This window comes from Chryseobacterium sp. AC405b, from assembly GCF_979258685.1.
On sequence record NZ_OZ409877.1, the window covers coordinates 2,075,297 to 2,132,967 of the forward strand.

Genomic DNA, 57,671 nt, shown 5'->3' on the forward strand with positions numbered 1-57,671 from the left:
CCAATGAAAAACTAACGATGAACAGCAGCTCATTCATCGGAAACGACAAACCGGACAGCATTCGACAAAACCGATATTTTCACAATTTATATGCTGTGTATCAGATCAGTAAAAAATTGGGAGTCACTGCGGGAATCGATGTAGGTGCCGAACAGAAAGAAAAAGGAAGTGACAGCTATAATATGTGGTACACTCCGGTTGTTGTGGCAAAATATGCGTTTACAGACAAGTTCAGCATCACAGCAAGGGGAGAATATTATCAGGATGAACGAGGCGTGATCATCTCAACAGGAACGGAAAACGGATTCAAAACTTTCGGATATTCTTTAAATGCAGACTACCAGATTTTACCTAATCTTGTATGGCGAACAGAAATCAGGAATTTAAATAGTAAAGATCCCATATTCATCAACCGGTCAGATATTTTTAAAACAAACAGCTTAACAGCAACTACAGCACTAGCAATTTCATTTTAATTAAAAAAATGGAAGAATCAAGAAAATCAGCAGAAGAATTTTTGCATCTCATCAACAAATCCAAACGGGGTAAACTGAAAATTTACATCGGTATGAGCGCTGGTGTAGGAAAAACCTACAGAATGCTGCAGGAAGCTCACGTACTTCTGCAAAATGGGATCGATGTGAAAATTGGTTATGTAGAGACTCATCATCGCAGGGAAACACATGATTTATTGGAAGGCTTGCCGATCATTCCCAGAAGAAAATTATTTTACAAAGGTAAGGAGCTGGAAGAGCTTGATGTTCCTGCTATTATAGTTCTTCGTCCTGAAATTGTGATTGTTGATGAGCTTGCACATACCAACATTGAAGGCAGTAAAAACAAAAAGCGTTGGCAGGATGTCATGGAGATTCTGGAAGCAGGGATCAATGTCATCAGTGCGGTCAATATCCAACATCTGGAAAGCCTGAATGATGAAGTAAAATCTGTCACGGGAATTGAAGTAACAGAAAGAATTCCGGATACTATTTTGGCTTCAGCAGATGAGGTTGTAAACATTGACCTTACCGCAGATGAACTTATTTCAAGATTAAAAGAAGGCAAAATCTACGATAAAAGTAAAATACCATCTGCGCTGAATAATTTTTTTAAAACCGAAAATATTCTTCAGCTTCGCGAATTGGCCTTAAAAGAAGTTGCTTCACAAGTCACCCGGAAAGTAGAAACAGAAATTATCACCGGAAAAACTTTAAAAAAAGAAAGGTTTCTTGCGTGTATCAGTTCAAATGAACTGACGGCTAAAAATGTGATCAGAAAAACTGCGAGGCTCGCTAATTATTACAATAGCCAGTGGTTTTTACTGTACGTTCAGATTCCCAAAGAATCTGCAGATAGAATTGCCCTTAATAAGCAAAGACATCTCATCAATAATTTCAGACTGGCAACAGAGCTGGGTGCGGAAATCATTAAAATACAAAGTAAGAATATCGCAATGACAATTGTAGACCAGTGTGAAGAGCGAAAAATCACTACGGTCTGTATCGGCAAACCACATCTTGACATCTGGAAAATTATTCTTGCCACAGATACTTTCAATTCCTTACTCAAAAGACTTTCAAAACAAAATGTAGATTTAGTAATTTTGTCCTAATGAAAATAAAAACTAAACTTAATGCCGGTGTAGGTCTTCTGTTTTTCATGATCATCATCCTTTCAACTTTGGGTGGATGGTTTATTTACCAACTGAAAAAAGATACCCAGAATATTCTGGTTGCCAATTATAATACTTTGCAGTATTCCAGGAATATGCTGTTAGCTTTGGAAGAATTTCAAACCGAACCTTCAGCTATTAAAGAATTTCAAAAAAACCTTAATCTTCAGCACCAGAATATTACAGAAGACGGTGAGAAAGAAGCCACTCAGAATATAGCTTCCCATTTTTCAGATTTAAAAAATAAAAAAGATAGTCTGAATTTACAGTCTGCCATCCGGAAAGATATTGCCGAACTGATGCAGCTGAATATGAATGCTATTCAAATCAAAAGCGGTATTGCCAATACCACCGCTCAAAATGCCATTGCCGTTATATCAATCGTCGGAACGTTGTGTTTTTTGATCGCTTTTATTCTGATGGTGAATCTTCCTTCCAATATTGCAAATCCGATCCGTGAGCTAACTTCCAGTATTCACCAGATTGCTAAACAGAATTATACACAGAGAGTAAAGTTTGAAAGCAATAGTGAATTTGGAGAATTAGCCAGGTCTTTTAATACCATGGCAGAAAAACTTCAGGAATATTCTGAAAGCAGAATTGATAAAATATTAAAAGGAAAAAAAAGGATCGAAACCCTGATCGACAATATGCACGATGCCGTAATTGGAATAGACGAAAATAAAAAAGTTCTTTTTGTAAATGATGAAGCCATGAAAATTTCTGGTCTGAAAAAAGAAAATTTTGTGGGTAAAATTATTCAGGATGTTGCAGTAAATAATGATCTTGTGCGAGACCTGATCAGAGAAATCATAGATCCTGAGTTTAAAAAAAACCAAACCGAATCGTTAAAGATATTTGTTGAAGGAAAAGAAAATTTCTTTGAAAAAGAGATTTTGGACATTAATGTTATTCCTACCGGTGAAAAAGAAAGACGCTTTATTGGTCAGGTGATTATGCTCAGAAATATTACTCCGTTTAAAGAGCTTGATGTAGCTAAAACCCATTTTATGGGAACAGTTTCGCATGAATTTAAAACTCCGATTTCATCTATTCAAATGGGTCTGCAACTGCTGGAAAATGAAAGAATAGGAACATTAAATCCTGAACAAGAAAAATTAGTCTCAGGCATTAAAGAAGATACTCTTAGGCTTCTCAGAATAACCGGTGAACTACTCAATATGACTCAGTTAGAATCCGGAGTTATGCAATTGAATACCAAAACATGCGATGTTAATTTACTAATCAATGATGTTATTAATGCCAATCAATCATTGGCAGCTCATAAAAAAATAAAGTTAAAATCATCCGTTGGTTTTGATATAAAAATAATAAATGTTGATATCGAAAAAACCGTTTGGGTGCTTAATAATTTGGTTTCCAATGGAATAAAGTATTCTTACGAAAATTCTGAAGTGGAAATTTTGGTTGAAAAATCAGATGAAAATTTCGTGAGATTTTCGGTTAAAGATCAAGGCCGGGGAATAGAAGAACGATATCTGAAGGAAATTTTCACAAGATATTTCAGGATTCCGGGTACAAAAATAGAAGGAACTGGTTTAGGTTTAAGCATCAGCAAAGAATTTATTGAAGCACAGGGCGGAAAAATTGCCGTTGAGAGCGAAATAGGAATGGGAAGTGTTTTTAATTTTACACTCAGAATTTAATTCGAAATAAGAATTTGTAACCTGATATTTAAAGCAAACTATCCGGCAATAGAAGCAAATTTTCAGAATTGTTGCAATTCTTTTGACTAATCTTGTAATGTATTTAGACGTAAGAAATTCTTCAGATAATCTAAAAATTAAATAAAAAAACATTCATTATCAATACGAATATTGTAACAATGAATGTTTTTATGGTGGAGTAATTTATACTTTATAAGTAAAGGCATTGATATTCATCCCGGCGCCAACGGATGCAAAAAGAAGAATATCACCTTTTGAAAAAGAATGCTCTTCCATTTCACCTTTCATAATCAGATCGTACAATGTTGGAATTGTTGCAACACTGCTGTTCCCAAATTTATGAATAGACATGGGCATAATATCCTGAGGTGGAGTCATATCGTATAAGCTGTAGAATCGCTCAACAATGGCTTCATCCATTTTTTCGTTTGCCTGATGAATCAGAATTTTTTTGAGATCTTTAATATCTACGCCTGCTTTTGCAAGACAAGATTTCATTGCCAAAGGAACTTTTGTAAGAGCAAATTCGTAAATTTTTCTGCCCTTCATTTTGATGTAACGGGTTTCCGAGTCTGTATCCTGCTGATAAGAAGTTCCGAAAAACAGATAATTTGCCTCATCATAAGAATAGGTAGCACTCTCATGAGAAAGGATACCATCATTATCTTCAGTAGCTTCCACAATGACTGCACCTGCACCATCGGCATAAATCATAGAATCTCTGTCGTATGGATCTGTAACTCTTGATAATGTTTCTGCGCCTATTACAAGACAACGTTTTGCAATACCCGACTTTACGAAAGAACTTGCATGGATCATCGCTTCATTCCATCCAGGGCAGCCAAAAAGCAGGTCATAAGCCACGCAACCGGGGTTCTGAATACGGAGTTTACTTTTTACCCGGGTTGCAATACTCGGCACGGTATCAGACTGTATTTTTCCTTTTTCTATGTCTCCGTAGTTATGGGCTACGATAATATAATCGATAGTTTCCCTGTCGATTTCAGCGTCTTTTATGGCATTTTCAGCGGCAAAAAAAGCAAGATCCGAGGTGACGTGCTGAGAATCGGCATATCTACGTTCTTCAATTCCGGTGATATCTCTGAATTTTCCTATGATAGACTCTGGGAATTTGATAGTCAAACCATCTTCATTTAAAAATGTATGATTCGAAAAATCGGCATTTCTCATTACATTTTCTGGAGTATAACTGCCGGATCCTTTAATTCTTATATTCATTATACATGTCTTTCTAATAATAATACCCGCTGAAAGTCTTGTTTTTTTGGAGTAATGTTCAAAATTATGACAATTCCTTGTCTTATTACAAATTTCACAACATTATTCTAAAATTATTTTTGATTCTATGCATAGTATATTTTTAATATGTTGATATTCAGTTATTTGTTTTATTTTAAATTGTAGTATATTTTATGTCATTTTTTTAGTTTGATTAAAAATTTTATCAAATGATAATAATTAATATGAGCCATCATTAATAGTAGGATTTGTATGTTTGCATGAATTTTATTTTAAAAATAAAGCATCAGTTAATTTTTTATAAAATCACAACTTTTTTATTAGACGAATATGAGTAAGATGAATGTTTTTTGGTTTAGAAGAGATTTAAGGCTTGAAGATAATACTGCGCTATTTCATGCCCTGAAAAGTGGTCTGAAAGTTTTGCCTGTTTTTATTTTCGATAAAGAAATTCTTAGTCAGCTCACTGATAAAGCCGATAAAAGAGTTGATTACATTCATCAGGCTCTTGAAAAAATAAATGAAGAATTAATAAAACACGGCAGCTCGCTGAAAACATTTTATGACAAACCTTTGAATGTATTTGCTGAATTGTCTAAAGAATTTACAATCGATACGGTATTCTGTAACAGAGATTACGAACCGCAGGCAATAAAAAGAGATCAGGTTGTTTCAGATTTTCTAAAAAAGAAAGATATTAAGTTCGAAGATTATAAAGATCAGGTCATTTTTGAGAAAGATGAGGTGTTAAAAAGTGATCATTCTCCATATACCGTCTACACGCCTTATTCAAAAAAATGGAAAGAAAATTTTAAGACCATACAATTTGAAAAAATTGATGGTGATGTAAAGAATTTTTATCCTTTAAACCCCGGAAAAATACACACTCTGAAAGAAATAGGATTTGAAAAAACTGATTTTAAATTCACTGAACCGATTTTGGAAAGTAAAATAATTAATTCTTATGATCAATATCGTGATTTTCCTGCTTTAGATCATACCACGCATTTAGGAATTGCGCTGCGTTTCGGAACTATCTCTGTCAGAAAATGTGTAAATTTTGCTGTAATACATAACCAGATTTGGCTTAGTGAATTAATTTGGAGAGAATTTTTCATGCAGATCCTTTTTCATTTTCCGTATGTCGTCAACAAATGTTTTAAGCCAAAATATGAAAATATTGAATGGCAAAATGATGAAACACTTTTTAAGCAATGGTGTGAAGGTAAAACAGGCTATCCTATTGTAGATGCAGGTATGAGACAGCTTAATGAAACCGGATTTATGCACAACAGAGTGAGGATGGTTACTGCAAGTTTTCTTACAAAACACCTGTTGATCGACTGGAGATGGGGTGAAGCTTATTTTGCAGGTAAACTGCTTGATTACGAATTATCTTCCAATAACGGAAACTGGCAATGGGCAGCAGGATGTGGTTGCGATGCTGCGCCGTATTTCAGGATTTTTAATCCGGAAGCCCAAACTCAGAAATTTGATAAGGATCTGAAATATATCCGTCAATGGCTTCCGAAAGATTATAACGAAAAACCGATTGTCGACCATAAAACAGCCCGGGAAAAGGCTCTTGAAACTTACAAAAAAGCATTGTCATAAAAATTTAGTAATAATTTTTAATGACACATTTACTTAAATTTCATCCGTTCGAATCTTTTTCTAACGATCCTCTGAATTAGAATTGATAATTTGGGTAACTACTCCGTGACCAATTAAGTTGAAGCCTTCATAGAAATCGAAATCTAATCCCAGATAGATTTTTCCGACAACCTGCTCAGGTTTTAGCAAAGCAATTTCTGCAGTAACAGTATCTCCTGGGAAAACCAAATCGCTTTCTGAGAAATTTTGCACACTTGTATATAAATTAAGGTCAAAAGGAAATTTGATATCACTACGATATCCGGAAGAGACAGGGGTTGTTTTTGAACTTTCCGCTTCGGGTAAATAGGTGAGGAGTGCTTTGAAATAGGGTTTTATTTTCATTTTTTGAAATTTAAGTATTCAAACGAATATATCAATCTATTTTTGCAATTCGGATATGTTTTATGTGAAATTTTAAAAGAATACATGTACAAAAAAGAGAAACCAAACATTTGATTTCTCTTTTTTAGTGAGCGCGTCAGGATTCGAACCTGAGACCGTCTGCTTAGAAGGCAGATGCTCTATCCAGCTGAGCTACGCACCCATTTGTAATTTTACGAAATTACTAAAACAGTCGGGGCGGCAGGATTCGAACCTGCGACCTCCTGGTCCCGAAACCAGGCGCGATGACCGGACTACGCTACGCCCCGAATAATTGTTGCGGAGAGTAAGGGATTCGAACCCTTGGTACCGTTACCAGTACGCATGTTTAGCAAACATGTCCTTTCGGCCTCTCAGGCAACTCTCCTTGATAACGTTTTTTGAATCACTTCTATCCCGTTATTGCGAGTGCAAATATAGAATAGATTTCTTTATTTCGCAAATAATATTCAAGAAAAATTTGCGTATTTTTGAGAGAATAAAAAGACTAAAATTTAAACCAATGCGTAAAACATTATATATCATCGGCTTAAGTGTTTTCGTTTTTTCGTGTACATCACAGAAAAATGTTAAGAAAAGCACTTACAAACCCAAAACCACAGTTTCACAGTCAAAAACTGCAGTTAATACACAGAATTTAAATAAAAATAAATCTGAAATTGCAACTGAACATGGGGTAGATTTTTTTAGAACAAATATTGCAGACATTACCAAGAATGACAATACGGCAAGTTATGGTTCTATCGTATCTGCAAAACCGGCAGGTTATAAAGTAGTGAAAACTCATTTCCCTGCAATAGGCCAGAATTTCAGACAAAAATATCTTATTTTACATTACACGGTTTTACCGGATGATAAATCTATTGAAGTTCTTACAAAACAATCTGTAAGTGCCCATTATTTGGTGAATAATCTGGGTGATAACGAAATTTATCAATTAGTAGATGAGAATAAACGGTCTTATCATGCAGGTGTAAGTGCTTGGCGCACAGATAAAAACCTTAATGATACATCAATCGGGATTGAAATTGTGAATATGGGTTACAAAGCTGATGCGCCTGGAATGAAAACTTTTGAACCATTCAGTGATGATCAAATCAAAAAAGTTGCGGCCTTGGCAAAAGATATCGTCACAAGATATAATATTCCGGCTACCAATGTTTTGGCACATTCTGATATTGCACCCACCAGAAAACAAGATCCCGGACCACTTTTCCCTTGGAAGAAACTGTACGACGAATATCAAATCGGGATGTGGTATGACGAGATGACAAAACAAAATTTCCTCACTTTAGCGCAAACCGATATTGAAACGAGGTATAACGAACCATCTTTTATCTTCGTTGTTCAGACAGCTTTGCAAAAATTTGGTTACGATTTGTTACCAAACGGAAAATGGGATGATGCAACTAAAAAAACAATTGAAGCGGTACAATATCACTTTAGACCACAAAATTACAGCGGTATTTTAGACGCTGAAACCTGGGCAATTTTGCAGGCTTTAAATCAAAAATATCCAACAAAATAAATTCTAAAGCGCATCTTTCAATGGTGCGTTTTTATCATTTAAAAATATAAAATGGAAAATTTCAGACAGGAAAGTGATTTATTGGGCTTTTTGAATGTACCGATTGATGCTTATTATGGAGTGCAGACTCAGAGAGCGATTGATAATTTTAAAATTTCCGGACAGTTTCTTTCGTCTTATCACGAATTTATAAAAGGGCTGGCTTTTGTAAAAAAAGCTGCTGCAAAAACCAATTACGAATTGGGTTTGCTGGATCAGGATTTATACTTCAAAATTTCAGAAACCTGCGATGAATTGATCGGCGGCTTATTCAACAGTGAATTTCCTGTAGATATGATTCAGGGTGGTGCGGGAACTTCAATTAACATGAATGCCAATGAAGTGATAGCCAACAGGGTTTTAGAAAAATTAGGAAAAAATAAAGGCGAATATGAGTTTTGCTCGCCAAACGATCATATCAATCTTTCTCAGTCAACTAATGATGCTTATCCTACAGCTATCAAGATGGGATTGTTGCAGATGAATGAAACTTTGGTTGAAAAACTGAAGAAAATTGTTGAAGCTTTTCGGGCAAAAGGTCAGGAATTTCAGGATGTGATTAAAATGGGACGCACTCAGCTTCAGGATGCCGTTCCGATGACAATGGGGCAGGAGTTTGAAGCATTTGCAGCAACTCTTGAAGAAGATGTTTCTAAACTGAATAACAACGCCAATCTGTTTGTTGAGATTAATATGGGCGCAACCGCTATTGGAACAGGAATTAATGCTCCGAGAGGTTATGCACATCTTTGCGCCAAAAATTTAGCTGAAATTACAGGTTATCCCATAGTTTCTGCACCGAATCTGGTTGAAGCTACACCAGATACGGGATCTTATGTAATCTATTCTTCGGCAATGAAACGTCTTGCTCTGAAATTATCCAAAATATGTAATGATTTGAGATTGTTATCTTCAGGACCAAGAGCAGGTTTATCAGAAATAAATTTACCGCCGATGCAGCCAGGTTCTTCTATTATGCCAGGGAAAGTAAATCCTGTTATTCCGGAGGTGGTGAATCAGGTTTGTTTTAAAGTAATTGGAAATGATCTTACGGTCACTTTCGCTGCAGAAGCAGGACAGCTTCAATTAAATGTAATGGAGCCCGTTCTTTCTCACGCTATCATGGAAAATATTCATTTTCTTTGTAATGCACTCGATACGCTTCGTGAAAAATGTATCGTGGGAATTACCGCCAACAGAGAAATCTGTCTGAATATGGTGAAGCACAGCATCGGAATTGTAACAGCACTGAATCCTTATATTGGCTACAAACAATCTACACAGATTGCAAAAGAAGCTCTGGAAACAGGGAAAAGTGTATATAATTTGGTGTTAGAAAAAAATCTGCTTTCTCAGGAACAGTTAGATGATATTCTTGATCCTAAGAATATGCTGAAACCTCATATAATAAATGCTAATCAATCATCAGTCATTGATTTTAAATAATTTTTAAACTGTAGAAATAGAATTGAAATTTTTAATCATTATTCCCGCACATAACGAACAGGATAACCTGTCATTTACCCTAGATTCTCTACTTCAACAGAGTTTCAAAGATTTTAAAGCCGTGGTCGTGAATGATGGGTCAACCGATGGAACTTCTGAAGTCATCAGGAAATATACTAGTACAGATTCACGTTTTGAAACGATTAATCTTGAAAAATCTGCCCATCAACCGGGATCTAAAATCGTAAGTGCTTTTAAAAATGGTTTAAAAACCCAGAATATTAACGATTTTGATATCATCTGTAAATTTGATGCGGACATTATTTTAAATGAAAATTATCTTTTTGAAATTGAAAAAGCTTTTAGCAATCACCCAAAATATGGATTAGTTGGAGGTCTGTTGTATGTTGAAAAAAATGGCAATTGGGTGTATGAAGGCAATTCAAATAAAAACCATGTTCGCGGTCCTATGAAAGCGTACAGGAAAGAATGTTTTGTGGCAATCGGAGGTTTGAGAGAAACTTTAGGCTGGGATAATATAGATTCTATTCTTCTGGCAAATTTAGGATGGAAAGAAGTTGTTTTACCGGAATTGCATGTGAAATTAATGAAAGTGAAAGGAGCAGATTACACGATAAAACCTGCAGATTACTACGGCAGATATTTTTATTTTTTAGGATTAAACCGGTTTCTCACGTATGTAGCTGCTGCCAAAGAAGCGATGAAATTAAAGTCTCCATCTTTTCTACTTCAGATTATCAGTTCGTATGAGAAATGTAAATCTCAGAATATTGAATTGAAAATTTCTAAAGATGAACAGAAAGTGATTAATAAACAACGTTGGAATCTGTTTAAAAAGAAATGGTTTAAATTGTAAATTTATTTTAAATTCATTAGCAACGGGCTTTAGCCCGTTTTAATAAGCAGATTATCTCATTGGCTTTAGCCAAAACTAAAACATTCAGATTGAAAAAAATAGCTTACATAGAAATCGATACCCACGCAGAAATCGCTCAGGATTTTATTGATTTAATGCACGATTCTAAGGAATTTTCTGTGGATTATTATTTTTCAGAAAAGATAAAAAATCAGATCAGAGAAAACGGAGAATCGGTTCATCTGTCAGATTCTTCCATGATTTTAGATCAGTTGTCCGGTGAAAATTATGACCTGATCATCATCGGAACAGTTCACCGATATTTTAATACTTTTTTGGTGATATGTGAAAAATACAATACTTCGATTGTTGTTCATAACCTCAATTTTTCCAAGATCTCAAAATTTGATTTGATTAAAAATGTTTTTAAAAATGATTTGATTTACCGCTTAAAACTATGGTGGAAAGAAGGTCTTTTTTATAAAAATAAAACTTACGGAAAAGCTGGAAATCATTTAGTTCTTGATCAGCAATTGTCTTCTGAGAAATTTAAATTTTTGCCGCTTTTTCACACTAAATCTTTTGATAAAATTGAAAATGAAGATTTAACGGTAGTTATTCCCGGTGGAGTTTCACAGCATAGGAGAAATTATCATCATGTCTTTGAAACCATTAAAAATTTAAAAACTAAAGAAAATATAACCTTTGTTTTTTTGGGCAAAGCTATCGGTGAAGAACTAAAAAATGTAGAAGAATTATCTCAAAATATCCCGAATAATATAAAAATTATTTATTTTTCAGAAAGAGTTTCTTCTGATATTTTTGATGAATGGATGAATAAAGCAGATGTTTTATGGTGTCCGATTCAGCAGGAAACCGAATTTTTCAGTAATAAAGAAATGTACGGAAAAACCAAAATGACCGGAAATTTGGGTGATGCAATCAAATATGGAAAATTGGCTGTTTTTCCTAAAAATTATTCATCAGAACTAGAATTTATCATTTCCGAAGATGAAAACATCATTGAGCAATTTCAGAATATTAAAAATTCAACATTCGATTTTCAGAAAGATTTCAGCAAAGAAAAAATTCAGAAAGATGCAGAATCGCTTCTTCATCGATTAATCTCTACTTAAATTTCAGAACACTTTTAATAAATTTCATATTCAGATATTGTTCTACAGGAAATATTTTGGTGAAGTAGTTTCCTGTGAAAATCAATATCAGAACAACGGCAGGCTTATAAACCAAGTTTAAAAATTGGTTGTCAAAATTCGGTAAAACAATCGCAACCGTAATCGCTAAAGTACAGATAATCGAAACGAAAATCATCTCAATGCTCAAAGGTGAAACTTTAAACATTACATAATTGAAAATGATCTTAATAGCATTGTAAATCGTCAGCGAAATAGCTGTAGATAAAGCAATTCCTATAAGTTTAAGATCGGTGTTGTTGATGAAATAAAGGTTGAGACCAATCGTTAATCCTGCCAGTAAAAGCATTACCAGGATATTGAAACGATAATATTTAGAAAGTGAAATAATATTTCCGTTAAAACCTGTAGCTAAATCAACCAAAACCGCAGAACCCCAAATCCAAATAACCGGAGTGTATTCCTGCAGCTGCAGACCATTTTTAGGCATAAAATGCGTTAGAAAAGGAAAACCAACCATAATGCATGAAAATAAAACTGCTCCTAAAAAATAAAGCGTCAACGAAGTTTTTTTATGAAATCTGTCGAGTTCTTCCATGTCACCTTCCGCTAGATTTTTACTGATAATAGGTGCGGAAATATTAAACAAACCAAGTTGTGGGATAGATATTAAAGAAATCAATGCGTATAAAACAGAGTAAATTCCGTTTTCTTCCATACCTAAAAATTCACCAATCATAAAGCTGTTGATAGCTAAATAATTTCCGAATGTTCCCAGAAAACCAAAAAAACTGTAGCTGGAAAATTCTTTCCAAAAGTTGTTTTTTTTGAAATAATCTGTACTTACATCAAACCTTATTTTCTCTAATCTGTTGGTGTAATAAATATAACCTGAAAGCATCAGACCAAACATTCCGAAGAAAAAAGCATACGCAATCTGTTGAGATAAAGCAAAGTAAAAAACCAGACAGAAAGCTCCTAGATTGGCAATTTTAGGAAATAAATTATCGAAAATATTAGAGACGACAATTCGCTTATAATTGGAGGTGTATTTATTGAAAAGTGCACAGAATGATAGCAATAAAATCATCGGAAGAATCACTTCTTTTATTTTCCAGGCTTCTGTATTTTTAAAATCAGGAAAAATGTAAGGAAGAATAAAAAAAACAACAGAAAATATGCAGAAATTCACCAATATGGCAACCAGCGAAAGTGACAGCATATTTTGCTTTTTTCCGTCCTTTTCTACTTTGTGAAAAAACTTTACGTTAGAATAAGAAATTCCCAGCACCACAAACGGAACCAGCATTTCAGCAGTCGGTAAAATATATCTCAGTTTTCCGTAAAATTCAAAATCATTTGGAAAAATGAAAATTGCGGAAACAGTTCCGATTAAAAAACCAATATATCCAATGATGGAATACTTAAATCCCTGTCTTGCAACTACACTCATACAGATTTTTTAGTGATTTTTTGGAAGAAAAATAATATTGTTGATGTAGTCGGTTTTGTTTTTTTCGTCTGCTGTGTTTTTAATTAAAATTTCCTTGGTCAGTTTTTCTATTGTAAATGTTTCTCTGTTCAGATAGTTTGCGTTAAAGCCCCAATTTTCCACTTCAGAAATTTCGTTCCAGATCGGTTTTTCATGATGTCTTTGTTCCATTTCAACCATTAGAGTTGGTTTGAATTGCTGTATCGTGTTTTTTCCTCCAAAGAGCGTTTTCATCTCGTTGCCTTCCACATCTATTTTGATGAAATCTATTTTTTGGATATTTTTAGACTTCGTCCAGTCATCCAGTTTTACCACTTCTACGGTTTCAAAATAACTGTTATCCTCGTCTTTTTCTTTGTATGAAGTGTTGAGTGTGCCTCTCGAAGCAACCATTTTACCTTTAATAATCGGAACTTTGAATTGGGCGGTCGTATTCTCGTCAGAAAGTGCGACGGAGGAAATGTTCATGGATGGGAAGAGTCTTTTTAACCTGATATTGAGTTTTTTATTGGGCTCAAAAGCGTAAATATTCTGATGATTCAGCTTGTTTTCAAACTGATAAAGAAAAGTTCCTACATTGGCACCAATGTCAAAAATTACTGCATTATCTGTTAAATACTCTTTAATCCAAACAAGCTCCGGCTCAACATTTCGACCGGAAAAATTTTCCTTCGTTAGATTTTTTAAACTTTTAAAATACCTTTGTTTATAAAAACCTGGACTGATGTACTGTAATTTTTCTGCGAGTTGCTGGTATAAAGACATTTCTTTCTTTTTTTACGACCCACAAAGGTAGGAAAAATGGTATTAAGTTTTTAAAATCCGAAGATGTTGATTGTTAATTCATAATGGAATTACAAAATAAGAAACTAATCAGAAGTATCTAAAAATGGTGCGTTTAGAAAATCATTTAAAGGCTTCATGACCTCGAAAATTTTAGAAATGTTTGTGGTCGCATTTTTATCTAAAATTTCTTCATCTTTTAAATTATAAACAACAATAAAGCTCTTTAGTTTTAAATATTCTCCCATTGGATCTTCCTTTTCAAAACCTTGAGGATTTTTTTTCAGCTTATCTTCTTCACTTAAATCAGGAAAATGTTTTTTGAAGTTTTTGTCATTGATGATGGTAAGAAATTCTTCGCCATATAAAGAAATTTCTTTGCGTACTTGTTTTAACGTTGCAGATTCGGGCATATAGATTCCGCCGGCAATAAAAGATTTTCCGGGTTCCAGATGAAAATAATATCCTCCTTTCTGGCTGCCTTTTCCCATTCCCAAAGAGGCACCGATATTAGTTTTGTAAGGGATTTTCAATTTAGAAAAACGGGTGTCCCGGTAAATTCTGAACATTGATTTTTTGGCATCAATTTTCAACAGATTTTCATCAAACTGTCCCATCTTTAAAATAAGCTCTTCAAGGAAATTCAGTACATTTGATTGTGCTTCGGTGTAAAGATTTTTATTTTCGTTAAACCAGTCTCTATTGTTGTTTCTTTCAAGTTGGGTAAGAAAATCGAAAGTTTTCTGAGAGATTACTGCAGACATATTTTTAATTTATTCAAATTTAAAAAAAATCCGGTCATACCTCAATTTTATATTTCATTTAATGATTTACATCAAATATTTAAAAATTCAGATAAATTCACAAAATAGAAGATGTTTGAGAATTCCATAAATTTTAAATAATATTTATGCGTTTTTTTTAATTAAATTTAAAAATAACTGGGTTTTGATAGAACGAATTTATTAATTCGTTAATATTATATAGTTCGGAATCCAAATATTTATTATATCTTTGCAAAAATTTTATATTAATTAATGAATTTATTTACGGAGACCAATTTAAGTCCTGATATCCTTAAGGCCATTGGCGAACTGGGTTACGAAAGCCCGACAGAAATCCAAAAACAGACTATCCCTTTTATTCAATCAGATACACGCGATCTAATCGCACTTGCGCAGACAGGGACAGGCAAAACAGCAGCGTTTTCGCTTCCGATTTTGGACATGATTGACGATACGAGTCGCAAAATCCAATTTTTGGTGCTTTGCCCGACGCGAGAACTATGTCTACAGATTTCAAAAGACATTAACAACTATTCGAAGTACATGAGAAACATCAAAACTACAGCAGTTTATGGTGGAAGCAGTATTACGGATCAAATGCGTTCTTTGAGAGATAAACCACAGATTATCGTGGGTACTCCGGGAAGGGTGATCGACTTGATCAACAGAAAAGCTCTTGATTTCTCTGAAATCCAGTGGTTGGTTTTAGATGAAGCAGATGAGATGTTATCTATGGGTTTCAAAGACGAATTGGAAACAATTTTGAAGGAAACTCCTGAAACAAAACAAACTTACTTATTCTCGGCAACGATGAGTAAAGAGGTTGAAAGAATTTCTAAAAGTTACCTTACACAGCCTCACCGTATTTCTGTGGGTTCTATTAACGAAGTTAAGAAGAACATCAAGCATGAATTTTACGTTGTAGGTTACCGTAACAAAAAAGAAGCTCTGAAAAGACTAATTGATGCAAACCCGAATCAGTATTCTATTATTTTCTGTAGAACAAGAATGGAAACTCAGGAGGTTGCAGACTTTTTAATGCAAAACGGTTATGCTGCTGATGCTCTTCATGGTGATCTTTCTCAAGCGCAGAGAGATACGGTAATGAAGAAATTCAGATTGAAGAACATCGATATTTTGGTAGCGACTGATGTTGCGGCAAGAGGATTGGATGTTGATTCATTAACGCACGTGGTACATTTCTCTTTACCGGATGATCCTGAAGTTTTTGTACACAGAAGCGGAAGAACAGGTAGAGCAGGAAAAGACGGTATTTCAATGTCTTTGATTAAGCCTGAAGAAAGCAGAAAGCTTAAGCAGATAAAATCTACAACGAAAATTGATATCGTTGAAAAGAAAATTCCTACGGGTGACGAAGTGATTTCGGCTCAGGTAAAGGGCGTTTTTGAAAAATTAATGACAGAACATGAGAATATTTTTGATTTTGATCAAAGTCTTGTTCCTGATTTAAGTAATTTCACCAAAGAAGAACTGGTAGTACAGTTGTTACAATTCCAATTAAAAGACCTTGCTTTGTATTACAAAGACAAACAGGATCTTGCAGATCAGAAGTTTAGCAGCAGAGATGATGACAGAGGCGGAAGAGACAGAGACAGCAGAGGTGGAAGAGATCGCGACAGAGGAAGAGATCGTGACAGAGGAGATCGTAACGAACGTAGCGACAGAGGAGGTGAAAGAAGAGGAGATCGTGGCGGTAAGCCGAGACAGAGAGACGAAAATATGACTAGATTTTTCTTCAATCTTGGTAAAAAAGACCAATTGAAAAAACTAGATGTATTGGAAATCATCAACAAAGCTACATCAAGCAAAGGAAATAAAAGAGCTGAGATTGGAAATATCGAAATTCTTGAGAAATTCTCATTCTTTGAAGTTGAGAAATCTTTTAGCAATGAGCTTATAGGAAATCTTCAATCGATGAAATTTAAAGGAAAAGAAATGAGAGCTGAAGAGGCGAACTAATCTTAGACTTAAAATATATGATAAGCCGACAGTTTTGTCGGCTTTTTTGTTTAAAAAATGTAGGATATTGAAACGCAATTTATTCTTAAATTATTGATTTTAAACCGAGTAGAAAAGGTTTTTTCATCGTGGTTTTTTATGTGAACAAATATCATCCCAATATTAACAAAAATTAATGCTGGAAGCTTTTTGTTAAGGTGGTTTTTTAGGAAATTTGCACACGAATAAATTAAATACAATTTACAAATGGCAATTGGTAATATTTTCCACGCATTTCAGCCAAAAGATAAAATTTTCTTCGTGCTTTTCGAAAAAGTAACAGAGAATTTAGTTGCGATGTCTAATGATTTTAACAACGGAGTAAAAGATTTTGATCTGAACGACGATACAATGTTGAAACTGATGAGCGACTACGAGCACAAAAATGATGAGCTTACTCACGAGATCTTTATCGAATTGGGGAAAAACTTTATCACACCATTCGATCGTGAAGATATTCACCATTTGGCAACCGGCTTAGATGATATTGCAGATTATATTTACGCTTCTACAAAATATATTTTCTTGTACAAATCTCCGATGATGAAGGCTTACGCAGACTTCTCATTATTGATTCACAAGGCTTGTCTTGAAATTCAGAATGCCATGAAAAACCTTAAAGGTTTCAAAAACATGGAATTGGTAAAAGAAGCTTGTATTAAAGTAAATTCTATCGAAAATATTGCTGATGATCTTCTTTCAAACTCTATGGTAGAGCTTTTTGAAACTAATGATGCCATCAACATCATCAAAATATCATCTGTTTTAAATTATCTTGAAGTCGTAACCGACAAAGCAGAAGATGTTGCCAATACGATTGAGAATATCATGATTAAATACGCTTAAAAAACAATACATAACAAAAAATGGATTTTCCTATTTTACTTACGGTTATTATTGCTTTGGCTTTAATCTTCGATTATATCAATGGTTTTCATGACGCTGCCAATTCTATTGCGACCATCGTATCGACAAAAGTTTTGACTCCTTTTCAGGCCGTGCTTTGGGCTGCTGTCTGGAACTTTGCAGCATTCTTTATTGCCGCATATATTATTGGCGAGTTTAAAATCGGTAATACAATTGCCAAAACAGTCAATGAGAATTTTATTACTCTTGAAGTGATCTTCTCAGGATTGATTGCAGCAATTGCCTGGAACCTTTTAACATGGTGGTTCGGAATTCCTTCATCATCATCTCACACACTAATCGGTGGTTTCTTAGGAGCAGCATTAATGCACGCTTTCCTGATGGATTATCGTGAGGTGGTTGCCGCCACTCCGGATTTAGGAATATTTGAAACTTTCAAACAGACCATTTCTAAAGTTGCAAGTCAGGATGTTGTGAAATTCAGCAAAGTAATTCCTATTTTCTTATTTATTTTCCTTGCACCTATTATCGGGATGATCACTTCGATTATCATTACTTTAATCATTGTGTATCTGTACAAAAATTCAAATCCTCATAAGGCAGATAAATCTTTCAAAAAATTACAGTTGGCATCATCGGCTTTGTTTAGCTTAGGACATGGTTTGAATGACGCTCAGAAAGTAATGGGAATTATCGGAGCTGCATTGATTTACTATCACGTCAATATGCTTCAGGATCCTGTCTATTTAAATATTGAATCTGCTGAACGTTTTAATTATTTTGCAGAACATTATATGTGGGTTCCGTTGGTTTCTTTCGTTGCAATAGCATTGGGAACTATGAGTGGTGGTTGGAAGATTATCAAAACAATGGGAACTAAAATTACAAAAGTAACGCCATTAGAAGGAGTAAGTGCCGAAACTGCTGGCGCGATTACGCTTTTCATTACCGATCACTTTGGTATTCCGGTTTCTACAACGCATACCATTACGGGTTCTATCATCGGAGTTGGATTAACGAAAAGAGTTTCTGCAGTACGTTGGGGAATTACCGTAAGCTTACTTTGGGCTTGGGTATTAACGATTCCTATCTCGGCTATTGTTGCCGGATTGACTTATCTTGTGGTGACTTATTTAACTTAATTAAAATAATAAATCATATTACTAAACTTTGTCTCAACAGGCAAAGTTTTTTGTTTTACAACCCCTCAGAAAATCGTATTTTTGTTCAAATTAAAATCTTTTATGGAATTCTTAGACACCTACCAACAGATTGTTGCTGATGCCATTACTAAATATACGTTCAAAGACAAGCCTACAGAATTGTATGATCCCATGAATTACATCATCTCGCACGGAGGTAAGCGTCTTCGTCCGATTATGGTGCTCATGGCTTGTGATTTGTTCGGTGGTGACATGAAACAGGCGATAAAGCCCGCTTTGGCGATTGAGTTCTTCCATAATTTTACGCTTATTCATGATGATATTATGGATGAAGCACCTTTGAGAAGAAACAAGCCTACCATTCATACTTTACACGGTATCAACGTCGGGATTCTTTCCGGAGACGGATTGATGCTGAAAGCCTACAAGTTTTTTGAAGATCTTGAACCTGAAATTTTCAAAGCATGTATAAGAATTTTCACGCATACAGGTTTGCTTTTATGCGAAGGCCAGCAATATGACATCAATTTTGAAACTCAGGAAAATGTAACTTTTGATGATTACATCAGAATGATTACGTATAAAACAGGAGTTCTGAGTGCATCTTCTTTTGAAATTGGAGCATTGATTGCCAGAGCACAATTTAAAGATGCAAAAGCGATCTTCAATTTCGGAAAGCACATTGGTATTGCCTTCCAGATTATGGATGATTATTTGGATGTTTTCGGAGATCAGGCTCAGTTTGGTAAAAAACATGCAGGTGACATTTATGAAAATAAAAAAACCGTTCTGTATCTTTTAGCTAAAGAACATGGTACAGAAGAAGAGAAAAAAGAATTGGACTACTGGTATTCTAAAAAAACCGATAACATTGATAAAGTATACGGTGTTGAAAAGATTTTCAGAAGAACAAAAGTCGATGAGAAAGCCTTACGTTTGATTGAAAAACATAATGAGATCGGACAAAGCTATCTTGCCAAAATAGATATACCGGAAGAAAAGAAAAAGCCATTTGCAGAATTGGCAAACTACCTTTTGAGAAGAGAAAGCTAATGTGCTGATTTGAGAATTTGAAGATAATTATTTATTCAATTTTTTATTTTCAAATTCTCAAATTGAATTATCCTTTTAATATTGGAAAACAGCGATTAGTAAGCGGTTTTTTAATTGAGAATCCTTCGACGAGCTCATGGTCGCATCTCGAATACTAACCGCATTATTTAAACATTGTCAGGCTGAGCCTGTCGAAGCCTTTATTAGTAAAAGAGATAAGTCAATTGACTTATTCAAATTAACGAAATGAAATTCCGGACTGAAGTAAACATCACAGAATCTGATAAAAAGATCGAGATTGAAGATAAAATATTTTCAATAGGATCGTGTTTTGCTTCAGAAATGTCGGAGTTATTTCAGCAAGGTCAGTTGCAGACGGTGAATAATCCGTTTGGAACGTTATTTAATCCTTTTTCAATTAATAATTCAATTAAAAGGCTTCATGATTCTGAATTTTATCACGAAGAAGAGCTGATTGTTTTTGATGATGAATACATTTCGCTGGATCATCACTCGAGTTTCGACACCAGGTTTATTCACCAGACTTTAGAAAAAATCAATCTTAAAATTGTTGAAGGAAATCAATTTCTTCAGGATTCCAATTGGGTAATCATAACGTACGGAACTTCATTTATTTATGAGTTTCAACCCAAAAAAAAGCTGGTTGCTAATTGTCATAAGATACCACAGAAGTTTTTTAAAAAGAGGATTTTAACTCATCAGGAACTTACAGATTCTATTTATGATACTATTTTAAATTTAAAAGACATTGGTAATGAAGACGTTCAGATTTTGTTTACTGTTTCGCCAGTTCGTCACACAAAAGACGGAATGATTGAAAATCAGTTGAGCAAATCAAAATTGATTACAGCCATTCATGAAGTGATTTCAGAAATAGAAGACTGTCATTATCTGCCGATTTATGAGATTTTAATGGATGATCTTCGCGATTATCGTTTCTACAAAGAAGATATGATTCACCCGAATTCCCAGGCTGTGAACTATATTTTTGAAAAATTTGGAGATGCCTTTTTTTCGACTGAAACTAAAGATTTTATAAAAGAAAATTTTAAAATTCATAAAGCATTAGAACATAAATCTGATGACGAGAAAGATCCGAAATATCTGGAATTCAGAGAAAAACTAAATCAAAGAATTAAAAGTCAGCAGAATAAAACCAAACATAAAATATTCTGATTTCAAATGATTGATTTTACCAAAATTGATTACCTGAAGACTGGAAACGAAAGACAGAAAAACGCTTTACGGGTTCTTACCAAGTATCAGATTTTTGATCAGTTAAAACAGTATTCTCCAATCTTAGCAGGAACAATTCCTATTGAAATTGATATTGAAAGCAGTGATTTGGATATTATCTGTGAGGTTAAAAATAAGGTTGAGTTTATAAAATCCTTGAAACAAATCTTTCAGGAATATTCTAATTTCAAGATTACAGAAGATGTCATTAATAATGAAGATTGTATAATTTTGAATGGTTTTTTGGATGGTTTTCCAATTGAAATTTTCGGACAAAATAAACCAACAGTTTTACAAAACGCCTATCTGCACATGATTGCCGAATACAAAATATTACAGGAAAAGGGAGAAGGTTTCAGACAAAAAATAATAGAATTAAAAGAAAAAGGCATCAAAACAGAACCTGCATTCGGAATATTGCTGAATCTTGGAGATCCTTATGAAGATCTGTTAAAATTTTAAAAGATGATTGATACACATACACATTTATATTCAGAGGAGTTTGATAAAGACAGAAAAGAAGCCATCCAAAGAGCTTTAGACAAAGGGATTACTGAGTTTTATCTTCCTGCTATCGATTCTGAATCTCATGAGAAGATGCTTCAACTTGAAAATAATTACCCCAACCAGGTTTTTTCAATGATGGGACTTCACCCATGTTATGTAAAACCGGAAAGTTGGGAAAGTGAACTTGAAATTGTAAAAAATTATTTGGATCAAAGAAGTTTTCCTGCTATCGGAGAAATTGGAATTGATCTGTATTGGGATAAATCCACGTTGGATATTCAGGTAAAAGCTTTTGAGCAGCAAATCGACTGGGCAATTGAAAAAGATTTGCCTATTGTAATTCATACCAGAGAAAGTTTCGATGAAACATTCGAAGTTTTAGAAAGAAAAAAGCATCCGAAATTACGAGGTATTTTTCATTGTTTTTCAGGAAATCTAGAACAGGCGAAACACGCTTTAGACTTAAATTTCATTTTAGGAATCGGTGGAGTAGTGACTTTCAAAAATGGCAAAATCGATCAGTTTTTACACGAAATTCCGCTTGATAAAATTGTTCTGGAAACAGATTCACCTTACCTTGCTCCCGTTCCTTTTAGAGGAAAGCGTAACGAAAGCTCGTATCTTGATTTGGTTGCCGGGAAACTGGTTGATATTTATCAAAAAGATTTTACTGAGATTGATAGAATTACGAGCGAGAATGCCAAAAAGATGTTTAATAAATAAATAACGAGATAGAAAAATTCATTTGCAAGTCCTGGATTTACTATTATAATTTTAAAAATTAACATTTTTATATTTTAATTCATAAAAATTCCTATTATTGTGAAACATAAACATGTAAACATATAAACAAATTTTTATGAGACGATTAGTGATCATTTTGGGATTAATATCCATCAATACTTTTGCTCAAAGTTGGAATACAGCGGGTAACTCTGGAACCAATCCAAGTACAGATTTTTTGGGAACTTCCGATAATCAACCGATAGTTTTTAAAATTAACAATTCTGAAAAGTTAAAACTGACAACAAACGGAAGGTTGGTATTTTACAACAGTAATGGTGTTACTTTTTCAAATAACCTATACATTGCGGGTGGTAATGAGATACCATCAAATAATGCAGGCGGAGTAAATTGGGGAAATGTTTCAATAGGACTTGGTTCAATGACTGAGAATTCGATAGGAAATGGAAATGTGGCCTTAGGATTTAATTCTTTATCCGCTAATACTATTGGCAATTTTAACACAGCTTTGGGAATTAATGCAATGCAAAATTCTATTTCCACTTATGGTAATGTTGGGATTGGTCCTAATACTCTTGGTGGCGCTGTTGCAGGCGAGCATAATACTGCTGTAGGATTTTCGAGTTTGAGAGCTTGGGGTAGTACAGCATCTGTTCCCATAGTAGGAAATACCTCTGTCGGGTCACTTGCATTAGTTAACTTAACTGAAGGGAATTATAACACGACAATTGGTACAAATGGTTTCTTAAATGCAAATAAAGCTTCCTATAATATTTCACTTGGTTATAATAATGCTACTAATTCCAATAATGCAACAGGAAATATTTATATAGGAAATAATATTTTACCCTTTAACTCTCAGCCCTCAAACGAATTAAACATCGGGAATTGGATCGTAGGCAACAATGGAACAATCGGTATCGGACAGTTAACTAATCAATTGCCTTCTGACGGAATTGCTCAAGATGGACAAAAATATAAACTTTTTGTAAAAGATGGTATTAGAACAGAAAAAGTAAAGGTTGATATTGCTGCCAATAATGGTTGGGCAGATTATGTTTTTGAGAAAGATTATAAACTAATGTCTTTGAGAGAGTTGTCAAAATTCATAGCAACAGAAGGTCATCTGCCAGAAGTTCCTACTACCGCTGAAGCTATTAAAAATGGTATAGAACTAAAAGAGATGAATATTATGCTTCTTAAAAAGATTGAAGAACTTACTCTTCACGTGATTGCACAGCAGGAACGTATTGAAACTTTAGAAAACAAAATGAAATAAAAAGTTAATAAAGATTATGAAGAAAATTTATTTAACTTTTTTAATGATAATACCCTTATTTATGTTTTCTCAGGGAGAAAATAATAATTGGTACTTCGGTAATAAAGCTGCTTTAAATTTTGCAAATGTTGCAAATCCTCTAGCTTTAGTTGATAATCAATTGCCTAGTTATTCTGTAGCGACCGCTTCAGTAAGTGATGCAAATGGTAAACTATTATTTTATACTAATGGAGAAACTGTATTGACACGTGACCACAATACGATGCAAAATGGAAACATGCAGTATTTTATAGCGCAATCGAGTATTGCTATAGTTCAAAATCCTGGAAATTCAAATCAATACTATATTTTTGTAACAAAAACAATAGGAGGTACTTCAGCTGCTGATCCTGAAATTTTAATGTATTCCCTTGTAGATATGTCGCAAGGATCCCTCGGGCAAGACGGGTTTCCATTGGGTGTAGTTTTATCTAATTTTAAAGAAATTCCAATTCATTCAAATTACCAATCAACAAATTTATCTGCTGTGTTCACTATTATTAAAAATGATAGTGCTGGTTCTTTTTGGGTAGTTACTCATGATGCAAATCTAATTTACAGTTATTTAGTAGATGCTACAGGAGTGAGTACTAATCCAGTTCAAAGCAATCTGAATATTAATATCCCTTCTAATACTGTAGGTTATGGAACAAGTATGACATCTTCTCCACCTTTAAATTTTTCAAACTATTCAAACTACCTTTTTATCAGTATGAGTAACGGAAATAATGTTGCGAAAGTTTTATCATTTAATAATATGACAGGAACTGTAACGAATGATTATGAATTAGAAATTTCAAGTGTTTTTCCATCAGTCGGTGAGTTTAATAAAGATTCATCAGTTTTGTACTTAGGTAGAAATAATGATTCAAAAATATTTTCTGTGGATATGTTAAATTCTGTTAGTTTTCCTATTTATCAACAAATTTACAGCAATAATAATTCTTTATTTGAGTGTGGAGATATTAAACGAAATACCCATAACGATATTTATATTTCGTTTAGCCTATCCGGCCAAGGATACGGATATTTAAGCAAAATAATTGATCCAAATTCCTATAGTTCTAGTTATGTCGATTTAGATAATATTTATTTGGCTGGTAAAACTACGCAAGGTCTCTTACCAAATTCTGTATATACTTTTATTGGAAACCAATGTCCTAATAATTACATATTAACTACTCAGGAGACTAATGTAGATTACCTATATCAAGCTTCAGATTATATACAGACAAGTGGAGCTTACGAAATTAATTCAACAAATAAAAATATCACTATGAAGGCAGGTAACAGTATAACGTTGAGTCCAAATACTTTTATTTCGAGTGATTCAAATTATTTTTACTTTGCAAAAATTGAAAATTGCAGTTCATCGGGAACTAGAATTGATGAAAGCAAAAAATTAAGTGAAAGTAAATATAAGAGAGACAATATACATTTGAAAATCAATTTAGATAAGGAAGTCAAAAATATGGATGATAATGTAATTATTTATCCTAATCCAGTTGCAGATTTTCTTACAATCACTACTATATCTAAAATTAATAAAATTTCTGTTTCAGATCTTACTGGAAAAAAAACCAATGTTGTTTTGTCCGATAATAAGATTGATGTGACAAGTCTTCCTTCTGGCGTCTACCTAATAGATATTCACACTTCAAAAGGAAAATTAACTAGAAAATTTATCAAAAAATAATTATAAAAATAAAGCCTTCCAAACTCTGGAAGGCTTCACTAATTTATTTATTTCTCGAAAAATTACTTTTATTTTTCGGTTTCTTGCTGTGATCAGATTTTTGTTGTTGACCTGCAGGTCTCGGTCTTGGTGTGAAAGGTTTATTGTTTGAATCTCTTTTTTCAACTACCAAATTATCAGTGTGGAAAGGATGATTTTTCTCCACAGGAATTTTCATTCCAATTAGTTTTTCGGTATCCTTTAAATTTAATAAGTCTAAGCCGTCTACGAATGAGATCGATGATCCTTCAGATCCTGCACGTCCTGTTCTTCCAATTCTGTGAACGTAAGTTTCGGCAACGTCTGAAAGTTCGTAGTTGACTACATATTTTAATTCGTCAATATCAATCCCTCTTGCTGCGATGTCAGTGGCAACCAAAACACGTGTTCTTCCTGTCTTAAAGTTATTTAAAGCATTCTGTCTGGCATTCTGAGATTTGTTTCCGTGAATCGCTTCTGCTGAAATATTAGACGACTGCAGTTTTCTTGCAATCTTGTCAGCACCGTGTTTAGTTCTTGAGAAAACCAAAACAGAATCTGAAATATCATTCTGCAAAATATGCGTCAGCAATTCTAATTTGTTGTCTTTATCTACAAAATAAACCGCTTGCTTGATGGTTTCCGCAGTTGAAGAAATAGGAGTTACAGAAACTTTAATAGGAGTATTCAAAATTGAATCTGCCAATTTCTGAATTTCTGTAGGCATAGTCGCAGAGAAGAAAAGCGTCTGTCTTTTTTGAGGTAAAAGCTTGATAATTCTTTTCACATCGTGTACAAAACCCATATCCAACATTCTGTCGGCTTCGTCTAATACAAAGATTTCAAGATTTTTTAAACTGATAATTCCCTGAGCGATAAAGTCTAATAATCTTCCCGGAGTGGCAACCAAAATATCAACACCTCTTCTCAAAGCGTTTTCCTGACTTCCTTGTTTTACACCACCAAAAACTACTAATTTTCTTAGAGGTAAATTTTTTCCGTAAGCATCAAAGCTTTCTTCGATCTGTATTGCTAATTCTCTTGTTGGAGTCAGAATTAAGGCTTTAATATGATTGTTTTTAGGAACCTTTTCTTTCGGTAAGATTCTGTAAGATGGGGATCGCAAAAGCTGCTGTTTTTCCGGTTCCTGTCTGTGCAGTTCCCAGTACATCTCTGTGTTCTAAAATTGAAGGAATCGCCTGTTCCTGAATAGGTGTAGGCTTTTCATAACCTTGTTTTTGAAGCGCATCTAAAATGGGCTTGATAATGTTTAAGTCTGTAAATAACAAAATAAAAATTGTGTATTAAAATAGTGCGGGTGAAGCAGTATACTTCATCATTTTTAGCAAATCTGCTAAAAAACTTTTAACAGAATTTTAAGTACAAAAGTACTTTACTGGCTGAGAATGCCGCGAAATATACTGCAAATATAGTCTAAATTATTTGAACACAATTATTTTACTTTCGTCCACTGTTGATTTTGCTTTAAATCCTCAAAAAACTGATATACTTTCATCAATTTTTCAGATCCTCTTTTACCGTAATCTTCAGTGTTTTTTGAAGTTCCGTCAGTTAATTTAATTCTCAGATAAGAGGTCGGTAAGTCTGAAACATTTTGCGAACCATATTTATCCTGAAGACTTTTCACATCCAAATCGTTTAACAGGGCAACTAATTGTTTGTAATCTTTCTTCTTTGATGGTTGCGGTAAAAGTTCCTTCTCTCGGCTTTGAAAATTCGTCCTTTGAAGTTCCTTTGGAGAAATTAAAATGTTCTGCTTCCAAAACTGCAGTTCGGTCTTTCTGAATTGTCATTTTGTAAATCGGACAAAACCCGAAACATGCTCCGGCTTCATATTCAATAGTTGAATATTGTGATTGCACTTTTTGAGATTGACACGAGAATAAAACTACGATTGCAAAAAGACTTAATAAATATTTCATTGTTTAAAATTTGGTTGGAGTCTCTCAATAAGTGTTCCAAATAGTGATTATTAATATTAACAAAAAAGGATAAACACGAATGCTTATCCTTTATTTTATATATTCAATTATATTCTATCCATGGAGTTTCTTCCAGATTGCATCTTTCAGTTCCATTAAGTTTTCTCCGGTTACGCCAGAGAAGAATATGGGTTTTCTGTTTTCGGGAAATTCTGCTGAGATTTCTTTTCTAAGTTCGTCATCCAACAAATCGCATTTAGAAACAGAAATAAGAAAATCTTTATCCAATAATTCAGGATTGTATTCTTTTAATTCATTCTCCAGAATTTTGAACTCCTGAAAATGATTTTCAGAATCTGCCGGAATCAAAAACAATAAGATTGAATTTCTTTCGATATGTCTCAAAAATCTGTGCCCTAAACCTTTTCCTTCCGCGGCTCCTTCAATAATTCCCGGAATATCTGCCATTACAAAAGACTTGTAATTTCTATAGTCTACAATTCCTAAATTCGGGGTTAATGTAGTAAAAGCATAGTTGGCAATTTTCGGTTTAGCAGCCGAAACGGAAGCTAGCAGAGTAGATTTTCCTGCATTCGGGAACCCTACCAAACCTACATCGGCTAAGATTTTTAGTTCGAAAACAACATAACCTTCCTGTCCGTCCATTCCGGGCTGTGCAAAACGAGGAGTCTGATTGGTTGATGATTTGAAATGTTCATTTCCCTTTCCGCCTTTTCCGCCTTCCATGAGGATAATTTCCTGTCCGTCCTCCATGATTTCACCCATGATTTCACCCTCTTCGTTTTTAGCGATCGTACCGATAGGAACGTCGATATAAACGTCTTCACCATAACCTCCGGTCAGCTGATTTTTTGCTCCGTTTTCACCGCGTTCAGCTTTTACATGACGGGTGTAACGAAGGGGAAGCAATGTCCACTCCTGTGCATTTCCTCTCATGATTACGTGACCTCCACGACCACCGTCTCCACCATCGGGACCACCTTTCGGAATATATTTTTCGCGGCGAAGATGGGCAGAACCTGCACCACCATGACCACTTTTACAATGAATTTTTACGTAATCTACAAAATTTGACATTTCTTACAATTATGAGTTATGAGTTATGAATTATGAGAATGAATGGTATTTATTAATAACTCATCACTCACAACTTTAAACTATTTTATTTTTTCTACTTCAGCAAAAAGCTTTTCAGAAATCTCATTGATTTCTCCTACACCGTTGATCTCAACGTACTTATCTTGCTGCTTATATAATTCTGCAACTTCTGCAGTTTTTGTGTAATATTCTTTTATTCTGTTTTCAATGATTTCTACATTGCTGTCATCAGTTCTACCGCTGGTTTCGCCTCTTTTCAGCAATCTTTCTACCAAAATTTTATCTTCTACGATCAATGAAAGACAAACGTCGATGTTATCATTGAGTTCTTCTTTCAATATTTTTTCCAGAGCTTCTGTCTGTACAGCAGTTCTTGGGTAGCCGTCAAAAATAAATCCTGCAGCATCAGTCGGCTTTCTTAATTCGTCAATCAGCATGTCAATCGTTACCTGATCCGGAACTAAATCTCCTTTATCAATGTAGGATTTTGCCAATTTCCCAAGTTCAGTATCATTTTTCATGTTGAATCTGAAAAGATCACCCGTAGAGATTTGTTTTAAATTAAATTTCTCGATCAGATTTTGAGCTTGAGTCCCTTTTCCACTTCCTGGAGGGCCGAACAGAACAATGTTTATCATAATGTTGAAGTGCTTTTGGCAATTGGCGGTTGGCTTTTTGCCTTTAGCTATATTTAGTTATTATTAAATTTATTTCTCTTTAATTTTTTAGCTAAAAGCAATCAGCAAATAGCTAAAAGCTGTTTAATGATTGATTTGTCCGTCAGATAATTGATACAGATTAGGCAAATTTCTTCCCAATTCATCGTAATCAAGACCGTAACCTAAAACAAATTTGTTCGGAATTTCTTTTCCGATATAATCTAGTTTAAAATCTTTCTTATACACTTCAGGCTTTAATAAGAATGAAGCAATTTTTACAGATTTCGGACGTTGCGTTTCGTTAAAATATTTGAATAGGCTTTCAACCGTATTTCCGGTATCTACAATATCTTCTACCAAAATAATATGGCGATCTCTTACGTCTTTCGTTAATTCCATTTTCTGGTAAACGATTCCTGTAGATTCTGTTCCTGAATAAGAGCTCATCTGAATAAATGCGATCTCACATTCACCCGGATAATGCTTCAGAAGATCAGAAAAAAACATAATAACACCGTTCAGTACGCCAATGAAAACAGGAACTTCATCCTTATAGTCTTCATAAATTTTCAGAGCTGTAGCTTTTACGATCTCCTGAATTTCGGCATCCTCTAAATAAGGAACAAAAGTTTTGTCGTGAACTTGTATACTTTCCATAAAATTTTTAGTAGGCGGCAAAGTTACGGAATTTTGATGAAAGTTTTTTGTGAGGTCTGTCAGGTTTACAAAACTTGTTTTATAAAAGAAATCGATAAACATTCACCCATTAAAAATTCCCCTCCTCTGGAGAGGTGGCGAAAATTTCAAAGAAATTTTTGACGGGGTGGTTTTACAGAATGAATTTTATGCGAACTTGGACTAAGTTGTGAGTTTTTGTTAAAGTAAGAAACATTTCTAAAGTTTGTCATTCCGAAGGAATCTAATCTGTTGAAGGGTTTCTGCAGAATAACAATAACTATCTAGACTCCTGCAAAAGTGTAAACTCACAATATGGATAAGTGTTGATAATTTCAACAAGCATATTATAAAGAAAGTCATTAAATCGGTTTCCTAAATTTAAGGGTAATGTTTTAAATTTCTTTTGGAGTTGTTCTTTGTTAAAATAGTGATTTGAGTTTTCTTTGTTTTGATTTGTAAGAACATATTGAAGTTTATATTTCAAAAGAAGTGAAATTATTCCTTCTTCATCATCTTCATAAATTTTATTAATTACCAAACTATAATTGTCTTGCCAAATATCATAATCTTCTTGGAAAATTCGAATTAATCTTTCCTTATTTAATTTAGTTATAATGTCAATTCGTGCTTTTTTACTTCCCCATACACTACCATAATCAACTATTCTTCCATCTTTTTTTATAATAAATATACGACCTTGCCCAATAAGCATATCTTCAAAGTTTTTTGTTTTCAGGAATTGTTTTGATTGATATGAAAAATAAAATAAATCTTCAAAATCTTCAGTATATTCTTCAACAATATCTACATCATTACCAACATTTTCTAAAAGATACTTTCGGGCTATTTTTATATATTCATCTTTTATGTTTTCTTGCATCTTACTTTAAATGTTTTTTATGAAGATTGTTTAAAAAGTTTTGCGGTCAAAATTTTTGATGAAACCAGATTTTTCACCTTTCTCTAATTGTCTAACTAACTCAAAGTTATTTTCTAATTTGGATTTATTTTTCTCCATTATTTATAATATTACAATTCTTTTAAAGAAGCAACAATATCATCAATTGTATGAATTGAAGTGTTTAATGCCATTTTATCAGCTAATGTAGGACTAAATGTGAGGACTTCATCTTTTGTAATTTTATGCCAAATAGGTAATATTACTTTATGTCCGTTCATTTCACGAGCAACCATTCCATTAAGTTCATATTCTGTCCAATTTTTCCTTACAAAGGAAGGCGAAATAATAACAATTCCAAACTTAGAATTAACTAAACCTAAATCAATTTTTTTTCTCAAGCTATCTCCAATTTTTAGTTCAAACTCATCATACCAAACGTGAAAACCATCTTCTTTTAAAGCTTCTGCTAAATTTCTTACAATATCTTCCTTGTCTTCTGATGCATGGGAAATAAAAAAGTCGTATTGCTTTTGTATTTCGTTATTTTCGATAGTATCTGTTTTTGATGAATAATTTTGATTTATTAAATCATTTAACTGAGCTTTTTGTTCTTCAATAGTACGTTGTAAATTCTTTTGGAAATCGGTTTGTTTTTGATTCTGCTTTTTTAATTCATTATTTTCCGACTTTCGTAGTTCTTGTTTTTTCTTTCCTAATTCAATTGTCTTTACAGATATTTTGCTTTGATAATCCGCTGTCTTTTTTTTACAATTAAGAATTTCAGTTTGATAGTTTGAAATTTGTTTTTGTTTACTTTGTAAAGTCGAATTTGAGGTATTTTTATTTATTGATTTATTAACAGAGTCTATCTGCTTAATTTTACCATTTTCTTTTTTACTTTCATCAGCTATTTTCTTATGTAAATCAGCAATATCTTTTTCAATCTTATTTATTTGATTTTGATAGTAAGTCGGATTCATTATTATATTTATTATGGTTAATAATCAAATATACACAATAGCATATAATTACAATTATGGTAAACCATAATGATTCCCCACCCAAAAATAAAATTCCCCTCAAATTTGCCCACCCAATTTTTTAAAAGTAATTTTGTACGAATCTAAAATAAAAGTAAAATATGTCAACTTACGTAGTTGTAGGTCTTCAGTACGGAGATGAAGGTAAAGGAAAAATCACTGATGTTTTATCGGCAAAATCTGATTACGTTGTACGTTTCCAAGGCGGAGACAACGCTGGTCACACGGTTTATGTGGGTGAAGAGAAATTTGTTTTGCACCTTCTTCCTTCAGGAGTTTTGCAGTGCAAAGGGAAATGTATCATTGCCAATGGAGTAGTGGTGAATCCTAAATCTTTCATTAGAGAAGTGGGTCAGATTGAAAGCAAAGGCTTGAGAACAGACCATATTTTTATCAGCAGAAGAGCGCATGTCATCATGCCTTACCACATTCTTTTGGATACGTACCGCGAAGAAGAACACGGAGGAACTCAGATCGGAACGACCAAAAAAGGAATCGGACCTTGCTACGAAGATAAGATTGCAAGAATCGGGATCAGAATGGTAGACCTTTTGAATCCTGAGATTTTAAGAGATAAAATTGAGAAAAACTTAAAAGTTAAAAACTCTCTTTTCGAAAAATATTACGACAAACCGACTTTAGATGTTGAAGAAATCTACAACGAATATTTAGAGATCGGAAAACAGCTTCAGGAAAGAATCGTTGACACTGAATTAGAGCTTAACGAAGCGATCAGAGACGGTAAAAATGTATTGTTCGAAGGAGCTCAGGCTTTGATGCTGGATATCGACTTCGGAACATATCCTTACGTTACTTCATCTTCTCCGTCAACAGGAGGAGTTTGTACAGGAGCAGGTGTTCCGCCAACTTCACTGAAAAACTTAATTGGTGTTGCTAAAGCGTACTGCACAAGAGTAGGAAACTGAACCTTTCCCTTCTGAACTGGATAATGAGTTAGGAGAAAGCATCAGACAGATCGGTGGTGAGTTCGGAGCGACTACAGGCAGACCAAGAAGAACAGGCTGGCTAGATCTTGTTTCTTTGAAGCACGCTTGTATGATTAACGGAATCAATAATTTAGTAATTACTAAATTAGACGTTCTTACAGGGATTGAAAACCTGAAAATCGTAACGCATTACAAAACTGAAGACGGAAAAATCATCGATTATTTCACTTCTTCAACAGAAAAATTATACAACTACGAGCCGATCTATCAAGATCTACCGGGTTGGAAAGAAGATCTTACAAAAGTAAGAAGCTATGACGAGCTTCCTGATACTGCTCAGAAATACATTGAATTCATTGAGAAATATTTAGGAATCAATGTTTACTTAGTTTCTGTACGAACCAGAAAGAAGTCAGAACATCATCAGAAAAGAATTATTCTAAGAAAATAATTTTCATATAAATTTAAAGAGACTACCAATTGATAGTCTCTTTTTTTTGATCTGTCTTTCATACCTTATTCACTAAATAGTTAATTTTTATTTTCTCATCAATTTTAATATACAGTTTGTGTTTTGGTAAATTTTTGGCAAATATTTTGATATTGTTTTAAAGATTATTACTTAAAGATGATAAAGTATTAATCTGATCTACTATAACAATTTAATATTTTTGTGATGAAACACCTACAACAAAATCAAGAATTTCGACTGAACGAAATTCTCTTTGAAAACCGCAATAAGCAATATGGTGCTTATGTTTTAAGAAATGAATCAGACAGAATCCTAACCAAAGCACTCTTTATAGGGGTGAGTTTACTGGCTGCAATTTCTATTACACCAATGTTGATTTCGGCGCTTAAGACAACGGATGAAATTATAGAAAATCCTCCTCCGTTCATTTTAAAAGATGTCGTTGAAGTTGAATTGCCTCCGGTAAAAGTTCAGCCTGTAAAACCACTAGTTCAACCTGAACGCGTAAAGCAATATGATGCAACGGTTGTTACTCCGACAAGAAATGCTGATGAAAGTACTATTGTTAAAGATATTCCAAAAGATGCAGTTGCAGGATTTAAAAATGATTTCGAAGCAAAGCCTGCTACTCCAGATGTTTATATACCTATTAGTTCAGATTCTGGACCTGGAAAATTTACTGCACCAAAAATACTTCCTCCTAATCCAGTAGAAGATCCTCTTAAAATCGAGACAGAATTAAGTGTTTCTGCAAATTTCGAAGGAGGAATTGAAGCATTCAGAACTAAAGTAATGAACAAGTTTGACGGTTCTTTCTTTTTCTTCTGATGAAGTGATGAAAAGTACTGTTACTTTCATCGTAGAGCGTGATGGTACAATTTCTGGGATAAAAGCAGATGGAAGAGATTCAGATTTTAATGCGGAGGCTCTCAGAACAATCATAGCTGTAAAAGGGAAATGGATTCCTGGGAAAAATAAAAAAGGTGAAGCAGTAAGAAGCTATTTCAAATTTCCGATCTCAATGAAGTTTGACAATTAAATATATTCAAAACAACTCTTGATACTTATCCACAAAATACTATATTTTGTGGATAATTTTTTTATTGCCTAAATTCCTTATTAACAATATTTTAACTCAACTTTCGTTTTATCCCTTCCTTGAAAGCAGAGAAAAAAGTGTATTTTTGAAACTTAAAGTTCAAGCAATGGCAAAAATCATAGGTATCGCTAATCAAAAAGGTGGGGTAGGAAAAACTACAACAGCTGTAAATTTAGCCGCAGCATTAGGGGTATTAGAGAAAAAGATATTAATCATAGATGCAGATCCGCAGGCTAATGCGACTTCTGGTCTTGGAGTTGATGATGTGCAGTATTCTACTTATAACCTTCTGGAGCACAGCATAGATACAAGAAGCTGTATCAAGAAAACATCTACTCCAAACTTGGATATTGTACCTTCTCACATCGATTTGGTTGCCGCAGAAATAGAATTGGTAGATAAAGACAACCGTGAATATATGCTGAAAAAAGCATTGGCAACGGTAAGAGATGATTACGATTATATCATCATTGACTGCGCACCAAGTTTAGGTTTAATTACCGTAAATGCGCTCACCGCAGCTGATTCTGTGATTATTCCTATTCAGTGTGAGTATTTTGCTTTAGAAGGTTTGGGTAAACTCTTGAATACCATTAAAAACGTTCAGAAAATTCACAATAAAGATCTGGATATCGAAGGTTTGCTGCTGACAATGTACGACAGCAGATTGAGACTTTCCAATCAGGTAGTGGAAGAAGTCAATGCTCATTTTCCGGAAATGGTTTTTGAAACAATTATCAGCAGAAATGTAAGATTGAGTGAAGCACCAAGTTTTGGTGAAAGTATCTTAAACTACGATGCAGAAAGCAAAGGTGCAATTCAATATCTGCAGTTAGCAGAAGAAGTTCTGTTGAAAAACGAAAATTTAGTAAAGAATTAAAAAAAGCTAAAAGCTGTCACACTGAGCTTGTCGAAGTGCAATAGCAAATAGTCATAAATACTATGAAAGATAAAAAAAGAGCGATGGGACGTGGTTTGGGTGCTATTTTAAGTGCTGAATCGAAAGCTACGGTAAATTCTGCCACAGATGAAGGCGCAGAAACTTTTGTAGGAAATATCATGGAAGTTTCTATTGAAGATATTTATCCCAATCCCACTCAGCCGAGAACTTATTTTGACGAAAAAGCACTCAACGAACTTGCACAATCGATCAAAAATCTTGGAGTAATTCAGCCCATTACTTTAAGAAAAGATGGTGAAAAGTTTGAAATTATATCTGGTGAAAGACGTTTCAGAGCAAGTAAAATTGTGGGTTTAACATCTGTTCCGGCATACATCCGACTGGTAAATGATCAGGAGCTTTTAGAAATGGCTCTTGTGGAGAATATTCAGCGTGAAGATCTTGATTCTATCGAAATTGCATTGACCTACCAAAGGTTAATGGAAGAAATCGGGATGACGCAGGAAAACCTGAGCCAGCGAGTAGGAAAGGACAGAAGTACCATTACCAACTCTATCAGATTACTGAGACTCAATCCGGATACTCAGAATGCCATCAGAAGTGGTGAAATCTCAGCAGGACATGGCAGAGCGATCATCAGTCTTGAAAATGAAGAGCATCAGCAGGCGTTATTTGAATTAATTATAAAAGAAAAACTTAATGTTCGACAAACCGAACAGGCTGCTGCATCTTTTAAAAATCCTAAATCTCCGGCAGTTAAAAAAGCAAAGGCAGAGCTTTCCAATAATTACAAAAGAGCGCAAAAAACCATTGCCGATATTCTTGACGTAAAAGTGGAGATAAAAACAATCGGAACCGGGAAAAAAGGTAAAATTGTTTTAGATTTTAAAAATGAAGATGAGCTGGAATATATTTTATCTCACATTAAATAGATGAAGAAATTACTTTTCATATTTCCCCTGTTTTTGATAAACATCACTTACTCGCAAGTAACCCGAAATGATACCGTTCGTGTGGAAACCGTTCCGCAAGACAGTGTCATGCTATCAAAAATTCCTGAAACATCAATTGTTGAGACCATAGAAAAAGCAAATGCTCCCGCAAAGATTATTGTTAAAAAATTAAATCCTACAAAAGCCGGTTTATATTCTGCTGTTTTGCCCGGATTGGGACAGTTTTACAATAAAAAATACTGGAAAATTCCAATTGTTTGGGGAGCAGTTGGAGCAGGAGCAGGTATCGCTCTCTGGAATCAGAATCAATACAAAAGATACAGAGAATATTACATTGCTAAACTTAACGGAACACCCAATGAGTTTGTTGATGCAAGACCCTATTTAGATAAAATAGCATTGGGAAATGCTCAGGACAGATCAAAAAGACAACGGGATTATGCCATTGCCATTACAGGACTTATCTATATCTTAAACATCGTTGATGCAGTAGTTGATGCGCATTTGTATGAAGGCCGTAAAGATCCGGATTTGACTTTCACTCCTGCGATAATTTATGATGATTTGGGGAATAATCCGCCAAAAACAGGATTAAGTTTAAATTTTAAGTTTTAAAAGAGTTATTAAACATGAAAATAGCATTGGTGGGGTACGGAAAAATGGGTCAGATCATTGACGAGATTGCCACGAAAAGAGGTCATGAAGTAGTTGCCCGTTTAAAAGAAACTCCAACTTCTGAGAATCTGAACAATCCAGATGTAGTGATTGAATTTTCTTTGCCGGAAGTGGCTTTTGATAACATTAAAGCGTGTCTTGAAAATAAAATTCCGGTGATTTGCGGAACGACTGGCTGGCTGGAAAGAAAATCAGAGATCGAAAATTTAGCTTTAGAAAACGGAACTGCATTTTTATATGGTTCAAACTTCAGTTTAGGTGTGAATTTATTTTTTGCTTTAAACGAAAAATTGGCAGATTTAATGAAGAGCGTAGATGAATATTCTTGTCAGTTGGAAGAAATTCATCACATTCACAAACTGGATGCTCCAAGTGGTACAGCAATTTCTCTGGCAGAAGGAATTTTTAAAAACAATCCAAAATATAATGCCTGGAAACTGGAAGAAACTCAGGATAAGCAATTGGGAATTTTTGCCATCCGTGAAGATGAAGTTCCGGGAACTCACAGTGTTTTTTACAGAAGTGAAGTTGACGAAATTGAAATAAAACATACAGCATTCAACAGAAACGGATTTGCACTCGGTGCGGTGGTAGCTGCAGAATGGATCAAAGATAAAAAAGGAAATTTTACAATGAAAGACGTTTTGGGACTTTAATTTGTAACAAAACCTTTATTTTACAAACTAATAAGAGACATTTGCGTAAGCATCAATTGCTCATTACTCATATCAAAGATTTATGAATTATTTTTTAACGTATACAGTTTATGTTCTCATTTTATCATTATTGATGGGGATTTCTACTTGGAAGCTGTTCAAGAAAATGGGGTATAGTCCGCTATTGGCGTTTGTACCTTTCTACAATTATTTCATTATTTTAAAAGAAACAAAACATCCGAAATGGTGGGCAATTTTGTCATACCTGCCGATTGTAGGACTCGATCATGATGTCTGTTTTTCATATTTATTTAATGAAAAAATTTGGAAAAAGTCTTGTTCAACATCAGATTTTGACGGTTATTCTACCATTTATTTACATGGCGACCGTCAATTATTCCAAAGATGTTGAAGTGGAAGATGAAAACGATTTGTACTTAACAGAAGAAGAGAAAAATGCTAAAAAGAAAGATACTTTTATGGGATCTATTACTTTTGCAGTAGTTTTCGCAACAATAATTCACGTCTTTTTTACTCAACCATTCGGAATTCCTACAGGATCAATGGAACGTACTCTATTGGTGGGAGATTTCCTTTTCGTTAATAAATGGAGCTATGGTTACAGATTACCAATGCGTCCTTTGGCAATACCTTTCCTTCAGGGTACTATTTATGATTTTCAAAAAGACGGAAACCCGAAAAATGATGGAAAATCTTATGTTGAAGCAGTAAAACTCCCTTACGAAAGAATATTTCAGTTCAGTAAACCTCAGAAAAATGATATTGTAGTTTTCAATTATCCGAGAGATTCTGTACATGTGTCGCTTGACCGTGCAGATCCTTATGTGAAAAGATGTGTGGCTGTTGCAGGTGATACTTTCGAAATGCGTGACGGAAAATTGTTTGTCAATGGTAAACCTGAAATGGTTTTAGGAGATCAGGAAGTGCAGCACAGATACATTGTAAACACAGGAAGTCAGCTTGATATTCCTGGTTTGTATAAAATTTTCGGATTTTTACCTGTTCAGGAAGGTCAAAACGAAAAAGGTGGATTTGTTTATTATTTCCAAGGTTTGACAAAAAATACAGCCGCAGAAATTAAAAAACTTCCTCAGGTTATTGATATGGAGGAGCACGTTCAGCCAAAAGGTGAATTAGCAGTTCAGTATCGTGATGAGACCAGAACAAAAATTGATACAACCAATTCAATATTTCCAATCAACAGTGGCTGGAATCAGGATCAGTACGGTCCACTTAAAATACCTAAAAAGGAGATGTCGTAGCCATCAATGAGAAAACTTTGCCGGAATATCAGTGGATTATCAAAAATTACGAACACAACACATTAGAGAATAAAAACGGAAAAATTTTCATCAACGGAAAAGAAAGCAATCAGTATACAATTCAACAGGATTATTATATGATGGTTGGTGATAATCGCGATGCTTCTCTTGATGCGAGATTCTTCGGTTTTGTTCCGGAAGAAAATATTGTAGGGAAACCAATGTTTACTTGGATGAGTGTGGAAGGTGCATTTGCAGATTCGCAATCATCTTATCAGGCAGATGGATGGAGAATCCGTTGGGACAGAATGTTCAAAGCAACCAATACAGGTGAAGCTAACAAAACTTCATATTGGTGGATTGCAGCGATGATACTTGTTCTTTTCTTCGGATGGGAATATTTCGTTAAACTTTTTGGAAAGAAAAAAACTGAAGACGAATAATAACTAAATTAGCAAACTGAAATAGAATGAAGTATTTGAAAAAGTACTTCATTTTTATATACAATAACAATGAAAAAAGTATTATTACCGGTATTCTATTTACCACCTATCTCATGGTTTTCAGTTTTTTTAAATACTGAGAATGAGGTGGTTTTCGAGCAGTATGAAAGTTTCCCCAAACAGACTTACAGAAACAGAACCAATATCTATGGTGCCAATGGAAAACTCTCACTCATTATTCCTATTAATCATTCCGGGAAAAGGGAAATGAAAGATATTGAAATTTCTTACAGAGAAGATTGGATGAAAATTCACTGGAAATCTATCAAAAATGTTTACCAAAGTTCTCCTTATTTTGAATATTATGAAGATAAATTTGAAGTACTTTACCAAAACAAAGAAAAATTTTTATTAGATTTTAATTTGAAAAGTATCGACATTATCCAAAAAATTCTAAAGACAGAAAAGGCACATTCTTTGAATGAAGAATATATTAAAAATCCTTCTGAGATCAATTTTAGGGAAAAATTTTCTACGAAAGTTGAAGTCGATTATAAGATGGATGAATATTATCAGATCTTCGAAGATAAATATGGTTTTTTAAAAGATTTATCAATAATTGATCTTATCTGTAACAAAGGCCCGGAATCTGTGACTTATCTTAAAAATATTAAATAATACTTATACAATGAAGAAAATAGTTCTAGCTGCTCTTTTTTTAGCAGGTTTTAGTTTTACGTATGCACAGGAAGCTAAGGCGACAGTTCTTGATCTTAAAGAAGATAAAGACCTGATGACGTGGTATCATAAAGATTTTGCCACTTCAAAAGTATATGGTGTAAATACCGAAAATGCTTACAAATATCTTGAATCCAAAGGTCTTAAACCTAAAACTGTTGTTGTTGGAGTTTTAGACAGTGGCGTTCAGGTAGATCATCCGGGATTAGTGAAAAATATGTGGTCAAATCCTAATGAAGTTCCAAACAATGGAAAGGATGATGACAGAAATGGCTACATCGACGACGTTCATGGATGGAACTTCATCGGAGGAAAGACTGCAGATATAGATGTTGACAACATGGAAGTGACCAGAGTTGTTGCCAAATACAAATCAGTTTTCGAAGGTGACGATTCTACAAAAAACAAAGCAAATCAGGCGAAAATGCCGGAAGAATTTGCTATGTATATGAAATCAAAAGAGCTTTTTACTAAAAAAAGTGTTGATGCTGCTCAGAATTTCAAGCAATATAGCATGATCAATGATGCAATACCGGGAATGATAAAAATGCTTGGAGGTAAAAATCTAACTAAGGAAAATCTTGCAACGATAAAACCTGCAAATCAACAGGAAGCAATAGGTTTACAGATTTTAAATAATCTGGCTCAAAATCCTGAATTAGCGGGCAAATCACCTTCTGATGTTGAAGGATTCTTAAAAAAAGAAATTAAAGGAGCATTAGATCACTTTGGTCCGATGGCGAAACAATATGATCTGGCTTATGATCCGAGAGCTGAAGTTGTAGGTGACAACTATGATGACTATTCTCAAAAAAATTACGGAAATAATCATTATCAAGGTCCGGATGCAGAACATGGAACTCACGTTTCAGGAATTATTGCCGGATTACCACAAGGAAAAGAAGTTCAGTATGGTGTAGCGTCGAAAGTTGCTAAAATCATGGTGGTAAGAACAGTTCCTAATGGGGATGAGAGAGATAAGGATGTTGCCAACGCTATAAGATATGCAGTTGACAATGGTGCCAAAGTTTTGAATATGAGTTTTGGTAAGCCAGTTTCGCCAGGCAAAAATGTTGTTTGGGACGCTTTCAAATATGCAGATGATAAAGGGGTGCTTTTGGTGAAAGCTGCGGGTAACGAAAATGAAGATGTTGCTGAGCATTTGGCTTATCCTACCAATTTTAAAAATGTTACTGATGCGGCTCCGTTTGTTGATAATGTTTTGGTTGTAGGTGCAAGTACAAACAGAAATAATGAGTTAAGAGCCAGCTTCTCCAACTATAATAAAAAAATGGTGAACGTATTTGCTCCGGGTGAAGAAATTTATTCTACAGTTCCGAATAATGAGTACAGTTATCAGCAGGGAACTTCAATGGCTTCTCCTGTAGTTGCTGGTGCCGCAGCAGTTTTATTGGCTTATATGCCGAATTTAAAACCGGCGCAAATTATCGAAGCTTTGGTTAAAACAAGCAATGCAAGTACAGAAAATGAGTTTGGAGAAAAATCTCAGGCTGGTGGAGTTATCGATGTTAAAAAAGCTGCAGAATATGCATTCAACAATTTTTATAACGGAAAATCATCTTCAGTAAAAAAACCTGCAAAGGCTAAAAAACCTGTAAGAAAATAAATAATAATCTTTTAGATTAAAAAAAATAAAGCCTGGAAATTTCCGGGCTTTGTTTTTGATAGATCATTTTTGGCACGGTTTTTTGTAGTAACATTATGAATAATAAACAAAAGATGAAATTGATTTTGATTTCATCTGATAAAAAAAAAACTATATGAAAAAGTTATTACTTACGGGGATTTTAGGAGCATCACTTTTTGCTGTTTCTTGTTCCACCGTTAAAAAAGGAGCAGATGCACAAAGCAACAGATCAGAATTTCTTAAAATGAAAGGTGATTTTCAGATTGTAAGCATCGAATATGATAAGCAGTATAAAATAAAGCCATTCGACGAAGGTGCAGACGCACAATGTTTCGTAGGAAGTCACTGGAGATTTATCCCGAATAATTATACAGGAGCATACAGTTTAAATGGTGGGGGAAGTTGTCCCGCTCTTACTCAGCCTATAAAATTTGAGGTAAAAGATGGAAACACTTTTATGTTCAAAAAAATTCAGGAGGGTACAAAAGCTAAACAAAATACCGTTGGGTATACACTTGATGTAATAAATCTGACTACAGATCAGTTTTCTTTAGAGCAAAACGTTCCGTTTGATGGGAGTACAGTGAGAGTTGTTTACAACTTTGAAAGAACAGGAATGAAATAATTTAAAATATTTAAAATAAACAAAATGAGATTCAACAAAACATATATAGGAGCATTTTTCTTATCATCAGCTTTATTTCTTACGAGTTGCGAAGCTGTGAAGAATTCTAATCATCAACAAAGAGGTACAGCAGTAGGAGTAGCATCCGGAGCTGTAATCGGTGGTGTTCTTGGAAATAATGTAGGAAAAGGTAAGAACGCAGCATTAGGGGCTGTTCTTGGAGGTATTATCGGTGGTGTCGCTGGTAACGTGATTGGTAATAAAATGGATAAGCAGGCTAAAGAGATTAAAGAAACTTTACCGGGTGCTGAAGTGGAAAGAGTAGGTGACGGAATTAAAATTACGATGAACGAAAGTATTGTAACTTTTGCATTCAATTCATCAGATCTTACTTCTGTTGCTAAAACAAACTTAGATAAATTAACTCAGGTTTTGGTCAATAATCCAGATACCAATATCAATATCTATGGTCACACAGACAGTGTGGGTGCAGATGATTATAACCAAAAACTTTCTGAAAGAAGAGCAAATTCTGTAAAATCATATTTGATGTCTAAAGGAATTGCATCAAGCAGAATGTTTGCATTAGGAGAAGGAGAAGCAATGCCTGTAGCATCTAACGATACAGATGCAGGCAGAGCAAAAAACAGAAGAGTAGAATTTGCAATTACTGCGAACGAAAAAATGATCAACGAAGCTCAACAAGGGCAATAGTCGTTAACATATAAATATTTTCATAAAAGACCGCTTTGGCGGTTTTTTTTGTATTTTTATGCGAAATATTTTTTTGCTTTAAATTTACTATTTTTGCTACCGAAATAAACATAAATGAAGAAATATCTAAAACTACTCAGAGTAGAACAGTGGGTGAAAAATCTTTTTGTTTTTGTACCCTTGTTTTTTTCAGGAAATATCAAAAATTTAGATTTACTTTCTAAAAGTATATTTGCTTTCGTAATATTTTCAATTGCTGCAAGTATTGTCTACATATTAAATGATTACAACGATATTGAAGCAGATAGACAGCATCCTGAAAAAAGAAGAAGACCTTTGGCAAGCGGTGCAATATCAAAGCGAAAAGCACTGATCATTCTTTCTGCTTTAATTATAGTTGATATTGCTCTTATATGCTTCGCACAATTCAATTTTAATGAAAATCTCTGGAAATTTACCGCCATCATTGCGATTTATGTTGTGATGAATCTGGCGTATACATTTCACTTGAAACACGTTCCGATCATTGATATTTTCATTATCGCAACAGGATTTGTTCTGAGAGTTCAAGCTGGAGGATATATCACAGGTATTTTCATTTCTCAATGGGCAACCTTACTTACTTTCGTACTGGCATTGGTTTTAGCGATCGGAAAAAGAAGGGGAGAGCTCATCAACGCTCAGGTTTCTGGTAAAACGAGAAAAGCACTTGATGGCTATAATGTACAATTTGCAGATATTGCTCTTTCAATTTCAGTGACTTTGGCCATCATCTGCTATCTTATGTTTACGTTATCACCTGAAGTTCAGGAAAAATTTCACTCAAGAGTTTTTTACACTGTAATTTTTGTTGTTTTTGCATTTTTAAGATATTTACAGCAAACTTTGGTCTACAACAGAACAGAATCCCCTACCAAAATAGTATACAGAGACAGATACATACAGGTTACTTTAATTCTTTGGGTTGCTACATTTTTAATTCAAATTTACTTTAAAGAATGAAGCCGAATTTCACACAAAAAGTTACCAATTGGGGCAATTTTCCCATAGTGGAAAAAGAGATGAGATCTGAAGACAGCTTCAAAAAGATAAGAGAATTTGTACTCAATCATAACGAAGTCATTGCAAGAGGAAACGGAAGATGCTACGGCGATGCTTCATTGGGCGAAAATATTTTCTCGACAAGAAAATTAAATAAATTCATGAGTTTTGATCGTATTAACGGAATCATAGAATGCGAATCCGGAGTTTTACTTTCAGAAGTGCTGGAAATCTCTGTACCTCAAGGATATTTTCTCTATGTAACACCCGGTACAAAATTTATTTCTGTTGGTGGGGCAATTGCATCAGACGTCCATGGTAAAAATCATCATGCAGAAGGTTGTTTTTCAGAATATGTCATTGATTTTAAATTGATGACAGAAAATGGTGACATTATTAGTTGTTCAAAGGAAGAAAATTCAGATAAATTTTGGGCTACCATCGGCGGAATGGGACTTACAGGAATCATTCTTTCAGCAAAATTTAAGCTTAAAAATATTGAAACCGCATATATTCGCCAGGAAAGTATTAAAGCGGAAAATTTAGATGAAATATTCAGGCTTTTTGAAGAAAGTGAAAGCTGGACGTACACTGTTGCGTGGATTGACTGTCTTCAAAAAGGTGAAAATATAGGACGCAGCATCATGATGCGCGGAGAACACGCCAAGAGACATGAATTGTCTGAAAATGAGAACAAAAATCCTTTGAAACTGAAAAAGAAATTCTCTCCTACAGTTCCTTTTTATTTCCCGAATTTTGTGCTGAATAATTTTACAGTGAAGATTTTTAATTTTTTATATTATAAAAAGCAATCTAAAAAGGAAGTTAAAAATTTTATTGATTATGAAACTTTTTTTTATCCCTTGGATGCTATCAATGATTGGAATAAAATCTATGGGAAATCAGGATTTATTCAATATCAAATGGTGATCCCGAAAGAAACAGGCAAAGAAGGAATGAAAAAAATTCTTGAAACCATTGCCAACAGCGGGAACGGATCCTTTTTGGCGGTTTTGAAACTTTTTGGTAAAAATAATCCGGATGCCTATAATTCTTTTCCATTTGAAGGTTACACTTTGGCTTTAGATTTTAAAGTGAACTCAAAACTTAAAAAATTAGTTGATAAACTTGACCAGATTGTGCAGGATTTTGGCGGAAGAATTTATCTCACAAAAGACAGCATGAGCAGATCTTCGCTTACAAATTATCTGAAAAATGCAGACAGCTCAAAATTTGTGTCTTTACAGCACAAAAGAATTTTAAATAATAAGTAGAATGATAGTTCTTGGAAGTACATCCGAAGTAGCGCAGGCTTTTGTAGAAAAGGCATTGCAGGAAGGCGAGAAGTTTGAAAGAATCTATCTTTTTACCTCAAATAAAGAAAGCACAGAAAGATTTGCAAGACATATTGATGTGAAATTTCTGCAACAATCTCAGATCTTTGAACTTGATTTAACGAAACCTGTCAATTATTCTGAATTTGACCAGATTAATTCTAGTCTGTTGTTTTGTGCGACAGGTTATTTGGGTGAAGGTAGTGAAGAAGGATTGTACGACAATAAAAATACGGAGAGAATTATAGATATCAATTACTCAAAATTAGTTCCCGTAATCAATTATTTTGCTCAGAAATTTGAAAGCAGAAGATCAGGAACAATTATTGGACTTTCTTCAGTTGCAGGTGACCGAGGAAGACAGAGTAATTTTATATATGGGAGCGCTAAAGCTGCATTTACAGCCTATTTAAGTGGTCTCAGAAATTATCTTTTTGAAAAGAAAGTACACGTGTTGACTGTAAAACCCGGTTTTATGGCTACAAAAATGACTGAAGGTTTACCTCTAAACCCAAAACTAACTGCTACACCAAAACAAGCTGCAGAATGTATCTACAAGGCATTCAAAAAACAGAAAAATGTGGCATACGTTTTACCCATTTGGGGCGTTATTATGTTAATCATAAGAAATATACCTGAATTTATTTTTAAGAAATTAAAGCTTTAATTGATAATGAAAAAATTATATTGTTTTGATTTTGACGGCACTTTAACGTATAAGGATACGATGTTTTTGTATTTAAGATTTTATAATCCATCGAAATTTCGGGTACAATTTGTAAAACATATTCCGCTTTTTATTTTACTGAAATTAAAATTGGCAGAGACTGAAAAAGTAAAGAAAAGTTTTATTGGTTCTATTTTAAAAGGTCAGCTTCAGACTAAAATCGAAGAAAAATCTAAACAGTTTTTTGAAGAAAATTATCCGAAAATTGTGAGAGAAAATGCTTTGGATTTTATTCAGAATATGGACAGACAAAATACAAAAAGTCTCATGGTAACTGCCTCTTTGGATATTTGGGCAAAACCATTTGCGGAAAAATTACAGATGAATCTTGTTTCTACAAAGGCAGAGTTTAAAAACGGTATTTTTACAGGAAATTTTATCGGTAAAAACTGCAACGGAAAAGAAAAATTAGAAAGAATTAAAAAAGAAATTTCAAACGATAAGTATGATAAAATTATTGCGTTTGGCGATACTTCCGGTGATAAGTCAATGCTGAAATGGGCAAATGAAGGTCATTACCGATTTTTTCACTAATTTTGAAAGATTAATAATGATAAAATGAATAAGTTGCTGATTTTATGTTTTGCCATCATCACAAGCTGTACCAATACAACTGCACAGAAATCTGGAGATATGCAAAGTAAAGGAGAAATAATTGCCTCTGAAACGCAGGGAGGAGCTGAAAAAGCAGGTTTTAAAATCATAAATGATGAACGACAGCTTAAAAACGAAATAACAGAAAATTTTGCAGCTTCAGGAATGGAACCTGTTATGCAAATACCTGATTTTCCAAAAGATAAAAAAGTTGTTTTGTATAATTTAGGAACGTTCAATTCCGGTGATCATAAAGTTTCAGCCATTAAAAGCATATCCGTTAAGAATAATGTTTTATATGTTGAGATTCCGGAATATCAATCGGGTGGGATGGCAATTCAGGTGATGTCAAATCCTTGGTTTATATTTTCCGTTCCGTCAAATTATCAGTTCACTTCAGTACAATTAAAATATTCAAAATAAAAAATGAATAAAATATATTTAGATAACGCTGCTACAACGCCTCTTTCAGAAGAAGTTATCGATGCCATGGTAGAAACCATGAAAATGAATTTTGGAAATCCGTCTTCAACACACAGTTTCGGACAAGATGCTAAAATTTTAATTGAAAACGTAAGAAGGCAGGTTGCAGAGTATCTTCATGTGACTCCGGCAGAGATTATTTTCACCTCTTGCGGTACAGAATCCAATAATATGATTATCAAATCTAGTGTTTCACATTTGGGTATTGAAAGAATCATCAGTTCGCCGATGGAACATAAATGTGTTTCTGAGAGTATTTTAGACATGAAAAACAGAAAAGGTGTTGAAGTTGCTTACATCCGCCCGAATGAAAAAGGTGATATTGATTTAAACAAGCTTGAAGAATTGCTTAAAGCTTCTGACAAGAAAACTTTGGTGAGTCTGATGCATGCCAATAACGAAATCGGAAATATTGTAGATATTAAAAAAATTGCAGAACTGTGCAAAGCAAATAATGCATTGTTTCATTCTGATACTGTACAAACGATGGCTCACATGAATTTAGATTTTTCTGAAATTCCTGTTGATTTTGCATCTTGCAGTGCGCACAAATTTCACGGTCCGTAAAGGAATTGGTTTTGCTTTCATCAGAAAATCAAGTGGTCTGAAAGGAATTATTACAGGCGGTCCGCAGGAAAGAAGTTTAAGAGCAGGAACAGAAAACGTGAGCGGAATTGCAGGTTTGGGAAAAGCATTGGAACTTTCATTGAAAAATATGGATAGCTACACCCAACATATGCAGGAAATTAAGCAGTACACCATTGATAGAGTTTCTGAAGAAATTCCGGGTGTGAAGTTTAATGGAAGAAGTGCTGAAGCAGAAAGTAGTCTGTACACAGTGGTAAGTCTTTTATTACCCTACAAAAATCCGCTAATCGGATTGCAATTGGATATGAAAGGTATTGCTGTTTCTCAGGGAAGTGCATGTTCTTCCGGAGCTTCAAAACCTTCAATGGTCATGATGATGGTGCTTTCTGAAGATGAGATGGATCATTGCACACCGTTACGTGTTTCGTTTAGTCACATGACAACGAAAGAAGATATTGATACTTTTGTAAATGCATTAAAGGAAATTTCTAAAGATTTAATCATAGAAAATACAAATGTTGAGCATAGATAAGCTAATGGTTTAAAAGTGGTAAATTTGATCATTGAATTAACATAGAATATTAATAATTAAAAATAAAAAAATGGCTTTAGAAATTACGGATAGCTCGTTTCAGGAAACAGTTTTAAAATCAGATAAACCGGTATTGGTAGACTTTTGGGCAGTATGGTGCGGACCGTGCAGAACTTTGGGACCAATCATCGAAGAAGTAGCAGCAGATTTTGAAGGAAAAGCTGTCGTAGGAAAAGTAGATGTTGATAACAATCAGGAAATTTCTATGCAGTACGGAATCAGAAATATCCCTACAGTTCTTATTTTTAAGAATGGAGAGGTAGTTGATAAATTGGTTGGGGTAACTCCAAAAGAGATCATCGCAGAAAAATTAAGTGCACACTTATAAAGAAAATCACTTTGATAATGAATGCTTTCCGTATTGGGAAGCATTTTTTTTATGAAAATACTTGCAGAGTCGCTCAAAAGTTGTATTTTTGCAACCACAATAAACGAAGATATTTTTGTCTGTTGTGAAAAGATCCGGTAGTTCAGCTGGTTAGAATGCCGCCCTGTCACGGCGGAGGTCGCGGGTTCGAGTCCCGTCCGGATCGCAAAAAAGTTTCTCAATTACTTTTAAAACAAATTGATCCGGTAGTTCAGCTGGTTAGAATGCCGCCCTGTCACGGCGGAGGTCGCGGGTTCGAGTCCCGTCCGGATCGCAGATGTCTTTTTAGATTTCATCAAACCCTTAAGATAAATGTCTTAAGTGTTTTTTATGTTCTAAAAGCTTTAAATATAGATTGCTGTATCTATGGAAAACCAATTACATAGTTTATAACTTGAAGAGTTGCAAAGATTTGATTTGTAAATTGGTATAACATCACACATTTACTCAAAATATTCTAAAAATCTTATATCAGATAAATTACATGAAAATTAAAATGTTAAGCTGAAATTAGGATATAAATATTAGGTAATAATGTAAAAGAATACTATGTTACTTTTTTTTAATATTGATATTTCGTTTTTAAGTTTTGTTTAATAATAATGATTTATTTTTAAATAAATAACAATGTAATGATGTACATTTGCTTAACCAATAATGAAGTTTTATAAATACTTTTTTTGATATTGTTCTTGTATAGTTCTTGCATATCTTACGTTTGTAATATTCCGGATTAAATATGTAATCTACGAATGGTCTGATGGATGTTGTAAGAATAAAAATAAGGTTAATAGGATTTAGCAGCGCAGAAATTAAATGAATTAATATTCTTTGACTGCTATATTTCAAAAAGGAAGTATAAAATACAACAGGTCAGATCTGTTAAAAAATTAAATTATTCAAATCACAATTTATCGATGGCTTTATTTGCCTGGTTTAATGCAAAATAAAATATGAATAGATTTTTCAACCAATTTTTTGAGTGGAATAAAAAACCAAATAGAGTAGTAATCTCAATTTTTGTTGTTAATATATTTCTTATGGTGTTGCCAAGTGAATTGAGAAAGAGTTTGTTTTTAAATGCCTCAATGGTTAATTTTGGAAAGTATTCTTTGGTCATATTTTTATTTACTTCACTTATACTTTTGATTTCATTCATAAAATATAAGCTCGAAACTGCAAAAAAAGGAAAAATAAAAGATTTTACCATAAGTAAAGTTTTTCCAATCAATTTACTTGAACACTTTCATATATATACAAGAAGATTGTCTTCTGGTTTTTTCTTATTGGCTGCTTGTGTGATTAGCTTAAGCTTCTATTCACTGTTTTCATATCGTACATAGTCTTTAATGATTTATTTTAAATTTATTACATCCTATATTTCACTATTTTTTAGTAGTAATTATTTATTAATTCAGATTTAATGTTCATTTTTTTTAATACACTCAAATTATTTTTAAAATTTTTAGATATAATATGTATGACTCCGTAAGCTGTCTATTAACTGAAATGCAGGATATTAAGATTCTTTAAAATTTTAAAAATAATAAATTGATATTGATTATGTGATTTATTCATATCATATTTTGCAATGGAATGCTTTTTGGTACAGTAGTTGCAAGTCAGATTGAACATACTATAGATGTGTTCTGATAGACAGTTTTAGTGTAATTAATTGCTCAAAACACATATTAAGTAAAAAACACGCCTTAAATTGAATTTTTAACAAATATAATATATTATGAAACTAAATTTAGCAATTCTTTCATTAGCATTAGGGGTTTCGGCAACAATGTCGGCACAAGACAGCTTAACGGTAGTATCTAATGGAGAGTATCCAAACACTTACACGTCTGGTTCTGCCAACGTTAGTCCATTTACGCAGCAGTCTAAAAGATTTAATGATTGGTCTATCTCTTTCGGAGCGGGTGTACCATTGGTACAGTCTGCGGATTTAACATCAATCAAAAACGGAAACGGAAAAAATCTTATCGGATATTCTGCTTATGTAAGTATAGACAAAGCCATCACACATGCTTTTGGAATTAATCTTCAGTATGACAGAGGTGAGACTAGACAAGGATGGTTTAATACTAAAGATAATGCTCCTGCTAATGCATCTGCATTAGGACAGCAAGGTGCTAGAACACAGTATGATGCGATCTCATTGTTAGGAGATATTAATTTATCTAATTTAATGAGACGTGTAGATAACAAATCTCCGTACAGATGGGCATTGCATGGTTATGCGGGTATTGGTACTTTAAGTTACAAAGCTTATCTGAAAGACGAGAACGGACAAAGATTAATGACAGAAATTAAGCCTTTCAAATCACAATCTTTCTTCGGACAAGCGGGTGCAGGTTTAAAATATAAAATTAACAACAGATTAGACTTAGAAGGTAGAGTAATGTATGTTGTAACTACAGACGATCAGTTTGATGGTGGTGGTGAGCAATACAGTGCTATTAACAGAAGAGAAGATCAGGTTTCTGATAATTTCTTTAATGCAACTTTAGGTTTGTCTATCAAATTAGGGAAACATGAATCTCACTTGATGTGGCATGATCCGTTACAGGAAATCTATTACAAACTTGATGTATTGGCTGAAAAAAATCAGGATATAGATGTTTGTAAAAATGGTGATGCTGACAATGATGGTGTATGTGATGATTGGGACAGACAATTAGATACTCCTGCAGGAGCAAGAGTAGATGGTGCTGGTGTTGCTTTAGATGTTGATATGGATGGAGTAATCGATCTTAATGACAAATGTGTAACAGTTCCTGTCGGTAGAAAACAACGGTTGCCCGTTAACGAATACAAACACAAGTACAGGTACGGTAACAGAAGCAGAAACAAAATTAGACGGTATTGAATTTGATTTAAATTCTGACAGAATTTTACCTTCAAACACACCTATTCTTAATAATGCTGTAAATTACATTAATTCATCAAACGGTGCTTACACGGTGATCGGAACTACAGATACAAGAGGTTCTGAAAACTACAATCAGAATTTATCTGAAAAAAGAGCAAACAGTGTAAAGGATTATTTGATTAAAAACGGAGTAGAATCTACAAAATTAAATGCCTTAGGAAGAGGTAAAAAAGATTTGAAGTATCCTGAATGTGATCCTGCAACAAAATGCCCTGAATGGAAAAACAGAGCAAACAGAAGAGTTTATTTTGAAGCAAAATAATTTTTTCAACATAAATAATACAAAGAGTCGTGCGTAAGCATGACTTTTTTGTTGTTAATACGTAGTACGAATGAATTGAGTATTTTTATTGAAATTTTTATTTTAAGTATTCATCAAAAATTTTAAAGTTGATTTAATCGTGTTACATTTTTTATTTTATTAATTTTATTATGAGAAATATTGGTATAATTGGCTGCGGCTGGCTCGGAAAAAGACTTGCAGACATATTTTCAGATCGGTATAATATTTACTTAACGGTCAGAAATCCTGAAAAGCTTAATCATTTAGAAGCGCTAAACTACAAGTCCACGCTCATCAACTTTGGGGGTGAAATTAACTCCGGTAAAGTTTTGCCGTGGGAAATACTTTGCAATTTGGATATTATCATTATTACCGTTCCGTTTTCTCAGAAAACAGAAAGTGCAGATCTATTAAATAAAAAAGCTGAGCAATTATCTTCATTTCTCAAAGGCTTCACGGGTCAAATGTTTTTCATGAGCTCAACCGGTTTTTATCCTATTGTAGATAAACAGTTTTTTGAAGACGATCTATCATCAGAGGATATTGAAGGCGAACGGTTGATACTAAGCAGATTTCCACAGACAAATATTCTCAGATTAGCGGGATTAATGGGTGATGACAGACTGCTGATAAAATATAATGTTAAACAGCTTGATGCTCCGGTAAATCATATTCACTATGTTGATATTGCTCGTGCCATTGAAAAGATGATTCAGTGCGATGTAAGTGCACAACTTTATAACATTGTTGCTCCAGAACACCCTTCTAAATCTGAGGTCATTAACTGCCAAAAAAATCTGGTTCATTCAGAAGCTCAGGATCCTCAGGGAAGAATTATTTCTTCAAAAAAATTAATAAAAACATTAGATTTTGACTTCAAATATCCAAATCCAAAATATTTTCATCTCAATACATTTTAAATAAGATTTTTCGTTTATTCCATATTAGAATACTAACTAATTTTTAGTACAAAAAAAGGTAAAACATTTTACTGTTTTACCTCTTGTTAATATGAATGTGATTTGGTGTATATGGAGTCAATTATTTGCTTTGGATATTTAATCTATGAATCGTAAAGATCTTGCTCTTAATTTCTATGTCAAAGATAGATCTGTTTTGAAAATGATGCAAACTTATGTGGTCGTGATTTATAAATTCGTACACAAAAGTCTTTATTAGTCGTATCTCTAGCGTTTTTTTATTCTAAATTTTTTGCTTTCGGTTTTTATTTATGTTAATCCAGATCAGAGTGGAGATTGTATTATCTTTTTTCTGCGCAGGGCTAAATTCATAAGGCACAGATTTTAGTCAAAAAGAAATAATAACTACCAATAGTAATAAGCTCAATCTCTGTAGTGTTTTCTCATATAAAGCGAACAAATAATAATATCGCAATAGCTGTGAAGGCAGAAAATAAGCAGTTTTTTAGCAATAGTATAATTTGAAACTTCTATATGATGTTTAATATCAAAAGATAGATCATCAAATTAATTCACTTTAATATATGCAAATAAATTACAATTCATATGTAATAATTTATAAATTTTGCTTTATTTTTAATTATAACTGTTTATTATTTAATTGTTTAACTATTTCACGCTTTTTTTTAAATAAAAGTATTTTTCAAGAATAATTCTGCTTTTTATCTGTTTTTCTTACTATTTTCTCAGGTGTTCAGCTTAATTTCAGTATACATTATTAGGTGTAATTCAAATTTTTTATAAATTATTGATGCAAATTATTTTTTTAAAGTCTTTAGGTGTGATATTTGCTTAATAGAAATCAAAATCAATGACCATTTTATATTTATGAAAAATTTTTTTTTTAAAAAATCATTCTTTTACTTTTTTTTATTGGCAATATCATTCACTTCTCTGTAAAAAAGACAATGAAAAAATAGTCGATCAACAGCAAAATTCAAATTCAGGAAATTATTCAGATGGCAAAAATTCAGATTCAGTGGCTACGCAAGCAGAAGTCAAAGAATCTGTACCTCCTGCAATTCAGGAAAATGGTTTTTATAATGCATTTGCCATTCCCAAAGACAAAAAACTAAGAGATTCTTTATATTCAGTTTTCAGTAAAAAATATACGGAGAGAGAGCGATATGCTATTTTAGCACTTAATAGGTTAGATTCTAAAAGCAAATGGAATTCTGATACTCTAGTCGTTCCTGCAAAGATCGATACTACTTTGATGGCCTATTCACCATTTCCAATGCAGCTTGACGTATTAAGTGAAGTGAAAAAATTTGTGGTATTTTCATATCCGATCCAGGCATATGCAGTTTATTCCAACGGAACTTTAGTAAAATGGGGACCTACAAGTATGGGTAAAAAAACGGCACAGACAACAAGAGGATTAATGTTTGCCAACTGGAAAAAGAAACTGGCAATTTCCACAGTTAAAAGCGAGTGGAAATTACCTTATAACTTCAATATTCATAATACTCATGGCATCGGATGGCATCAATATGATTTGCCCGGTTATCCTGCATCACATTCATGTTTAAGATTACTCATGAAAGATGCAATATGGCTATATAGCTATGCCGACACCTGGATACTGAATCCTGGTGGAGCAACCACTAAAGCAAAGGGTACACCTGTTATTGTTTTCGGAGATTATCCGTGGGGAAAAAGAAAACCATGGAGAAAATTGTTAAATGATCCGAATGCTAATAATATTTCTGTTGAAGAAATGACTAATTTAATTAAACCTCACATAGAAAAAATGGTGAGCGAACAAACCAATAGAGAAAAAGTAGCTGATTCTATAAAGGCGGCGAAGGCTCTTGAGGTTGCCGCTCCTGTAGAAGAATCGGAAGTTTCCAATTAAATTTTCTTTTCAAACTGCAGAGTAGATTCTTCCGCAAATTTTCTGAGTTTTTTCATCTCATCTTTTGCTTTGATCTGTCCGATTCTTGCGGCTGTGTAAGTTATCGCGATGAAGAATAACATGACAAAAGATGCGTTTAATGCCCAAGGATATTCAAAGCTTTTGATTTGTTTTTCTACATAATACATCGTGAAAAAAGTCATCCAGAGAATGGAAAAAAGAAAGTAGAGAAACATGAAAAAGGTCCAGACTGCAGAACTCGGTCCAAAAACTCCTCTTATAACGGTTTGGTCATCTTCAATTTCTGTTCGTAATGATAATCTGGGCTGCCAATATTGGTCGTATTCTGTGTCTACACATATTGTCGCCATTTCTTTGTTGATGTTTCCGGTAAATTCACCTTTATGCTCTGCAAGGTATTTCTTCAGATTTTCTGCATACTTTTCTTTACTCAAATGCGTGTACATCTTGAATCTTGGCCGGTTTCTTATTTTATCTAAAGTGGTTTCCTCGGTTTGCATATAATTTATTGATAAGGTATTGGATCTTCTAACGTAAAACTCAGGCGAAGTTCTTGATTTTTTCTCAGAATAACCATATTTATTATTTTGCCTTCATCAGATTTCATCATTTCCATGATTTTCTGCAAGGTCATATCCGCTGTTTTTCTTCCGTTGATAAAAATAAGCTGATCACCTTTTTTAAATCCCGCTTTATCAGATGGAGAATCTTTTCTCACGCCAGCAATAGAAAATAAAGGTTTTAGTGCAAATTTATATTGTAAGCTACTGTTAATCAATTCCACCCCTCTAGTTGATTTGTCTTTAAATTTACTTTCTAGCGTTACCAGATCTTTTTCCCACTGCATTCCATCCTGTTGAAAATCAAGACCACTCATGTTAAAATGAAAAGAATCATTATAATATTTGTTTTTCTTTAAATATAATTTCCCGTTTGGATAATCAAAAACGGCAGTAAATCTTCTGAGAATGTCACCTCCCACAGAACCCTTTCTTTCACTCACCAGATTCACGTGCTGTATAGAAAACTCATCGGGCATTGCTGTCAGAGGTTTTACAAATTGAAATTTGCCTAAATAAAAATGATGAATTCTGCTTCTCTTTCCATAAATATCACCGTTAAATCCTCTTCCCAAATAGTCATCAATATTCGGGCGATTGTACACAAAGTTTTTTATCAGAGCAGGGAAGAGCCAGATCGCATCACTGTTGCCTAAATCAATCAAAAGCTTTGAACTTTTTCTTTCATTGGTCATTTCTACATCAGCGAAAATGTAAGGCTTGTTTTTTTCAATTGAAATGGGTAATTCATCAAATTTTTTAATTCTTTTTCTGAATAAGTCATCGTTATTGTAAACAGTAATTTTTTTTAAGCTGTAATCTATTAAGACGGGATGATTTTTAAAAAAATGATAACCTATAATGCCATTCACAGGAATTCCTACATGCGATGAGATGTTAAAATCCTGATCCAGGATCATGAAAAGGGTAAAAGAAGTATTGATAAAATGTTCTCCGATTTTACCGATATTGTGATCAGATTTAAACCCTTCAATTGATTTGCTCCCGCCGAGTCCCGAAAAGTTCATCTTTTCTAGTGGAGAAAGTCTCATTTCTTTATTTTCCAGACTGAAAATAGTAGTTTCTGCAACGCCTGTATCTAATAAAAAGGTAAGTTCTGCACCGTTTACGTTGATCGGAATAAAAATCAAGTTATTAATGAATTTAAACGGAATCACTACTTTTTTAGCATCTTTTATCTCAAAACTATTTTGGGCATTCGCAAAAATGCTTATAAAAAGTATGAATATAATTACCATCGGTTTCATTTAATGAAAGTAGTAAAATAATTCTTACGTAAACAAAAAACATTCTCAAATGTTTGAGAATGTCTTACAATTGATTAATGAAAATACTTTTATTTTGAAAAAAAATCCATTAGATCGATATAGTTTTTTTGATTGACTCCATGACCGCTCATGTATTCTCTGAATGTAAAATAACAGCTCAAATCATACAGAAGATCCGCTGCTTTTCTTCCCCATTCCATTGGGATAATCGCATCATCAGTTCCATGAGATACGAAGAAACGAAGTTTTTCTAATTTCTTTTTATCTTTTACAATATCCGTAAGCAATTTTTCTTCAGGATAACTGCTCAAACAGGCAACATAAGTGAAAAGCTCAGGATATTTTAAAGCCAGGCTGTAGCACAAAATTCCGCCCTGGCTGAATCCGCAGAGATGTGTTTTGTTATCGGTGAGACCATATTTGTTGGTGATTGCCATGATATTTTGCACAATACTTTCTAAAATTTCTTTTGCCTGATCAATATCTATGAATTGTTCCGGATTGTTAAAATCAATGTCAAACCAGGAATATCCTTCAAACTGAGTTTCTTTTGGAGCTCTGAAGCTCACTAATATCCAGTCTGCGGGAAGGCTTTCTCTGAAGCTGAAGAGATCCTGCTCATTACTTCCATACCCATGAAGCATGAATAAAACAGGCGTTTGTGGAGTTATATTTTCCGGTTCTCTTACAATGTAATCTAAATTCATATACGTAGAATCTATTTTTTATTAATAAATGGAATTGCGATAATTGATTTTCGCATTAATGAAAACAATTTTGAACAGCAAAGATAATTAATAATGATTTTATTTAAATTTAAAAAAAGAGTAGGGTAGAAATGAAAATTAATTAGCCAAATCACTTACAGGTGTTTTGTTGATTTACTATCAATTGCAAATCTTTATTAGAAAATTTTCATGAAAGTTATTTTTATATTGATAAAAATCCTATATTTGAAACATTAAAAATCTATTTGGAGACATGAAGCAAATTTACAAATCAAAAAGTTTACACAGACTTTCGTTCTTAGTAGTCGCATTATTTTCAGTTGTATCTGTTATGAACTCTTGTAAAGACGACGAAGAAGATGAGTTTCAGGAACGTCTTGTGCAGTTTGAA

51 protein-coding genes, 5 tRNA genes and 5 pseudogenes (2 of these 61 running past the window's edge) are annotated in these 57,671 nt (G+C 33.7%); 42 read left to right on the forward strand and 19 right to left on the reverse strand.

Annotated elements, in window-relative coordinates; genetic code table 11:
- The 3 genes in view from ACZZZA_RS10080 to ACZZZA_RS10090 are tightly spaced (at most 8 nt apart) and all read left to right on the forward strand, a layout consistent with a single transcriptional unit that may run on beyond the window.
- Positions 1-476, forward strand: partial view of a porin gene (locus ACZZZA_RS10080; RefSeq protein WP_463431431.1) — the 3' end only. The gene continues 604 nt to the left of window position 1, outside the view; the window shows 476 of its 1,080 coding nt (coding positions 605-1,080); its start codon lies beyond the left edge, outside the window; its stop codon occupies positions 474-476.
- An 8-nt stretch (positions 477-484) separates the two neighbouring features.
- Positions 485-1,609, forward strand: coding sequence for a sensor protein KdpD (locus ACZZZA_RS10085; RefSeq protein ID WP_463431432.1), 1,125 nt, complete (start codon positions 485-487; stop codon positions 1,607-1,609).
- The gene (locus ACZZZA_RS10090; protein ID WP_463431433.1) at positions 1,609-3,336 is read left to right on the forward strand and encodes a sensor histidine kinase; all 1,728 of its coding nucleotides are present in this window, start codon (positions 1,609-1,611) and stop codon (positions 3,334-3,336) included. The genes ACZZZA_RS10085 and ACZZZA_RS10090 overlap by 1 nt, the downstream gene beginning before the upstream one ends.
- Before the next feature lie 204 nt (positions 3,337-3,540).
- On the opposite strand, the gene ACZZZA_RS10095 is transcribed toward ACZZZA_RS10090, so the two are convergent.
- Positions 3,541-4,596, reverse strand: a complete 1,056-nt coding sequence (locus tag ACZZZA_RS10095; RefSeq protein ID WP_463431434.1) for a 3-oxoacyl-ACP synthase III family protein — start codon at positions 4,594-4,596, stop codon at positions 3,541-3,543.
- 360 nt (positions 4,597-4,956) lie between these two features.
- On the opposite strand from ACZZZA_RS10095, the gene ACZZZA_RS10100 reads away from it, so the two are divergent.
- Positions 4,957-6,231: a cryptochrome/photolyase family protein gene (locus ACZZZA_RS10100; RefSeq protein ID WP_463431435.1), complete on the forward strand. Its 1,275-nt coding sequence runs from the start codon at positions 4,957-4,959 to the stop codon at positions 6,229-6,231.
- Between the two features lie 60 nt (positions 6,232-6,291).
- On the opposite strand, the gene ACZZZA_RS10105 is transcribed toward ACZZZA_RS10100, so the two are convergent.
- The 4 genes from ACZZZA_RS10105 to ACZZZA_RS10120 all read right to left on the reverse strand — a co-directional run bounded on the left by ACZZZA_RS10105 (position 6,292) and on the right by ACZZZA_RS10120 (position 7,021).
- A complete protein-coding gene (locus tag ACZZZA_RS10105) occupies positions 6,292-6,615 on the reverse strand; it encodes a hypothetical protein (protein ID WP_463431436.1) in 324 nt (107 codons plus the stop codon).
- Positions 6,616-6,743: 128 nt separating this feature from the next.
- A tRNA-Arg gene (locus tag ACZZZA_RS10110) sits at positions 6,744-6,817 on the reverse strand.
- 30 nt (positions 6,818-6,847) lie between these two features.
- A tRNA-Arg gene (locus tag ACZZZA_RS10115) sits at positions 6,848-6,923 on the reverse strand.
- Positions 6,924-6,934: 11 nt separating this feature from the next.
- A tRNA-Ser gene (locus ACZZZA_RS10120) sits at positions 6,935-7,021 on the reverse strand.
- Between the two features lie 135 nt (positions 7,022-7,156).
- Here ACZZZA_RS10120 and ACZZZA_RS10125 point away from each other — a divergent pair.
- The 4 genes from ACZZZA_RS10125 (at position 7,157) to ACZZZA_RS10140 (ending at position 11,680) form a co-directional block, all read left to right on the forward strand.
- On the forward strand, positions 7,157-8,182 hold the full coding sequence (locus ACZZZA_RS10125) for an N-acetylmuramoyl-L-alanine amidase (RefSeq protein WP_463431437.1): 1,026 nt from the start codon (positions 7,157-7,159) through the stop codon (positions 8,180-8,182).
- A gap of 51 nt (positions 8,183-8,233) precedes the next feature.
- Positions 8,234-9,667, forward strand: a complete 1,434-nt coding sequence (aspA, locus tag ACZZZA_RS10130) for an aspartate ammonia-lyase (protein WP_463431438.1) — start codon at positions 8,234-8,236, stop codon at positions 9,665-9,667.
- A gap of 22 nt (positions 9,668-9,689) precedes the next feature.
- Positions 9,690-10,544, forward strand: coding sequence for a glycosyltransferase family 2 protein (locus ACZZZA_RS10135; protein ID WP_463431439.1), 855 nt, complete (start codon positions 9,690-9,692; stop codon positions 10,542-10,544).
- 89 nt (positions 10,545-10,633) lie between these two features.
- On the forward strand, positions 10,634-11,680 hold the full coding sequence (locus ACZZZA_RS10140; RefSeq protein WP_463431440.1) for a glycosyltransferase family protein: 1,047 nt from the start codon (positions 10,634-10,636) through the stop codon (positions 11,678-11,680).
- Here the strand turns inward: ACZZZA_RS10140 and ACZZZA_RS10145 are convergent.
- From ACZZZA_RS10145 to ACZZZA_RS10155, 3 genes are all read right to left on the reverse strand, one after another.
- Positions 11,673-13,151, reverse strand: coding sequence for a lipopolysaccharide biosynthesis protein (locus tag ACZZZA_RS10145; protein WP_463431441.1), 1,479 nt, complete (start codon positions 13,149-13,151; stop codon positions 11,673-11,675). The two genes, ACZZZA_RS10140 and ACZZZA_RS10145, sit on opposite strands and share 8 nt — an antisense overlap.
- A gap of 9 nt (positions 13,152-13,160) precedes the next feature.
- Positions 13,161-13,955: an FkbM family methyltransferase gene (locus tag ACZZZA_RS10150; protein ID WP_463431442.1), complete on the reverse strand. Its 795-nt coding sequence runs from the start codon at positions 13,953-13,955 to the stop codon at positions 13,161-13,163.
- Positions 13,956-14,059: 104 nt separating this feature from the next.
- Entirely contained in the window at positions 14,060-14,737 is a 678-nt protein-coding gene (locus ACZZZA_RS10155; protein WP_463431443.1) for a DUF2461 domain-containing protein, read from the reverse strand.
- Positions 14,738-15,010: 273 nt separating this feature from the next.
- Between ACZZZA_RS10155 and ACZZZA_RS10160 the strand changes: the two genes are divergently transcribed.
- From ACZZZA_RS10160 to ACZZZA_RS10200, 9 genes are all read left to right on the forward strand, one after another.
- Complete coding sequence (locus tag ACZZZA_RS10160; protein WP_463431444.1) at positions 15,011-16,738, forward strand: DEAD/DEAH box helicase; 1,728 nt, start codon at positions 15,011-15,013, stop codon at positions 16,736-16,738.
- Positions 16,739-16,984: 246 nt separating this feature from the next.
- On the forward strand, positions 16,985-17,623 hold the full coding sequence (locus ACZZZA_RS10165) for a DUF47 domain-containing protein (protein WP_463431445.1): 639 nt from the start codon (positions 16,985-16,987) through the stop codon (positions 17,621-17,623).
- Between the two features lie 20 nt (positions 17,624-17,643).
- Entirely contained in the window at positions 17,644-18,786 is a 1,143-nt protein-coding gene (locus ACZZZA_RS10170) for an anion permease (protein ID WP_463431446.1), read from the forward strand.
- 102 nt (positions 18,787-18,888) lie between these two features.
- Positions 18,889-19,860: a polyprenyl synthetase family protein gene (locus tag ACZZZA_RS10175; RefSeq protein WP_463431447.1), complete on the forward strand. Its 972-nt coding sequence runs from the start codon at positions 18,889-18,891 to the stop codon at positions 19,858-19,860.
- A gap of 246 nt (positions 19,861-20,106) precedes the next feature.
- On the forward strand, positions 20,107-21,057 hold the full coding sequence (locus tag ACZZZA_RS10180) for a GSCFA domain-containing protein (RefSeq protein ID WP_463431448.1): 951 nt from the start codon (positions 20,107-20,109) through the stop codon (positions 21,055-21,057).
- A 6-nt stretch (positions 21,058-21,063) separates the two neighbouring features.
- On the forward strand, positions 21,064-21,579 hold the full coding sequence (locus ACZZZA_RS10185; RefSeq protein WP_463431449.1) for a DUF4269 domain-containing protein: 516 nt from the start codon (positions 21,064-21,066) through the stop codon (positions 21,577-21,579).
- 3 nt (positions 21,580-21,582) lie between these two features.
- Positions 21,583-22,347: a TatD family hydrolase gene (locus ACZZZA_RS10190; RefSeq protein ID WP_463431450.1), complete on the forward strand. Its 765-nt coding sequence runs from the start codon at positions 21,583-21,585 to the stop codon at positions 22,345-22,347.
- A gap of 136 nt (positions 22,348-22,483) precedes the next feature.
- Positions 22,484-23,647 (forward strand): hypothetical protein, encoded by a 1,164-nt coding sequence (locus ACZZZA_RS10195; protein WP_463431451.1) that lies wholly within the window; start codon positions 22,484-22,486, stop codon positions 23,645-23,647.
- A 16-nt stretch (positions 23,648-23,663) separates the two neighbouring features.
- Complete coding sequence (locus tag ACZZZA_RS10200) at positions 23,664-25,382, forward strand: T9SS type A sorting domain-containing protein (protein WP_463431452.1); 1,719 nt, start codon at positions 23,664-23,666, stop codon at positions 25,380-25,382.
- Positions 25,383-25,425: 43 nt separating this feature from the next.
- Here ACZZZA_RS10200 and ACZZZA_RS10205 read toward each other — a convergent pair.
- The 8 genes and pseudogenes from ACZZZA_RS10205 to ACZZZA_RS10240 form a co-directional block, all read right to left on the reverse strand.
- Positions 25,426-26,689 (reverse strand): annotated as a pseudogene (locus tag ACZZZA_RS10205) (DEAD/DEAH box helicase).
- Positions 26,690-26,853: 164 nt separating this feature from the next.
- Positions 26,854-27,048, reverse strand: coding sequence for a DUF6438 domain-containing protein (locus ACZZZA_RS10210; RefSeq protein WP_463431453.1), 195 nt, complete (start codon positions 27,046-27,048; stop codon positions 26,854-26,856).
- Complete coding sequence (locus ACZZZA_RS10215; protein ID WP_463431454.1) at positions 27,029-27,343, reverse strand: DUF6438 domain-containing protein; 315 nt, start codon at positions 27,341-27,343, stop codon at positions 27,029-27,031. The genes ACZZZA_RS10210 and ACZZZA_RS10215 overlap by 20 nt, the downstream gene beginning before the upstream one ends.
- Before the next feature lie 114 nt (positions 27,344-27,457).
- Positions 27,458-28,441 carry a GTPase ObgE gene (gene obgE / locus ACZZZA_RS10220; protein WP_463431455.1) on the reverse strand — a complete coding sequence of 328 codons (984 nt, stop codon included), beginning with the start codon at positions 28,439-28,441 and terminating at the stop codon, positions 27,458-27,460.
- A gap of 80 nt (positions 28,442-28,521) precedes the next feature.
- Positions 28,522-29,100, reverse strand: coding sequence for an adenylate kinase (locus ACZZZA_RS10225; protein WP_463431456.1), 579 nt, complete (start codon positions 29,098-29,100; stop codon positions 28,522-28,524).
- A gap of 123 nt (positions 29,101-29,223) precedes the next feature.
- On the reverse strand, positions 29,224-29,778 hold the full coding sequence (locus tag ACZZZA_RS10230; protein ID WP_463431457.1) for a phosphoribosyltransferase: 555 nt from the start codon (positions 29,776-29,778) through the stop codon (positions 29,224-29,226).
- A gap of 298 nt (positions 29,779-30,076) precedes the next feature.
- Positions 30,077-30,679 carry a hypothetical protein gene (locus tag ACZZZA_RS10235; protein ID WP_463431458.1) on the reverse strand — a complete coding sequence of 201 codons (603 nt, stop codon included), beginning with the start codon at positions 30,677-30,679 and terminating at the stop codon, positions 30,077-30,079.
- A gap of 149 nt (positions 30,680-30,828) precedes the next feature.
- Positions 30,829-31,680: a TIR domain-containing protein gene (locus ACZZZA_RS10240; protein ID WP_463431459.1), complete on the reverse strand. Its 852-nt coding sequence runs from the start codon at positions 31,678-31,680 to the stop codon at positions 30,829-30,831.
- Between the two features lie 161 nt (positions 31,681-31,841).
- On the opposite strand from ACZZZA_RS10240, the pseudogene ACZZZA_RS10245 reads away from it, so the two are divergent.
- The 24 genes and pseudogenes from ACZZZA_RS10245 to ACZZZA_RS10360 all read left to right on the forward strand — a co-directional run bounded on the left by ACZZZA_RS10245 (position 31,842) and on the right by ACZZZA_RS10360 (position 54,682).
- Positions 31,842-33,130: pseudogene (locus ACZZZA_RS10245) on the forward strand (adenylosuccinate synthase).
- 233 nt (positions 33,131-33,363) lie between these two features.
- Positions 33,364-33,987 (forward strand): hypothetical protein, encoded by a 624-nt coding sequence (locus ACZZZA_RS10250; protein ID WP_463431460.1) that lies wholly within the window; start codon positions 33,364-33,366, stop codon positions 33,985-33,987.
- A gap of 7 nt (positions 33,988-33,994) precedes the next feature.
- Positions 33,995-34,198: an energy transducer TonB gene (locus ACZZZA_RS10255; protein WP_463431461.1), complete on the forward strand. Its 204-nt coding sequence runs from the start codon at positions 33,995-33,997 to the stop codon at positions 34,196-34,198.
- Between the two features lie 166 nt (positions 34,199-34,364).
- Positions 34,365-35,138 (forward strand): ParA family protein, encoded by a 774-nt coding sequence (locus ACZZZA_RS10260; RefSeq protein ID WP_463431463.1) that lies wholly within the window; start codon positions 34,365-34,367, stop codon positions 35,136-35,138.
- Between the two features lie 62 nt (positions 35,139-35,200).
- Complete coding sequence (locus ACZZZA_RS10265) at positions 35,201-36,091, forward strand: ParB/RepB/Spo0J family partition protein (protein WP_463431465.1); 891 nt, start codon at positions 35,201-35,203, stop codon at positions 36,089-36,091.
- Positions 36,092-36,727 (forward strand): DUF5683 domain-containing protein, encoded by a 636-nt coding sequence (locus ACZZZA_RS10270; protein WP_463431467.1) that lies wholly within the window; start codon positions 36,092-36,094, stop codon positions 36,725-36,727. It abuts the gene before it with no gap.
- A 14-nt stretch (positions 36,728-36,741) separates the two neighbouring features.
- Positions 36,742-37,443, forward strand: coding sequence for a 4-hydroxy-tetrahydrodipicolinate reductase (gene dapB, locus ACZZZA_RS10275; protein WP_463431469.1), 702 nt, complete (start codon positions 36,742-36,744; stop codon positions 37,441-37,443).
- An 82-nt stretch (positions 37,444-37,525) separates the two neighbouring features.
- A pseudogene (gene lepB / locus ACZZZA_RS10280) lies at positions 37,526-39,169 on the forward strand (signal peptidase I).
- Positions 39,170-39,238: 69 nt separating this feature from the next.
- Positions 39,239-39,847, forward strand: a complete 609-nt coding sequence (locus ACZZZA_RS10285) for a WbqC family protein (protein ID WP_463431471.1) — start codon at positions 39,239-39,241, stop codon at positions 39,845-39,847.
- A gap of 10 nt (positions 39,848-39,857) precedes the next feature.
- The gene (locus ACZZZA_RS10290; RefSeq protein WP_463431473.1) at positions 39,858-41,534 is read left to right on the forward strand and encodes a S8 family serine peptidase; all 1,677 of its coding nucleotides are present in this window, start codon (positions 39,858-39,860) and stop codon (positions 41,532-41,534) included.
- Between the two features lie 154 nt (positions 41,535-41,688).
- Positions 41,689-42,180, forward strand: coding sequence for a hypothetical protein (locus tag ACZZZA_RS10295; protein WP_463431475.1), 492 nt, complete (start codon positions 41,689-41,691; stop codon positions 42,178-42,180).
- A 24-nt stretch (positions 42,181-42,204) separates the two neighbouring features.
- Positions 42,205-42,894 (forward strand): OmpA family protein, encoded by a 690-nt coding sequence (locus ACZZZA_RS10300; RefSeq protein ID WP_463431477.1) that lies wholly within the window; start codon positions 42,205-42,207, stop codon positions 42,892-42,894.
- Between the two features lie 114 nt (positions 42,895-43,008).
- Positions 43,009-43,896 carry a decaprenyl-phosphate phosphoribosyltransferase gene (locus tag ACZZZA_RS10305; RefSeq protein WP_463431479.1) on the forward strand — a complete coding sequence of 296 codons (888 nt, stop codon included), beginning with the start codon at positions 43,009-43,011 and terminating at the stop codon, positions 43,894-43,896.
- Positions 43,893-45,209, forward strand: a complete 1,317-nt coding sequence (locus ACZZZA_RS10310; protein ID WP_463431481.1) for an FAD-binding oxidoreductase — start codon at positions 43,893-43,895, stop codon at positions 45,207-45,209. The genes ACZZZA_RS10305 and ACZZZA_RS10310 overlap by 4 nt, the downstream gene beginning before the upstream one ends.
- Before the next feature lies 1 nt (position 45,210).
- Positions 45,211-45,936 carry an SDR family NAD(P)-dependent oxidoreductase gene (locus tag ACZZZA_RS10315; RefSeq protein ID WP_463431483.1) on the forward strand — a complete coding sequence of 242 codons (726 nt, stop codon included), beginning with the start codon at positions 45,211-45,213 and terminating at the stop codon, positions 45,934-45,936.
- A 6-nt stretch (positions 45,937-45,942) separates the two neighbouring features.
- A complete protein-coding gene (locus tag ACZZZA_RS10320; RefSeq protein WP_463431485.1) occupies positions 45,943-46,530 on the forward strand; it encodes an HAD family hydrolase in 588 nt (195 codons plus the stop codon).
- A gap of 24 nt (positions 46,531-46,554) precedes the next feature.
- The gene (locus tag ACZZZA_RS10325; RefSeq protein WP_463431487.1) at positions 46,555-47,013 is read left to right on the forward strand and encodes a hypothetical protein; all 459 of its coding nucleotides are present in this window, start codon (positions 46,555-46,557) and stop codon (positions 47,011-47,013) included.
- Between the two features lie 3 nt (positions 47,014-47,016).
- Positions 47,017-48,193 (forward strand): annotated as a pseudogene (locus ACZZZA_RS10330) (cysteine desulfurase family protein).
- Between the two features lie 70 nt (positions 48,194-48,263).
- Positions 48,264-48,581: a thioredoxin gene (trxA, locus tag ACZZZA_RS10335; protein WP_047445614.1), complete on the forward strand. Its 318-nt coding sequence runs from the start codon at positions 48,264-48,266 to the stop codon at positions 48,579-48,581.
- 131 nt (positions 48,582-48,712) lie between these two features.
- Positions 48,713-48,786 (forward strand) — tRNA-Asp (locus ACZZZA_RS10340).
- 34 nt (positions 48,787-48,820) lie between these two features.
- A tRNA-Asp gene (locus ACZZZA_RS10345) sits at positions 48,821-48,894 on the forward strand.
- A 1,467-nt stretch (positions 48,895-50,361) separates the two neighbouring features.
- Positions 50,362-51,823, forward strand: a pseudogene (locus tag ACZZZA_RS10350) (OmpA family protein).
- Positions 51,824-51,993: 170 nt separating this feature from the next.
- Complete coding sequence (locus ACZZZA_RS10355) at positions 51,994-52,764, forward strand: NAD(P)-binding domain-containing protein (protein ID WP_463431491.1); 771 nt, start codon at positions 51,994-51,996, stop codon at positions 52,762-52,764.
- 1,039 nt (positions 52,765-53,803) lie between these two features.
- Positions 53,804-54,682: a L,D-transpeptidase gene (locus ACZZZA_RS10360; RefSeq protein WP_463431493.1), complete on the forward strand. Its 879-nt coding sequence runs from the start codon at positions 53,804-53,806 to the stop codon at positions 54,680-54,682.
- Here the strand turns inward: ACZZZA_RS10360 and ACZZZA_RS10365 are convergent.
- From ACZZZA_RS10365 to ACZZZA_RS10375, 3 genes are all read right to left on the reverse strand, one after another.
- Entirely contained in the window at positions 54,679-55,203 is a 525-nt protein-coding gene (locus tag ACZZZA_RS10365; RefSeq protein WP_463431495.1) for a hypothetical protein, read from the reverse strand. The genes ACZZZA_RS10360 and ACZZZA_RS10365 overlap by 4 nt on opposite strands.
- Positions 55,204-55,208: 5 nt before the next feature.
- On the reverse strand, positions 55,209-56,522 hold the full coding sequence (locus tag ACZZZA_RS10370) for a PDZ domain-containing protein (RefSeq protein ID WP_463431497.1): 1,314 nt from the start codon (positions 56,520-56,522) through the stop codon (positions 55,209-55,211).
- A 98-nt stretch (positions 56,523-56,620) separates the two neighbouring features.
- Entirely contained in the window at positions 56,621-57,259 is a 639-nt protein-coding gene (locus tag ACZZZA_RS10375) for an alpha/beta hydrolase (RefSeq protein WP_463431499.1), read from the reverse strand.
- A gap of 274 nt (positions 57,260-57,533) precedes the next feature.
- Between ACZZZA_RS10375 and ACZZZA_RS10380 the strand changes: the two genes are divergently transcribed.
- Positions 57,534-57,671, forward strand: the 5' portion of a protein-coding gene (locus ACZZZA_RS10380) for a hypothetical protein (RefSeq protein WP_463431501.1). The gene runs 297 nt beyond the window's last position; the window shows 138 of its 435 coding nt (coding positions 1-138); the start codon lies at positions 57,534-57,536; the stop codon falls past the right edge of the window.

What these genes read in the sequence shown, in the direction of transcription:
- ACZZZA_RS10290 (WP_463431473.1), top strand. Translation starts at nt 39,858, where the DNA reads ATGAAGAAAATAGTTCTAGCTGCTCTTTTTTTAGCAGGTTTTAGTTTT.
- ACZZZA_RS10185 (WP_463431449.1), top strand. Translation starts at nt 21,064, where the DNA reads ATGATTGATTTTACCAAAATTGATTACCTGAAGACTGGAAACGAAAGA.
- ACZZZA_RS10320 (WP_463431485.1), top strand. Translation starts at nt 45,943, where the DNA reads ATGAAAAAATTATATTGTTTTGATTTTGACGGCACTTTAACGTATAAG.
- ACZZZA_RS10315 (WP_463431483.1), top strand. Translation starts at nt 45,211, where the DNA reads ATGATAGTTCTTGGAAGTACATCCGAAGTAGCGCAGGCTTTTGTAGAA.
- ACZZZA_RS10085 (WP_463431432.1), top strand. Translation starts at nt 485, where the DNA reads ATGGAAGAATCAAGAAAATCAGCAGAAGAATTTTTGCATCTCATCAAC.
- ACZZZA_RS10365 (WP_463431495.1), bottom strand. Translation starts at nt 55,203, where the DNA reads ATGCAAACCGAGGAAACCACTTTAGATAAAATAAGAAACCGGCCAAGA.
- ACZZZA_RS10355 (WP_463431491.1), top strand. Translation starts at nt 51,994, where the DNA reads ATGAGAAATATTGGTATAATTGGCTGCGGCTGGCTCGGAAAAAGACTT.
- ACZZZA_RS10200 (WP_463431452.1), top strand. Translation starts at nt 23,664, where the DNA reads ATGAAGAAAATTTATTTAACTTTTTTAATGATAATACCCTTATTTATG.
- aspA (WP_463431438.1), top strand. Translation starts at nt 8,234, where the DNA reads ATGGAAAATTTCAGACAGGAAAGTGATTTATTGGGCTTTTTGAATGTA.
- ACZZZA_RS10165 (WP_463431445.1), top strand. Translation starts at nt 16,985, where the DNA reads ATGGCAATTGGTAATATTTTCCACGCATTTCAGCCAAAAGATAAAATT.
- trxA (WP_047445614.1), top strand. Translation starts at nt 48,264, where the DNA reads ATGGCTTTAGAAATTACGGATAGCTCGTTTCAGGAAACAGTTTTAAAA.
- ACZZZA_RS10090 (WP_463431433.1), top strand. Translation starts at nt 1,609, where the DNA reads ATGAAAATAAAAACTAAACTTAATGCCGGTGTAGGTCTTCTGTTTTTC.
- ACZZZA_RS10155 (WP_463431443.1), bottom strand. Translation starts at nt 14,737, where the DNA reads ATGTCTGCAGTAATCTCTCAGAAAACTTTCGATTTTCTTACCCAACTT.
- ACZZZA_RS10170 (WP_463431446.1), top strand. Translation starts at nt 17,644, where the DNA reads ATGGATTTTCCTATTTTACTTACGGTTATTATTGCTTTGGCTTTAATC.
- ACZZZA_RS10240 (WP_463431459.1), bottom strand. Translation starts at nt 31,680, where the DNA reads ATGAATCCGACTTACTATCAAAATCAAATAAATAAGATTGAAAAAGAT.
- ACZZZA_RS10095 (WP_463431434.1), bottom strand. Translation starts at nt 4,596, where the DNA reads ATGAATATAAGAATTAAAGGATCCGGCAGTTATACTCCAGAAAATGTA.
- ACZZZA_RS10100 (WP_463431435.1), top strand. Translation starts at nt 4,957, where the DNA reads ATGAATGTTTTTTGGTTTAGAAGAGATTTAAGGCTTGAAGATAATACT.
- ACZZZA_RS10265 (WP_463431465.1), top strand. Translation starts at nt 35,201, where the DNA reads ATGAAAGATAAAAAAAGAGCGATGGGACGTGGTTTGGGTGCTATTTTA.
- ACZZZA_RS10145 (WP_463431441.1), bottom strand. Translation starts at nt 13,151, where the DNA reads ATGAGTGTAGTTGCAAGACAGGGATTTAAGTATTCCATCATTGGATAT.
- ACZZZA_RS10250 (WP_463431460.1), top strand. Translation starts at nt 33,364, where the DNA reads ATGAAACACCTACAACAAAATCAAGAATTTCGACTGAACGAAATTCTC.
- ACZZZA_RS10370 (WP_463431497.1), bottom strand. Translation starts at nt 56,522, where the DNA reads ATGGTAATTATATTCATACTTTTTATAAGCATTTTTGCGAATGCCCAA.
- ACZZZA_RS10150 (WP_463431442.1), bottom strand. Translation starts at nt 13,955, where the DNA reads ATGTCTTTATACCAGCAACTCGCAGAAAAATTACAGTACATCAGTCCA.
- ACZZZA_RS10190 (WP_463431450.1), top strand. Translation starts at nt 21,583, where the DNA reads ATGATTGATACACATACACATTTATATTCAGAGGAGTTTGATAAAGAC.
- ACZZZA_RS10105 (WP_463431436.1), bottom strand. Translation starts at nt 6,615, where the DNA reads ATGAAAATAAAACCCTATTTCAAAGCACTCCTCACCTATTTACCCGAA.
- ACZZZA_RS10230 (WP_463431457.1), bottom strand. Translation starts at nt 29,778, where the DNA reads ATGGAAAGTATACAAGTTCACGACAAAACTTTTGTTCCTTATTTAGAG.
- ACZZZA_RS10375 (WP_463431499.1), bottom strand. Translation starts at nt 57,259, where the DNA reads ATGAATTTAGATTACATTGTAAGAGAACCGGAAAATATAACTCCACAA.
- ACZZZA_RS10310 (WP_463431481.1), top strand. Translation starts at nt 43,893, where the DNA reads ATGAAGCCGAATTTCACACAAAAAGTTACCAATTGGGGCAATTTTCCC.
- ACZZZA_RS10260 (WP_463431463.1), top strand. Translation starts at nt 34,365, where the DNA reads ATGGCAAAAATCATAGGTATCGCTAATCAAAAAGGTGGGGTAGGAAAA.
- ACZZZA_RS10160 (WP_463431444.1), top strand. Translation starts at nt 15,011, where the DNA reads ATGAATTTATTTACGGAGACCAATTTAAGTCCTGATATCCTTAAGGCC.
- ACZZZA_RS10215 (WP_463431454.1), bottom strand. Translation starts at nt 27,343, where the DNA reads ATGAAATATTTATTAAGTCTTTTTGCAATCGTAGTTTTATTCTCGTGT.
- ACZZZA_RS10270 (WP_463431467.1), top strand. Translation starts at nt 36,092, where the DNA reads ATGAAGAAATTACTTTTCATATTTCCCCTGTTTTTGATAAACATCACT.
- obgE (WP_463431455.1), bottom strand. Translation starts at nt 28,441, where the DNA reads ATGTCAAATTTTGTAGATTACGTAAAAATTCATTGTAAAAGTGGTCAT.
- ACZZZA_RS10305 (WP_463431479.1), top strand. Translation starts at nt 43,009, where the DNA reads ATGAAGAAATATCTAAAACTACTCAGAGTAGAACAGTGGGTGAAAAAT.
- ACZZZA_RS10195 (WP_463431451.1), top strand. Translation starts at nt 22,484, where the DNA reads ATGAGACGATTAGTGATCATTTTGGGATTAATATCCATCAATACTTTT.
- ACZZZA_RS10300 (WP_463431477.1), top strand. Translation starts at nt 42,205, where the DNA reads ATGAGATTCAACAAAACATATATAGGAGCATTTTTCTTATCATCAGCT.
- ACZZZA_RS10180 (WP_463431448.1), top strand. Translation starts at nt 20,107, where the DNA reads ATGAAATTCCGGACTGAAGTAAACATCACAGAATCTGATAAAAAGATC.
- ACZZZA_RS10125 (WP_463431437.1), top strand. Translation starts at nt 7,157, where the DNA reads ATGCGTAAAACATTATATATCATCGGCTTAAGTGTTTTCGTTTTTTCG.
- dapB (WP_463431469.1), top strand. Translation starts at nt 36,742, where the DNA reads ATGAAAATAGCATTGGTGGGGTACGGAAAAATGGGTCAGATCATTGAC.
- ACZZZA_RS10295 (WP_463431475.1), top strand. Translation starts at nt 41,689, where the DNA reads ATGAAAAAGTTATTACTTACGGGGATTTTAGGAGCATCACTTTTTGCT.
- ACZZZA_RS10235 (WP_463431458.1), bottom strand. Translation starts at nt 30,679, where the DNA reads ATGCAAGAAAACATAAAAGATGAATATATAAAAATAGCCCGAAAGTAT.
- ACZZZA_RS10285 (WP_463431471.1), top strand. Translation starts at nt 39,239, where the DNA reads ATGAAAAAAGTATTATTACCGGTATTCTATTTACCACCTATCTCATGG.
- ACZZZA_RS10325 (WP_463431487.1), top strand. Translation starts at nt 46,555, where the DNA reads ATGAATAAGTTGCTGATTTTATGTTTTGCCATCATCACAAGCTGTACC.
- ACZZZA_RS10225 (WP_463431456.1), bottom strand. Translation starts at nt 29,100, where the DNA reads ATGATAAACATTGTTCTGTTCGGCCCTCCAGGAAGTGGAAAAGGGACT.
- ACZZZA_RS10175 (WP_463431447.1), top strand. Translation starts at nt 18,889, where the DNA reads ATGGAATTCTTAGACACCTACCAACAGATTGTTGCTGATGCCATTACT.
- ACZZZA_RS10255 (WP_463431461.1), top strand. Translation starts at nt 33,995, where the DNA reads ATGAAAAGTACTGTTACTTTCATCGTAGAGCGTGATGGTACAATTTCT.